The sequence below is a fragment of the Pseudomonas sp. genome, from assembly GCF_030150285.1.
Taxonomy (GTDB): domain Bacteria; phylum Pseudomonadota; class Gammaproteobacteria; order Pseudomonadales; family Pseudomonadaceae; genus Aquipseudomonas.
The window spans coordinates 1-57671 of the sequence record NZ_JASLGE010000058.1 but is presented as its reverse complement, the minus strand read 5'-3'; the positions used below and the strand labels follow the sequence as shown (position 1 = coordinate 57671).

Genomic DNA, 57671 nt, shown 5'->3' with positions numbered 1-57671 from the left:
GCATCAAGACTCCCCGGCCCTGCTGGCGGGTGGCGTAGATTACCATGGTGCCGTTGGGCGCAACAGTGGCTGACTCATCAAGGTTAGTATCTGTGAGAATTTTCACGCTGCCACGCTGCAAATCTTGCGCTGCAACACGGAAATTGGTGAAACCATCCTGACGGTGAATCATGACCAGTGTCTTTTCATCCGCAGAAAGCTTCGGATTCGCATTGTAGTTACCGATAAAGGTTACGCGTTCCGCAGCACCACTGCCAATGGTGGTCTTGTAGACCTGTGGCTTGCCGCCCCGATCAGACGTGAAGTAGATGGTCGAACCGTCCTTACCCCAGAAAGGCTCGGTGTTGATACCTGGGCCATTGGTTACGCGGGTGAGTTGGCGCGAAGCCATGTTCATCACGTAAATGTCCGGGTTGCCATCTTTGGACAATACAAACGCCAGCTTCGAACCATCTGGCGACCAGGCTGGCGCACCGTTGAGGCCTTCAAAGTTAGTCACCTGCTCACGACGGCCTGTATCAATGTTCTGGACAAAGATACGCGGACGCTTCTGCTCGAACGAGACATAGGCGATGTGCTTGCCATCGGGTGCAAAACGCGGCGACAGGATAGGCTCGCGCGATTGCAACAGCGTCACGGCCCGCGCGCCATCGTAGTCCGAACGTTGCAGGGTGTAGCGGGTGTTGGTGGCACTTGCGCGCTCAGCCGTCACATAGAGCAAACGGGTTGAGAAAGCACCTTTGATACCGGTCAGTTTTTCAAACGCCTGATCGGAGATGTAGTGTGCCATGTCACGCAACTGCTCAGCCGTACCCGACACGCTGCCGGTCATGACCGGCTGTTCGGTGGAAACGTTGTACAGCGCATACTGCACCTGCAGACGACCACCAGCAGGAACAATATTGCCCACCATCACGTATTGCGCGCCCAAAGCTTTCCAGTCACGGAAAATGATTTCGCTGGCCTGGGTCGGCAAGCTGATCATGTTTTGCTTGGGGATCGGCGTGTAATAGCCCGAGTTACGCAAGTCATTACCGATGATTTCGGCCAAATCGTCCGGCAGAACAGAGCCCCCCTGCCAACCGAAGGGTACTACGGCAATCGGCACCGCCCGGTCACTGCCACTGGTGACCAGAATGTTCTTTTCATCTGCTACCGCCATCCCCGCCAAACAGCAGAAGACAACTAGCAGTCCTCGAAAAAATTTAATCACAAGGCTAGATCCTCAGGTGTGAATGTCATCTTGAATGACCGATAAGGATTAAAATCGCTGGGTTTCATACCCTGCATTTCCGTTAAACGACCAATATTCTTGACCGCTGCTACCGCCGAGCTATCAAACGGCCCATCACCGCTGGACTTGGAAACCGTCACTGACGTTACCGTGCCATCTGGCAACATGCCAATTTGCAGTACCACAGTCATATTCTTGCGAGCTGAAGGTGGGCGTGCCCACCCCTCTGCTGCCCGAGCGCGAATCAGATCATCGAAACTACCGGCGACCTGATCACCTTGCTCATCCGCCAACGCTTGCTGGCGTTGCGGCGTATCAGAAAGCAAATCAGCCAGCGCTTGCGCCTTTTTGTCTTCGGTCGATTTACGCGCGGCTTCTACGGCTTTTTTCTTCGCAGCATCGGCAGCAGCCTTTTTCTTGGCATCTTCGGCGGCTTTCTTCTTCGCTTCGTCTGCTACAGCTTTTTTCTTGGCATCCTCGGCGGCCTTCTTGGCATCATCCGCGGCTTTCTTCTTCGCATCCTCTGCTGCTTTTTTCTTGGCGTCTTCAGCGGCCTTTTTCTTGGCTTCTTCTTCCGCGGCCTTCTTGGCCTCCTCCTCGGACTTTTTCTTGGCTATGTCCGCGAGCTTTTTCTCTTCGGCCTTTTTAGCTTCAGTCGCCTTTTTAGCATCGTCAGCTTTCTTGGCCTCATCGGCTTTTTTAGCCTCTTCAGCCTTTTTAGCCTCGTCCGCCTTTTTGGCTTCGCTCGCCTTGGCTTCGTCGGCCTTCTTGGCCTCAGCTGCTTTTTCGGCAGCCTCTTCTTTCTTTTGTTCCGCAGCCTTTACCGCTTCCTGCTCAACCTTCTTTTGCTCCAGTTGCTCGACTTCGGTCTGGCGTGCAGCCGTTTTCTTGGCTTCACCTGCAATCTTCTGATTGGTCTGGGTGGTTGCCTGACTTTTGGACTTCAACTGGTACAAAGTGGCTTGAACAATCGGCTTGGAGGGTGGCAATTCCGGCGTCATGGCAAAGCTGGCGAACAGCATGCCAAAAATCAGAACGTGCAGCGCTACCGCCCAAACTGTAGGCCAAAAATAGTTTTCAGAGGCGGACGGCTCCCGCTGTTCGCGCATCAGGGAGCCTCGGTTATCAAGCCAACATTACCGACCCCGGCTTTCTGCAGGCCGCCCATGGCACCCATCACAGCACCGTAATCCACGGTTTTGTCTCCGCGAATAAATACTTGGGTCTGCTTACCGCCTTCATTGCCTGCGCGAATGATCTTAGTCACGGCATCCGTCATCTGCGGCAATGTCATGGCCTTGTCCATCTGCTTTTCAGTATCGACTTCACTGCCAAGGTTCCAGAAATAGGTCTTGTCAGCCTTGATCGAAATAGTCAGGACCTGCGTGTTGTTATCTTGCGGCAAGGCCTCGCTGGAGACCTTGGGCAAATCAACCTTCACCCCTTGGTTGAGCATCGGGGCGGTCACCATGAAGATGACCAGCAGCACCAGCATCACGTCGATGTAGGGCACTACGTTCATCTCGGCAACCGGCTTGCGCTTTTTGCGCGCTCGAGCGATTAAAGCCATTGGAAAATACCTGCTTAGTCTTCGCTGGTGTGCACTTTGCGGTGCAGGATCGCCTGGAACTCATCGGCGAAGGTGTAGTAGCGGCTGATCAGTGTTTCGCTACGGGCTGCAAAACGGTTGTAAGCAATCACGGCGGGAATAGCTGCAAACAGCCCGATGGCGGTAGCGATCAGTGCCTCTGCAATACCGGGTGCCACGGTTGCAAGCGTGGCCTGCTGGGCAGTGGCCAGGCCACGGAAGGAGTTCATGATCCCCCAGACAGTACCAAACAGACCGATGTATGGGCTGACGGAGCCTACGGTGGCCAAGAATGGCAGGCTTTGCTCAAGCTTTTCTTCTTCGCGGGAAATGGCGACACGCATGGCACGCGCCACACCTTCCATGACAGCCTCAGGATCAACACCTGGCTGCTGACGCAGGCGCGAGAACTCTTTGAAGCCTGCACGGAAAATCTGTTCTACACCTGAGTCGGGATCTGGGTTGCTACCCGCCTGACGGTACAGCTTTGACAAATCGATACCTGACCAGAAACGCTCTTCAAAGCTTTCCAGAGCCCGTCGACCAGCGCGCAGCATGGTGCTGCGCTGAAAAATCAAGACCCACGAGGTAACCGATGCGGCCAGCAGGGTCAACATTACCAACTGCACAACAATGCTGGCATTGCTGACCAAGCTCCACATGGAGGAATGGTCGACGACGTTAGCTTCCACGCTTTATCTCCTGCTCTAAATGTTTACCCGCGCCGCTCACGTCGGCAAAGGCCGCACGTAAAGCTTCGGGAATGGCCCGGGGTTTAAAACTATCGGCGCGCACACAGGCCACCAAAAACTGCCCTTCACAGAGCAGCGTTGCATCCGCAACGCGCCAGACCTGCTGCTTGAAACGCAAACTGGCGCGGTTAAGTTCTATTACTTGTGCACTCACTGACAGCTCGTCGTCCAGTCGCGCCGGCGCGTAGTAGCGTGCCTCGCTGGAATGCACGACAAACAACAGGTTCTCGCCTGCCAGTGCGGATTGAGAAAACCCCAATTCCCGCAGCCTTTCGGTTCGAGCCCGCTCCATAAATTTCAGGTAATTGACGTAATACACGACGCCACCCGCATCCGTGTCCTCGTAATAAACGCGACAACGATGTGCGAACGGCTCAAGCCTGTTTTGCGCGCGCATACTCTAGTGCTTACTCCTCAGGTTGCCAATCCGCCAACCCATTGTTTTTTTACACTTCCGAGGCTTAATGACTGAAGATTTTCAACGCCAGTACGTGTGACCACACAAACGCAGAAAAAATCGACCACCCAGTGCTTATTTAGTCACCACCCACAGTCAAAAAATCGTCTGCCAGCGGCATATCCCCCAGACGCGACGGGATATTCAAACCGAAGTGCAAATACGCGTGACGTGTCACTACACGCCCACGTGGCGTGCGCATGATATAGCCCTGCTGGATCAGATACGGCTCCAGCACATCCTCGATCGTATGACGCTCTTCGCTAATCGCGGCAGCCAGGCTGTCGACACCGACCGGCCCGCCATCAAATTTCTCGATCATGGTCAGCAGCAAGCGCCGGTCCTGGTGATCGAAGCCATGTTCATCCACATCCAGCAGGTTCAGTGCAAGGTCCGCCACCGACTTGGTAATGTGCCCTTTGGCCCGCACTTCGGCAAAGTCACGCACACGCCTCAGCAGACGGTTCGCGATTCGCGGCGTCCCCCGGGCTCTGCGGGCAATCTCGAAAGCCCCTTCTGGGTCCAGCGGCAAACCAAAAATACCGGCCGAACGACTGACAATCGTAGCCAGATCAGCGGTGCTGTAAAACTCCAGCCGCTGAACAATCCCGAAGCGATCACGCAAGGGATTGGTCAGCATCCCGGCACGAGTCGTCGCGCCCACCAGCGTAAACGGCGGCAAATCAAGCTTGATCGAGCGCGCAGCCGGCCCTTCGCCAATCATGATGTCGAGCTGAAAATCCTCCATGGCCGGGTACAACACTTCTTCAACAATGGGCGAAAGACGGTGAATTTCGTCAATGAACAACACATCGTGCGGCTCAAGATTGGTCAGCAAGGCCGCCAGGTCGCCCGGGCGCTCCAACACGGGGCCCGACGTGCTCTTGATCGATACCCCCATTTCCTGGGCAATGATGTTGGCCAGCGTGGTCTTGCCCAAGCCGGGAGGACCAAAGATCAGCGTGTGATCCAGCGATTCCGAACGCCCGCGAGCGGCCTGAATGAAAAGCTCCATCTGCTCGCGCACGGTTGGCTGGCCAATGTAGTCGGCCAGACTCAAAGGGCGGATTGCACGGTCCTGAACCTCTTCCCTGTCCCGTCCGCTGGAGGCGGCTATCAAACGATCAGCTTCAATCACTTAAATCATTCCCTTAAGGGCCCTACGAATCATGTCCTCACTGCTCAAGGTCTTATCCTTGATGGCGGAAACAGCCTTGCTCGCTTCCTGAGGTTTATAGCCCAATGAAATCAGGGCACTGACCGCGTCACTTTCTGCACTGGCCACGGGTTCTGGTGCGCTCGGTTGGTTCGGTACCAAAGCAAACATACTGGGCACCTGCTCCCAAGCCTTGAAGCGATCCTTGAGTTCGACCAACAGTCGTTCGGCGGTTTTTTTGCCCACACCTGGCACTTTGGTCAAGGCCGACGTGTCCTGAGCCTGCACGCAACGCACCAACTCATCAACCTCCAGACTGGACATCAAGGCCAAGGCCAGTTTTGGTCCCACTCCGTTAAGCCGAATCAGCTCACGAAAGAAGTCCCGCTCACGCTTACCAATAAAACCATAGAGCAACTGGGCGTCTTCACGAACGACCAGGTGAGTATGCAGAGTCAGCGGCTCGCCAACAGAAGGCAGTCGATAGAGCGTCGTCATCGGCACTTCCAGCTCATAACCCAAGCCATTTACATCAAGAATCAGGTGCGGCGGCTGTTTTTCAGCCAGAGTGCCGCGCAAGCGTCCAATCACGTTTCAGATCCTTTTCTCTGGCCAGATCAACGGCTGACAAGTAGAACGGCAAGGCCACTTCATTTAAGAAGCAACCTTGCCGGCATGTTTAATTATAGTTAACCGCATGTTTCAAAGACGTAGTCGCCCACTCCGACTGCGCGCCGCACCCAATCCATGGGGCAACAAACTTGAACGCGTATGCGCGTGGCACAGCGCGATTGCCAATGCATCCGATGCATCGATTTGTGGTTTGGAGGTGAGCTTGAGCAAATGCATGACCATCATCATCACCTGCTCCTTGTTTGCCCCGCCCGTGCCGACAACCGCCTGCTTGACCTGCGTGGCAGAGTACTCGGCTATTTCCAGGCTTTCTTCGGCACCCGCCACTATGGCAGCCCCCCTGGCCTGGCCCAACTTCAACGCCGAGTCAGCGTTACGGGCCATGAATACTCTTTCGATCCCCATCGTGACCGGCCCGTAAGTCTGAATGACCTCCCGCACCCCACGGTAAACAATCTGTAATCGTTCATGCAGCTCGCCGCTACCCGTGCGAATACATCCCGAGGCGACGTACACGCAGCCACGCCCGGTGTCTCGCACCACGCCATAACCGGTGATTCGCGAACCTGGGTCAATACCAAGAATAAGAGTCATAACGCCTGCAGCTTATGAAGTGACGCCCACGGGCACATACCCGGACAGCTTAAAGGCAGAAGCCGAAGGTGCACAGCCCGCGTTCATTGCGGCATGCACCTTCGGCCTCCAGGGTCAGAGCACGGTATCAGGCGAGTTGTTCCAGCACCGCATCAGGAATTTCGGCATTGGAGTACACGTTCTGCACATCATCCAGGTCTTCCAGCATATCAATCAGCTTGAGTACCTTTTCGGCCGTCTCAAGATCAAGCTCGGCACTGGTGGTTGGCAGCATGACAATCTCTGCATCCGCCGGCTTGAAGCCTGCCGCTTCCAACGCGTTGCGCACCGCATAAAAACCGGAGAAGGAGGTAAAGACATCAATGGAGCCATCCTCATTGGTTACGACATCGTCGGCATCAGCCTCCATTGCCGCTTCCATCAAGGCATCCTCATCAACGCCAGCCGTATAGGAAATCTGCCCCTTACGCTCGAACAGATAAGCCACCGAACCGTCGGTACCCAGGTTGCCGCCGCACTTGCTAAAAGCATGACGCACCGCTGCTGCCGTGCGATTACGGTTATCGGTCATGCACTCGACCATTACTGCAACGCCACCCGGACCGTAGCCTTCGTAGCTCAACTCGACCATGTCGTCGGTATCGGCAGCGCCAGCACCCCGAGCCACAGCACGATCAATGATGTCGCGGCTCATGTTCGCCCCAAGGGCCTTGTCCAGCGCCAAGCGCAGACGCGGGTTGGAACTCGGATCACCGCCACCCTGGCGGGCAGCAACGGTCAGTTCACGTATCCACTTGGTGAAAATTTTGCCTTTTTTGGCATCCTGACGCTCTTTGCGGTGCTTGATGTTCGCCCACTTAGAATGACCTGCCATAACCTACTCCGAATCCTTAGATGAAACCTTGCCGCGCCTTTCCATGAGAGGGCCTGGCAATAAAAATTCTTGTGCCCAACGACAAAGGCGCATCCGGGGATGCGCCTTCGCGGGCCAGTCTTACTCAGCCTTCGGCTGTTCGCGCAAACGAATGTGCAACTCGCGCAACGCCTTGGCATCGACAATGCCAGGAGCCTGAGTCATCACGCAGGCAGCGCTCTGGGTTTTCGGGAAGGCAATCACTTCACGAATCGACTGAGCGCCTGTCATCAGCATCACCAAACGGTCGAGACCGAAAGCCAGACCACCGTGGGGCGGTGCGCCGTACTTCAGAGCATCCAGCAGGAAGCCGAATTTCTCTTCCTGTTCAGCCTCTTCAATACCCAACAGACGGAAGACCGCTTGCTGCATTTCCTTGCGGTGAATACGAATCGAACCGCCGCCCAGCTCAGTACCGTTCAACACCATATCGTAGGCGCGGGACAGTGCAGTGGCCGGGTTAGCAGCAAGTTCTTCAGGCGAGCATTTCGGCGCAGTGAACGGGTGGTGCAAGGCGCTGAAGCTGCCGTCTTCGTTTTCTTCGAACATCGGGAAATCGACAACCCACATCGGTGCCCATTCGCACGTCAGCAGGTTCAGGTCATTACCGACCTTGATACGCAAAGCACCCAGGGCTTCGCTCACGATCTTGGCTTTGTCGGCCCCGAAGAACACGATATCGCCGTCAACTGCACCCACGCGATCCAGGATCACATTGAGGTTCGCTTCAGGAATGTTCTTGACGATCGGCGATTGCAGACCCTCGGCGCCTTTGGCGCGCTCGTTGACCTTGATGTAGGCCAACCCTTTGGCACCGTAAATGCCGACAAACTTGGTGTAGTCGTCGATCTGCTTGCGCGGCATGCTGGCAGCACCAGGAACGCGCAAGGCAGCAATACGGCATTTTGGATCGTTAGCCGGGCCGCTGAACACTTTAAAGTCGACGTCTTTGAGCTGGTCAGCAACGTCTACCAGTTCAAGCGGGTTACGCAGGTCAGGCTTGTCAGAGCCGTAACGACGCATGGCCTCTTCAAAGGTCATATGCGGGAACTCACCGAACTCCAGATCCAGCACTTCCTTGAACAGGTTGCGGATCATGCCTTCGGTCAGGCCCATGATGTCTTTTTCATCGAGGAAGCTGGTTTCGATGTCGATCTGAGTGAACTCAGGCTGACGGTCGGCACGCAGGTCTTCGTCGCGGAAGCACTTGGCGATCTGGTAGTAACGATCAAAGCCGGCCACCATCAGCAACTGCTTGAACAGTTGTGGCGATTGCGGCAAGGCAAAGAAAGAGCCGGCGTGAGTACGGCTTGGCACCAGGTAGTCGCGCGCACCTTCCGGGGTAGCCCGGGTCAGGATCGGCGTTTCGACGTCGAGGAAGCCGTTTTCATCAAGGTAACGACGGATGCTGGTGGTCATGCGCGAACGCAAACGCAGCTTCTCGAGCATTTCTGGACGGCGCAGGTCGATAAAGCGATAACGCAGGCGGGTTTCCTCGCCAACATCAGAGAATTCGTTAAGCGGGAACGGTGGGGTTTCCGCTTCGTTCAGCACTTCCAGTTCATAGCCCAGCACTTCGATCATGCCTGAAGCCATGTTGGCGTTACCGGCACCGGCCGGGCGCAAACGCACCTTACCCGTGACCTTGACAACGTACTCACTGCGCACGCGATCGGCAGCAGCGAAGGTTTGCGCGCGGTCCGGGTCGAAAACCACTTGGGCCAGACCGTCACGATCACGGATATCGAGGAAAATCACCCCACCGTGGTCACGGCGACGGTGAACCCATCCGCAAAGGGTAATTTCCTGGCCTTCCAGGCTTTCGTTCAGTTGGCCGCAATAATGGCTGCGCATCATGGTAGTGGTTTCACTTCTCGTAATTCGAAATTCGGTGGAGTTCCTGCGCACCGTCGGTGCTGGTAACACTGCAAGAGCCCGCTTGTGTTCAGACTGTATCGCCACACTCAGTCGGATTTGTCGCCGCCTGCCAGATTTTTCTTCGAGCCTGTCTTGAAATCTGTCTCATACCAGCCCGTACCGCTGAGGCGAAAGCCTGGCATGGACAGCTGCTTCTTCAATTCAGGTGCCTGGCAAGCAGGACAATCAACGAGTGGCGAGTCACTGATCTTTTGAATGGCTTCCAACTGATGACCACAGGAAGCACATTGGTAATCGTACATGGGCATTGGCGCGTCTCGACATTCATTAGCAGCACCCCATAAGGAGGGCCACGCCGCAAAGCGCGAGATTATATCTGGTAAATCGAGCCATTGCAGCCGCATGAGCGGCCATTAACCCCCTAAAGGCACCATGAAACTCAAAAGATTACAAGCTACCAAACGCCCACCTCTAAATCCATGCTACGTGCTCACCCGATAAAGGCCTGCGTTTGCAACACGTGCCGCGGTGCGGATCCAGCCTTCAAGAGGTGCATGACACAGACCACCCGTATGAGGCCGCTGAAATTTTTTACCCCGCCATGACGCAAATGAACTTCCCTGTCGATATAAGACAGCAAGGCATTAACCGAACAATCATTAATACGCGAGATATCAGACAACACATCCCAATACACCTCCTCCAGTCGCAAGCAGGTTGCAAAGCCATTTAGCCTGACCGACCTGGATAGCGGCTGCGCCAAAGTCATACCAAAATCAAGAACAACCGGGTCTATTCTGACACGCTGCAGCAACTTACCCCCGGAATGACCTTGCCTAATTAATCGCCCCATAATTTAAGCACTCCATTGCAACTTTTTTTAAATTTATTGAAACTCACCCAAGACACACCTCATAAAACAATATGTAAAAACTCCTATCCAGCGGACTCAACCCTCAAATCTGTAGGAGCGCTCTCGCTAAAGATGATGAATATGAGCCAAACCCATACGATTCAAGCCCTGCAGCTCAGCAAAACACCTGATAAAACCCCGCAAACACTGAGTCATTCAGCAACTTGAAACCTTCCCACCTCACGATTTAAACGACCACGCCCCCACCTTCACCTATTCCCGGCGCACTAAACAAACAGTAATCCAACAAACTAAATATCGAATACCCCTACGGTAGGTGGCCTGTAAAAAGTACACAGTTAAATCCACAGCATAGAAATAACTCACTTAATAACTGCTACACAACCAAGCACTAACACCCTACATAAACAACAAGTTTCAACTTGAAAAAAAGCCTCACTGAAACGCCGTGCCGAGCCTAAAAAAAAGCGACGAGTGGTCACTCCTCTGCGCTATCAACGTGCGGCAACTAATCAATGGACTGACAGCCTTCAGTCCATTGGAAGTGCCTACACATGCCTAGGTCAAGGCTTGCGAGATAATTAGCTATTACCCGGCACCGGTTTAGGCAAGTACATTCAGCACCACTTCCATACGCTTAATTTGAGAAGGCCCCGGTTTTGCTGTTAAATTGATGGCGTGTCGCCTCGCCCAGTCTCTGGCAACGGCGCATAGGCTGATGCCCGCATGTGTCTGGCGCTTCCATTTTTTTTGATGCGAACCATGCGCAATCAGCTCTTCCTTGCGATCCGTCTTAATGTGAGCTAATTGAAATGTTGAAAATCGTCCACCTGCTAACGGGTGCAGCGGCCTTGCTGCTGTCCTTCATTCCCACTCTGCAAACCGATGCCACACCTTACCTCCAACACGCAGATGCCCTTTACCTGGCTTTTCTTGGCCTTCTCAACCTGACAATTGCACCCGTCATTCCGTTCTGGAATAAAGGTGTACGTCACCAACTGCAAAACCTGGTGAGCGCCCTGCTGGTGCTTTCTGTTGTTCTGCAAACTCTGACACTGTTCGGCCTGCTGCTGCCTATCGGCGATCAGCCTGCTGTCCTGCTCAGCCTCGTGCCCGCTGTGGTTGCCGTGGTGCTTCACCTGGCCGTCAGCTTCTACAAATCGTCACCTTCGGCGGCTCCACAGAACTACGACATGACCAATCGCGACACTGGGACTGTAAAGTGGTTTAACACGTCAAAAGGATTCGGCTTCATCTCCCGCGACTCTGGCGATGATATTTTTGTTCATTTTCGGGCTATCCGTGGCGAAGGCCACCGTGTACTCGTGGAAGGTCAACGCGTCGAATTCTCTGTCATGAATCGCGACAAAGGCCTGCAAGCTGAAGACGTCATCGCAGCATTGCCCCGCCGCTGATTCACACGTACAAAAAAACCGCGAGCAGCCAGGCTGATCGCGGTTTTTTTTGGACGCTAATAACAAGCCTCAATAATGAGGGGGAGGCGCTTCATCCTCAAACGACTCAAATTGCCCACCCATTTCTTCCTGGCGCTTGAGCAGGGCTGCCATCTGCATCTGTAAGCGGTCCACCACATCCTGCTGTTTCACCAACACATCATTCAATGCCTGAATGGTGTCATCCTGAAAAGCCAAACGGCTTTCAAGGTCCATCACCCGCGCTTCCAGTGTCACGACTCATCCTCCACGAAAATGAAATCTGCTCCCAGAACCTGCTTCAAGGTGCTCTTTATAGCGCTAACCTCACCCTCTGGGTAAGGCTCTGCAGGCCGATTGCCCCAGACGGGCGCTGGCCAGGCTGCGTCCACCTTGTAGCGGACGATGACATGCATATGCAACTGACTGACCACGTTACCCAGCGTAGCGACGTTCATTTTATCTGCACTGAACGCGCCCTTCAGCGCTTTCGCCAAAGCAGTCGTTTCTTGCCACATGACCTGCTGCTCGTGGTCACTCAACTGAAATAACTCACTGATACCCTCGCGTCGCGGTACCAGAATGAACCAAGGGTAGTTGGCATCTTTGGAAAGCAGCAGCCGGCACAGCGGGAAGTCCCCGAGTAGCCACGTATCCTGCTCAAGGCGTGAATCCAAAACGAACACTGAACACTCTCCTGCTCGACACGTCATTTTTCAGCCCGGTGAGATCCCTGAAGACACCTGCCACCCGGCGACAGAAGCGCAGGATACCCTTGATTAAGGCATGCATCACACCCATACCAACACCGCTCAAACAGTTGTGCACCAAAACGGCACATCAGGAAGGCTTTTAGTGCAGTCAAACGTCACCGTCGGCCCCAACAGAGTGTTAACCGGTAACATCCTTGACATGAATGCGCCAGTCACCCTGCCCATACGACCTGAAAAGCACGTTACACGCCTGTCGTTACTTCGAATCAATCCAAGCAGCCGCAGGGCCTAACAGGTGGGAGCGACCTCTCAAGAATTATTTTTTTACATCCCCTCCGAGTTGAGCATGCTTGTTGCATGGAATCTCTGGTAATCGCATGGCTTGCGTCAGGATGCACAAGCCCGACCAAAAATAACATGAGCTGGATTGCAGATAATGAGCGTTGTAAGCACTTAAACACGGAAGGTTTATTGGCTTGCCAGAACCTGCAAACAGCACCGGGCCGAATCGATGACTCGGTAAAGCTTGGTGTTTGCGACCTGTAGAGTGTCATTTGCGATACAGCGCAAAGGGTGCAAAAAAGCTTATAAAGCCAAGTATCGCCAACATGGCCGGCGTGATATAAGTTTGCGCCGACACAAAAAGAAAGAGCCGTTCCAGATAATAATTGTAGGTGGGACGGCAGTACTCTTCCTAAAACCAAAGGAGCAAATCACGATGCGCGTGATGAAGTGGAGCATGATCGCCCTGGCTGTTTCAGCCGGTACTACGCAGTTCGCAATGGCCTCTTCCCAAGACGATGCCAAGGGTTTCATTGAAGACAGCACGCTGACTTCCAAAACTCGCATGCTGTACATGAACCGTGACTTCCGTAACGGTGCAAGCAACCCTACCAATGGCGGCAAAAGTGGCTATCGCGAAGATTGGGGTCTAAGCGAACTGCTGAACTATCAGTCCGGCTTCACCACTGGCACCGTGGGTGTGGGTGTTGATGCATTCGCAATGGGTACCCTGCGTCTGGACGGCGGTGCCGGTCGCCAAGGCAACGGCCTGTTCGCCAGCAAGGGCGACGGTTCTCCTGAAGACACTCAGGGCAAGCTCGGCGGTGCGGTTAAAGTCCGTATCTCTGACACCGTGCTGAAGTACGGTAACCAGTTCGTGGCCAGCCCGGTTTTCTCCACGGATGACAGCCGCCTGCTGCCAGAAGTCGCCACCGGTACCTTGCTCACCGTCAAGGAAATCGAAGGCCTTGAGCTGAGCGCAGGTCGTTTCACCGCGCTGAGCTCGCAAACGGGCATGTACCGCGACAGCATCAAACCCACGAAAACAACATCTGGCCTGCCCGTTGCGAACATTGTGGGCGCAACCTACCAGTTCACTGATAACTTCGTGGGCGGCGTGGCAGCTTCCGACGTTGAAGACTACTTCAAGAAGCAGTACATCAACCTGAACTACACCCTGCCAATCGCAGACACCCAAGCCCTGAACTTCGACTTCAACGGCTACAGAACGACGTCTGATGGCAAGGAGCTTTATGGCAACGTCGACAACAAAATCTGGAGCTTGGCAGCAGCCTATAGCTTGGGCGCTCACAAGTTCACCTTGGCTCACCAGCGCTCCACCGGTGATGCTGGCTACAAATACGGCGTAGACGGCGGCGGTACCATTTTCCTTGCCAACTCCGTGCAATACTCCGACTTTAACAACAAAGACGAACGTTCCTGGCAGGCTCGCTACGACCTGAACATGGCCAGCTACGGCGTTCCAGGCCTGAGCTTCATGGCGCGTTACGTGCGAGGCGACAACATCTCTACCGACACGAATGAAGGCAGAGAGCACGAGTTCGACTTCGAAACCAAGTACGTGCTGCAAGAAGGCCCGGCCAAAGACCTGTCTTTCCGTCTGCGTAGCGCTATCTATCGCGCCACCAGCAACGTCGATAATGACGTAAACGACTTCCGTCTGATTGCTGAGTACCCTCTGAACATCTTGTAATGGCTGCCCTAGGGCGTTCATAGCAGTGTTCTACAAAAGCCACGCCCTTGTTTAAAGGGCGTGGCTTTTTATTGGCTGACATAAAAGCGAAACTATATAGCAAGCTAACTAACAAGTTAAAACGCAAGTCGCTCTCACTACTAACTTGCGACGCTTTCAAGCCTGTGTGATTCATTGTGCGGTCTAAAAAAACCATTAAAGGGGCATAGGCCCCTTTAATGGTTTGTTCATACGCGATGCTCTAGTCCGCCGGTATTCATGACATTGACCGTGCTCTTATTGCGCAGCCACTTCCTGAACTACACGAATGACGCGCTGAGGAAACGGGATATCAACACCCTCAGCTTTTAAACGATCACGGGCGTGCTCGTTAAACTTGAACATGAGGTCCCAGTAATCCGGCGTGTTGACCCACACACGCAGCGACACCGTAATCGCACTGTCACCCAGCGCGGTCACCACCACCACCGGCGCGGGCTCTTTCAGCACGCGCGGGTCATCGGCCAGCGCCAGCAACACCTCACGCACCTTTTGCAGATCCGCCTCGTAATCCACCCCGACATCAAACACGACCTTACGCGTCGGCTGACGGTTGTAGTTGGTAATGATGCCATTGGACAGACCGCCATTTGGCATGATGACGGTTTTGTTGTCGCTGGTACGCAGCACGGTGTGGAAGATCTGAATACTGTCGACCGTACCACTCACGCTCTGCGCCTCGATCCAGTCACCGATCTTGAATGGACGGAACAACAGAATCAGCACCCCGCCCGCAAAGTTGGCCAGGCTGCCTTGCAACGCCAGGCCAATGGCCAGACCCGCCGCACCAATCGCCGCTACGAATGAGGTGGTCTGGATGCCAATCATTGAAGCCACGCTGACAACCAGCAACACCTTCAGAATGATATTGGCCAGGCTGCTGATAAAACCTTGCAGCGCCAGGTCGGCTTTTCTTAGCGCCAGCAACTGCCCGATCTTGACCGTCAGCCGATTGATCAACCACCAGCCTACCGCCAGCGTCACCAAGGCCAGCAGCACGCGGCTGCCGTACTCCATAATCATCGGAATCCAGGCCTGTGAGGCCGCGATCAACTGATCAACTTCAGCATTTAAATCCACGTATTTCTCCTTGCCCCATACCCGGCGACGTCATTAATTCAGCGCAACGATTTAAGCCTAGCAGCACAATCGTCGCGCAATACCCGGGAAATTCGGACGCTGATGCACCCCAGAGGTTCCCCTGGCCGATGATCAATCGCGGAAGTTGTTGAACTGCAACGGCAGGTCGAAGCTCTTGGCACGCAGTGCAGCAATCGCTTCTTGCAGGTCATCACGCTTCTTGCCGGTGATGCGCACTTGCTCACCTTGAATGGCGGCCTGTACCTTGAGTTTGGCTTCCTTGACGTGAGCGACGATTTTCTTCGCCAGCTCTTTGTCGATGCCCTCCTTGAGTACGGCGTCTTGCTTCATCAGCTTGCCCGAGGCGTACGCGTCCTTGACTTCAAGGCATTGCACGTCGATTTTGCGCTTGACCAGGGCCAGCTTCAGAATTTCGATCATCGCTTCCAGTTGGAAGTCGGCTTCAGCGGTCAGGTTGACAGTGAGGTCCTTTTCCTTGAACTCGAAAGACCCTTTGCCCTTGAGGTCATAACGGCGATCCAGCTCCTTCACCGCGTTCTCGACAGCATTGGTGAGCTCGTGCTTGTCCAGTTCAGATACCACGTCGAAAGACGGCATGTCGTTTTCTCCAAAAATAAAGGGCACGCTCAACACAGATGGAGCGTGCCTGGCCTGACAGTTAAAATGCGCGGGCATTATAGCGGTTCTTCAACTTCATTCACTGGCGAGCACACATGCCCCTTCACTCCAACTGCGACACCCCCCTTACCCCAACGGGGTCCTGGCACATTATCGGTGCCGGGTGCATCGGCACATTGTGGGCCTCGCGGTTGGCGCGGGCAGGCCAACCCGTCCAGTTGATCTTGCGCAACGCCGAACGCTTGCGGGCTTACGAGGCCGCGCAAGGTTTGACCCTGGTTGAGGGCGAGCACACGCAAACGCTGTTTATCGCCGCTCAACTGCCCGAGACCGACGAGCCCATTCAGCGTTTGCTGGTCACCTGTAAAGCCTACGACGCCGAACGCGCGGTGGCCCAAATTGCCGGGCGGCTGGCCCCCAATGCCGAACTGATCCTGCTGCAAAATGGCCTCGGCAGCCAACAAGCGGTGGCTGCTCTGGTGCCGAATGCACGGTGTATTTTTGCTTCCAGCACCGAAGGAGCCTTTCGTGACAGCGATTGGCGAGTCGTCTTTGCAGGCCAAGGCCACACCTGGCTGGGCGACCCTCAGCAAGGCACCGCACCGCCATGGCTGGATGCGCTTGAACACAGCCTCATTGCCCACGAGTGGAGCCCGAATATCCTGAGCCGGCTGTGGCGCAAGCTGGCCCTCAATTGCGCGATCAACCCGCTGACCGTGCTCTACGACTGCCGTAATGGCGGCTTGCAGGCTCACGCCGCCGAAGTCGATACACTGTGTTGGGAACTCATGACCTTGCTGGAATGCTGCGATCAGCCCGAGGCGGCGCTTGATCTGACCCGCGAAGTGCACCGCGTCATCCAGGCCACCGGCAGTAACTACTCGTCAATGCATCAGGACGTGGCGCAAGGCCGGCGCACCGAAATCAGTTTTCTGCTGGGTTATGCGTGTGATGCCGCCCGCGACCGGCATTGTGAGGTCCCGCACCTTCAAGCGCTGCATCAACGTCTTGCGCAGCACTTGAAACAGCGCGGATTGCCCTGTTACTGAGGCCCGCGCTACCCTGAGGTCCTGCCCTTTTTAACGTGCCCGCTCATGCCCTTACGCCAACGGCTTGAAAACCTCCCGGTCGGCCAGAAATTACTGGCCGCCCTGCTCGTGCTGCTGGCAACGGTTCTGCTGGTGGCCAACCTGACCTTTATCAGTGTGGCCTACTGGATTTCCCACGAGAGCACGGCTCCGCAGGCCCTGCAAACACTGGGACAACTGGCCTCACGCCCGGAACTGATGGTTCAGGCGCTGGACTCCCCACAAAACGCCAAAGCCCTGCTCCATGAAATAGGCAGCTATGGTCCGCTGCGGGCCGCCGCCATTTATGACAGCGCGGGTGACCTGATAGCGCAGTTGCAGCACGGCGAAAACCTGCCCCTGCCCGAGCACGTCAGCGACGTTGAGGTCTGGCGGCTGACGGAGTTGCGCAGTAACCAACTGACGCGCCTGCCCAACGGTGACGGCCCTCCCGGCCATTTACTGCTGATCGCCAGCAGTGAGTTGCCGATGGCGTTCTATACCGGCACCTTGACCGCCAGCCTGGGGATTCTGGTGTTCAGTGCCTTGCTGTGGTTCGTCGTGGCCCGACAGATCAAACGCCTGATCACCCAGCCCATCCACCGGCTTGAAGAACTGTCTCGCCAGGTCACCCGAGAAGAGAACTACGCCTTGCGAGCCGAGCCCGGCAACCGCGATGAAATCGGCAGCCTGGCGCAAGCGTTCAACACCATGCTGTCGCGCATTGAAGCCCGCGAACAGGAGCTCAAGCGGGCCCGCGATGAAGCTCAGGCCGCTTATGATCAGGCCCAGGCACTGGCCGAAGAAACCCGGCACACCAACCGTAAGCTGGAACTTGAAGTGCAAGTGCGTGGCAAAATCGAAAAGAAACTGACCGGATTCCAGAAATACCTCAACAGCATCATCGACTCCATGCCTTCAGCCTTGATCGCCCTGGACGAACAGCTCTACGTCACGCAATGGAATAAAGAGGCCAGCACCCTGTCCGGAACAGCGCTTGAAGACGCCTTGAGCCAGCCGATCTACCTCGCGTTCGAACCGTTGAAACCCTTCTTGCCGCAACTCAAGGACGCCATCGAAAACCATCATGTCGCCAACATCGAACGTATCACCTGGGGCCAAGGCGATGAGGCCCGCCACTATGCGCTGACGTTCTACCCGTTAAGGGGTGCAGGGGGGCGCGGGGTCGTGATCCGGATCGACGACATCACCGAACGCCTGTCGCTGGAAGACATGATGGTGCAATCGGAAAAAATGCTCTCCGTGGGCGGCCTGGCCGCCGGAATGGCGCACGAAATCAACAACCCGCTCGGTGCCATCCTGCACAACGTGCAGAACATCCGCCGACGTTTGTCGAGCGAACTGCCCAAGAACCTCGAGCTGGCCGCTCAGACCGGCATTGATTTGGAGGCCATCAGCCAATACTTGCAAGCCCGCGAGGTGCCGCAACTGCTCGACGGTATTCAGCAGGCAGGAGCCCGCGCCGCCAAAATCGTCACTCACATGCTCAGCTTCAGCCGCCGCAGCAACCGGCAAATGAGCCCCTGCGACTTGTCGGCCCTGATCGATCAGGCCATCGACATCGCCAGCAATGACTTTGATTTGACCATTGGCTTTGACTTCAAGGGCCATGCCCTGATTCGTCAGTTTGACCCTCAACTCGGCCCCGTACCGGGTATTCCCAACGAACTGGAGCAAGTGTTGCTGAACCTGCTGAAGAACGCCGCCCAAGCGATTCACTTACGCACCGACACGCGCGAGCCGGGCCGGATCATACTGCGCACAAAGCTGAACCCGCCGTGGGCTGAAATCCAGGTCGAGGACAACGGCATCGGCATGCCGGAAAACGTGCGCAAACGTATCTTCGAGCCGTTTTTCACCACCAAGGAAGTCGGCCAGGGCACGGGCCTGGGCCTGTCGGTGTCTTACTTCATCATCACCAACAATCACAAGGGCCAGATGGAAGTGCATTCAACCCAGGGCCAGGGAACATGCTTCACCCTGCGTCTGCCATTGGGTGGCAACCTGCCGGCTTCACACGAATCAACCACGATGGAACTGTAAACATGGGCTTTCGCTTATCGAAAATTTATACCCGCACCGGCGATAAAGGCGAAACCGGCCTGGGCGATGGCCGCCGCGTACCCAAGGACCATCCAAGAATCGAAGCCATCGGTGAAGTGGATACGCTCAACAGTCAATTGGGCCTGTTATTGGCCGGGCTGAACGAACAACGCGTCACCTGCCCGGGGCTCGGTGAATTGATTGAGGTGCTTGAGCCCTGTCAGCACCGCTTGTTTGACTTGGGCGGTGAGTTGGCGATGCCGGCTTATCAAGCGCTGAACACGCTTGAAATCGAGCGACTGGAAGCCGCGATTGACCACTGGAACGAAGAGTTGGGCCCGTTGGAAAACTTTATCCTGCCCGGTGGATCGAGCCTGATCGCACAAGCCCATGTGTGCCGCAGCCTGGCCCGGAGTGCCGAGCGTCGTTGCCAACACCTGAATGCAGTGGAGCCCATGTCAGGTGTGGGCTTGGCCTACATCAACCGATTGTCCGACCTGCTCTTTGTCGCTGCTCGATTGATCGCCAAACGTCAGACTATTGCCGAGATTTTGTGGCAAGCCGCCATCAAACCTTAGGCCCGGCGTGGCCCCGCAGCATCACACTGCAGGGGCCGCGAGGAACACTTAAATGGAACAGCTGACGCCGTGTTTTTCAACGTATTGCTGGTGTTCTTCATCCGCCAGTTGAAACTCACCCAACGGCACCACCACGGTCACGACTGGCCGGCTCAGTTGCCCTGAAGCCTGCAGTTTCTGTTTGGCGGCTTCTGCCGCTTGCGCCTGCTCTTCAGTGCGATAGAGCAAAGCCGAACGGTATTTGACGCCAACATCCGCGCCTTGACGGTCGACGGAGGTTGGATCGTGCAGCGTCCAGAAGTGTTCGATCAAACGGCTGTACGGGATCACCCGCGCATCGAAATCCACCTGCACCACTTCAATCAGCACCGAGTCGTCATTGGCGGGGTGAGCAAAGCCCACCCGCGTGTCCAGTACGCCCGGCAATGCCCGAAATGACGCTTCCGCGCCCCAGAAACACCCCGCGCCAAACGTTGCCTGCTCGCTCACTGCTTGTTCGATATCCGTCATGCGCTGACACCTTTATTGCCTGGCAGCAGGTGCGTGTGCAACTGCGCGATATGTTCAGGCCCGATGCCACAGCATCCGCCCACAATACTGGCCCCGGCGGCCACCCACGACCGTGACCAGTGCAAATAGGACTCTGGCCCCAGATCGCTACGGATCTCCAGCAAGGTACTGTTGGCCTCGGCCTCGGCACTCATCGGAGGAAAAGCATTCGCATACACCCCAAGCTCAACGGCCCGGCCAAGGCGCTGAATCACCTCGCGTGCTTCGACCAGGGCCGCCGCCATCACTTCCGGCTGGCTGCAATTGAACAGCACGGCCGAGGCTCCCAAGCCGACGGCGGCCTCCACGGCCTCAGCCACTGATTCCGTGGAGCGCAACCGTGGTGGCTCGTCCACTTCATCCAGCAACGTGTACGACACCCACAGCGGCTTATCCTGTTGGTCGAGCGCTTCGGCCACCGCCTGCACTTCAGCGATGGAGCTTTGGGTTTCCGCCAGCCACACATCAACATGGGGCTGTAACCCGGCGATCAACTCGCGATGGATCGCCACCGAGCGTTGATAGTCAAACAAATCCGGCCGATAAGAGCCCAGGGCCGGCGGCAACGAACCGGCTACCGTGACCGGCTCGACCACCGAAGACGCCGCCTCACGAGCCAGACGTCCAGCCCGCTCGGCCAGCACGCGCCCCTGCTTGGCAAAACGCTCTTCACCGATATGAAACGGCACCACCGCGTAGCTGTTGGTGGTGACGATCCCGGCCCCAGCATCGATAAAGGCCTGATGCGCCTGACGCACAAATTCCGGCGCTTCGATCAGCGCGAGCGCCGACCATTCGGGTTGACGAAACGGTGCTCCGATGCGCTTCAGCTCGCGCCCCATGCCGCCGTCGAGTAGACGCAAAGTATGGCCACTCATTGTGCGGCACTCACTTTTACAGCGGGGCCTGCCAGCCACTCATCAACCGTGGCACCGTTCGCCTCAACCCACGCTTTGGCCGCGACATCAGCGGGTTGTTTTTCCTTCTCGATCTTCAGGATCAAGTCATTGAGTTGTGCCGGAGCAATGCTGAAGTTATGCAGGAACTCAGCGATTTTCGGCGCGCGTTTCTGCAAGGAGGCAGAGGCCAGCACGTAAACCTTGGCATCCGGGTAGTGGCAGGTGATCTGGCTCTTGTTCAACCAGTCCGGGTCTACCGTGGGGCTGACAAACTTCCAGCAACCGTCAGCCTTGTACAGCGGATCGCCTTTTTTGTTGTCCTGGGCATAACCGTCAAATGCGGGCTCTTCCAAGCGGCGCAGGTCATAAGCCGAGAAAATCCAGTCCGGCGTGTAGGCGTAGAACACCACGCCGCGCTGCCCCTTGTAAGCGGCGGCCAGCTTGGCGTAGGTCACTGATGCCTCGGTGGACACAGACTCAAACTTGTCGGCGAAGCCATAGTCCTTGGACTTGATCTCACCGATGTAGGTCGATTCCCAGCCCGCAGGCCCGACAAGCAACTGCGCCTTGCCGCCGCCCAGCGGTTCGAAGAGTTTGGCGATTTCAGGTTTTTTCAGGTCATAGACGGACTTGACCCCGTACTTGTCCTGCAAGTAGCCCGGAATATAGAAGCCCTGCTCGCCCACATACGGCTGAGCGTTCGGCACCAGCGATTTAGTGCCGCCCGTCACGTACTTGGCCCAGGCGGCCGACTGGTTGGGCATCCAGATATCGGTCAGCACATCGACCGTGCCATCGCCCTTGGCGGCCGCGCTGAGCAGCACTGGGACATCCCCGGCGAGGTACGACACGTCGCCGTCGAGACGGGTTTTGATCACCTCGCCCAGAATGTGTTGAATCGCAATGGCACCCGTCCAGTTTTGCTCACCAATGACGATTTTGTCCTTGGCCAGCACGGTTGCCGGGAGAATCAGGGAGGCCAGCAGTGCGGCCGCGCCCAAGGGCAGAGCAAATGATGTTTTCACGGTAAATCTCACTGTTTGTTGTACAAGTGATCTTGCTTGCGCAAGCTCGATTGAATGATTCGATCGGGTATGAGCGCGCACAGCACAATGGCCACCCCCGCAAGAATGCCTTCGCCGCCCTTGATGTTGCGCAGCGCCGTCATCACGTCATAGCCCAGGCCGCCTGCGCCGATCAGGGCCGCCACCACCACCATCGACAGGCTCATAACCAGGGTTTGGTTGATGCCCAGCAGCAGTGAGCGACGGGCCAGAGGCAACTGCACCTTGATCAGGGTTTGCCAAGGGCTGGCACCGTGTGCGACGGCCGCCTCGACCGCATCCTTGGGCACTTCCTGGATGCCCAGGCAGGTCAGGCGGATCATCGGGGCCAGGGCAAAAATCACCGTCGCGATGACAGCCGGGGTTTTACCGACCGAGAAAAACGCCACAGCCGGGATCAAGTAAACAAAGGTCGGCAGGGTCTGCATCACATCCAGCAACGGCGTGATAATGCGACGCGCCAGTGGCCGTTTTGCCAGCAAAATGCCAGTGGGCACGCCGATAACGAGGGCTATCAGCACCGACGAACCCACCAGTGCCAGGGTGGCGATGGTGCGCTCCCAAAAACCGAATACGCCGATGTACAACAGGGCTGCCGCGCTGGCCACCGCCAGCCACGGGCCCGCTGAACGCCAGGCGAGAAACACCAGCGCCAGCGCCGACACCGGCCAGGGCAGCCAGCCGAGCAGGTTCTCGATCCCTTCGATGACGGTACGCACAGCAACGATCACGCCCACAAACGCGCTTTCAAAGGTCACCTGAGACCAGCCGATAAACTGGTCGATGCTGTCCGCCACGAGCAGCAGAACCTGGCGGTTATCCGGAAATTGCAGCAACGCGCTGCTGATGTCAGGGGTGATGACACGCCAGATCACCAACGCCTGACTCACCAGCAGCAGTGCCAGCGGCAAGCCCCAGCCCGAATGCTCGTGCCGCACGGGTTGGCGCGTCAGCACGTGTGCGCTGAAGCGGCTGGCCGCAAACAGCAGTACGGCCGCGAATACCGCCAGTAATGATGCACCGGCCAGCCCTTGGCCCAGCAACGCCAACGCGCCGAGCTCAGCGGCAAACGTCAGCCAGAACGCACCGCCCCGCCCCCGTGCGGCCAAGGCCGCCGGCCCCAGCAACAGGGCTTGCCAAAGGGGTAAACCACGATAGTCAGGCACTTCACGCGGGGCGTGTTGTGGTGTTGCAGTCCCCACCGTGACGGCGCTGTGCAGCGGTGCCGCCGTGGGTTTGCAATCGCGGAAGAAATCCGCCACTTCAGCATCGGCCGGTTGCTCAAGCAGCTCTTCTGGCGTGCCCACTTGCACCAGACGCCCCAGGCGCAGCACCGCGATGCGGTCCGCCAAGCGCAGGGCCTCGGCCGGGTCATGGGTAACCAGCAATGTGCTGATACCCCGTTCGCGGGCCAGGTTCAGAAAGTGGCTTTGCAGGTCGCGGCGAATGGTCGGGTCCAGCGCACTGAACGGCTCGTCCATCAGCAGAATGTCGGGCTGGGTCACCAGCGCGCGGGCAAATCCCACCCGCTGCTGCATGCCGCCGGACAGTTCGTGGGGATAGTGATCCCCCCAGCCATCCAGGCCGACCGCGCGCAACTGCTCAGCGGCCGCCGCATGGCGAATGGCCTCGGGCTCGCCGCGCAGTTCCAGGGGCAGCGCGACATTGTCCAGGATCGTACGATGCGCCAGCAGGCCAAAATGCTGAAACACCATGCCGATACGCCGCGACCTCAGCGCACGCAAAGCAGAGTGGCTCAAGCCGCTGATGGCTTGCCCGTCAATCAGCACCTCGCCGCTGGTGGGCTCGATCAACCGGTTGATATGGCGCAGCAGCGTTGATTTACCGCTGCCTGAAGTGCCCATCAGGCACAAAACTTCACCCCGGCGTACTTTCAAGCTGACATCACTGACAGCGGGCGACGCCGGCGGCCCTATTTTGCGCGGGTAGGTCTTGGTGACATGGCGCAGCTCAAGCACCACATCGCCGTCATGGGGGCGGCCAGTGACTGGCTGAAGAGGCCCTGGTGGCGACTCAATCGAGTCTGCGGCCAAAAGAGGTTGAATGACTGACACAGGTACTCCCGGCGCACCGCCCGTTACTGCGGGAATGCGCCTCGCCTACAGGCTCTAATAAAGTTAAGCCTCAGACCATGACCTGAACACAGTTAGCCCGATGCAAAAAAAAGCGCCCACATCAACATGCGTGGCGCTCTCCATGGCTATAAAGCTAAACGATCTTAAAAATACAAAATAAATACTATTTTGGAATTAGCTTAGGCTTGAGGGTTTTAAGTTAGCGTCCGCAATGCCAGTGCATCGCGCTCAACCTTACGGACGCTATCTGACGCACCTTGATTCAACACCACCACGAATGAAGCCGCCGGTGAAGCACGCGACGGCCCATCCTGTGCGGGGGGTTGTTACGTCAGGGGGGGCATGGAGAACTCAGCGCCTTTACGTACATTTGCCGATGGCCAGCGCTGCATGATGGTTTACAGCGGGTGTAAAAGCGCACGCCATCCGGGCCATACACATGCAGGTCGCCAAACAGTGAACGCTTCCACCCGCCAAAGGTGTGGGAAGCCACCGTGCTGCTGCCCAGCGATCAGTCGCTGCCACAGCAAATGCGCGAAAACATGACCGGCGATAAGGCCACAATCATCTGGGGCAGCCAAGACTGACCTTGCGCGAGCACACAAAAGCGAAGCCTTGGAGCTTCGCTTTTTTTGCGGCGTTACAGCTCAACTCAGGGAGTGTCGAGGGGGGTTAGGAATGGTCGCACGGCTTATGTTCGAGATCGAGATCACACAGGTGGGCGAGTGACGTTTGAAATTCATCACAGCATTCGAATTGCAGATGGCGGTGGTGTATATGATATTGATAACTTAGTAGTGGTTACGCCGAATTTGCATATTGAAATTCATCGCGGAGGAAATTAATGTGAAGCAGAGCATTTCTGATTACACCGAAGCAGATTTTCTTGAGTGGGTACGTAGTATTTGTAATTGCGATAAGCATTTATATCCGAGTGAGGAGGATCATATTTGTGCTGTGCTTGAGTTCAAGAGGCTTACCGAGCATCCCAGTGGCTCAGATTTGATTTATTACCCTGATGAACGCAGGGATGACAGCCCCGAGGGAATCGTGAGAGAAGTAAAACAATGGCGCGCCGCTAACGGAAAACCAGGCTTTAAGGAGCCTTGATTTTTAGGTATAACTCCGCCACCGCGTTGAGCTTTAGGGCGGAGTTAAATAACTTAAATCAAAATCATCATTTATTATCGCCCCTCGATTATATAAAATACCTGATCCGCAGCCATCACCTGCGCAATGCTACCGTGCTGCTGTCCAGCGATCAGTCGCTGCCACAACAAGTGCGCGAATACATGACCGGCGATAAGGCCACAATCATCTGGGCGGCCAGGACTGACCTTGCGCGAGCACACAAAAGCGAAGCCTTGCAGCTTCGCTTTTTATTGCGGAGTTGAAAGAGTCAGCGTTAGGGGCAGCCTCACACGGTGAAGGCGCACCTGTTCCGTCACAGATTGCAGATCTGCTTCAGGGGCGGGAGTTCAGAAATTTCAGAGCGTTTAGAGAGGCGTTTTGGAAGGCGGTGGCGAATGATCCTGAGTTGTCCAAGCAGTTCATAAGGCAGAATTTATCAGCAATGGCTAATGGCAAGTCACCATTCGTAAATGTTGTAGAACGTGCAGGCACTGCTATGAAATTTGAGCTTCATCACAAAATTTATATTTCACAGGGCGGTGGCGTTTATGATGTAGATAATATGACAATTACAACTCCAAGGCATCACAAAAAAATACACAGAGCGGGGCAATTAGTTTATGAAAAATAAAATCACTGACTACACAGAAAAAGAATTTTTAGACTTTTTGATTTCGCTGTGTGATAGCAGTTTACGCACTGAAGACGACGACATAAAGATGGTCTTGGAGTTTGAGCGCTTAACAGAACACCCAGAAGGATCAGACTTAATTTATTATGCAGCTTCTGACCAAGAGGCTACCCCAGAGGCTATTTTAGCCAAAATAAAACAATGGCGCGCCGCTAACGGAAAGCCAGGCTTTAAAGAGCCTTGATTTTATAGGTACAACTCCGCCACCGCGTTGAGCTTTAGGGCGGAGTAAAAGAACTTAAATCGAAATCATCATTTATTATCGCCCCTCGATTATAGGTGACGTTCAGAACGCCTCATAAACAGTTACAAATACGCGTGTTTTAGCAACGTGTTAATCAACACGGGTCTACCACACTTTGTGGACTTTTGAGAAATCGCAAAGCAGGAAAACTCGCTTTAAAGAGTATTTCGCGCACACAAAAAAGACCTGACGATCACTCGTCAGGTCTTTTCATAACGACCGTTTAACGCAGCGGCGGATAACCCCCAATCAACCGGGGCGAGTTGATGGCCCCCGCCCGAGGCTGTATTCCACGCCCGTTGCGCGGCCTTGATTGATCAGAATGCGCCTTACCCGCGCCCCGGTGATGACCTGCAGGTTGGACAGATGCAACGCGGGGTTTTGTAACGGCGAATGCGGATATCGAATCATTTTTAACTCCGGTTCATCTCACGAGGTAGCGGCGCGCCCTGCATCGCAGCAGTAACGTAACTGGGCTTTGGGTGATGTTCATGGGCCAGCCGCCACCTCACAATTTCGCGCCGTTCCTCAGAGTGCCGCAGGATGACGCCCCCCCCCCCGACCTCAAGGCCTTCAACGGTTTGACTCACTCGTCGGAGCAGCCTCACTCAATCAGGCAGGCGCACGGCTTAACTGGTAAGATGCGCCGCGATATTACTTTTGAGGATTGTTTCATGGCCACTAACCGCTCCCAGCGTCTGCGCAAAAAACTCTGTGTAGACGAGTTCCAGGAATTGGGCTTCGAACTGAACCTTGACTTCAAGGAAGACTTGGCTGACGAGGCAATCGATGCATTCCTCGACGCTTTCCTGAAAGAAGCGATGGAAGCCAATGGCCTGGGCTATGTTGGCGGCGACGACTACGGTCTGGTTTGCCTGCAGAAGCGCGGCTCGGTCAGCGCTGAACAACGCGCTGGCGTTGAAGCCTGGCTGAAGGCACGCACTGAGCTGACCAGCGTTGAAGTCAGCCCGCTGCTGGACGTTTGGTACCCGGAAAAGCCGATCAATCCGGTAGCTTGATGTTCAAAGGGCCATCCATCGTGATGGCCCTTTTTGTTTAAGGCCTGAGCCAACGCCCTTGGCGGCCTCCCGTCATACTCCCTCCCCTTCAGCGGCCACTTTTGCCGTTTATAGCGCTCATTGCCCGGTTCCCTGTGAACGGTTAAGCGTTTTTTGCATTTAAACGCACAATCCCTCTGGCACGCCCATGCACAAGCCCACTGGCCTTGGGGCATAATGACGACTATTTTGTGACCATCGAGGGCTTTTCTTCCACGCCTTCTTATTTTCCCCTCGCCCGCAGGGTTTTACTTCAGATGATCAAATCTTTACGACCATTGTTACTGGCCAGCCTGTTTTTGCCGCTCGCCTTTGGCGCCAACGCCGCCGTCAATACCACGCTTTCCCCCAAGGTTCAGCAAGCCCTCAAAACCAACAAGCTACAAGACGATGCCTTGTCCCTGGTGATGATCCCGCTCACCGGCCCAGGCACGCCAACCGTGTTCAATGCCGATGTCTCCATGAACCCGGCCTCGACCATGAAGCTGGTAACGACCTACGCGGCCCTCGAAATGCTCGGCCCCACTCACCAGTGGAAAACCGAGTTCTACACCGACGGTACCCTCAACAATGGCATCCTGCAGGGCAACCTGTACCTCAAGGGCGGCGGTGATCCCAAGCTCAACATGGAAAAGCTGTGGCTGCTCATGCGTGATTTAAGGGCCAACGGCGTGCAGCAGATCACCGGCGACCTGGTGCTGGACCGCGGCTTCTTCGAGCAACCCGTACTCCCTGAATTCAATGACGACGGCAACGACAAGAACAAACCGTTCCTGGTCAAACCCGACGCATTGCTGGTCAACCTCAAGGCCTTGCGCTTCGTGGCGCGCAACGACGGCGGTAAAGTCCTGATCTCGGTTGAACCGCCCATTGCCAGCATCCGGATCGACAACCAGGTCAAGGCCGTCAACACCAAACAATGCACCGGCGATGTGCGCTACAACCCGGTCCCGCAGGCCGATGGCTCTGTGCTGGTCACGGTGAGCGGTCAATTGGCCGACGGCTGTAACTCTCAGACTTACCTGTCGCTGCTGGACCACCCGACCTATACCGCCGGTGCCGTGCGCGCCATCTGGCAAGAACTGGGCGGTAGCATTCAGGGCCAGACCCGTCAGGCCAATGTCCCCAAAAATGCCAAATTGCTGGCCCGTGCGTTCTCCCCCGACCTGGCCGAGATCATTCGCGATATCAACAAATACAGTAACAACACCATGGCCCAGCAGCTGTTCCTGAGCCTGGGGGCGCAGTTTCGCAACGATGCCGACGGTGACGACGCCAAGGCCGCTCAGCGCGTGGTGCGCCAATGGCTGGCCAAAAAAGGCATCACTGCCCCGCACCTGGTGATGGAGAACGGTTCCGGTCTGTCCCGCGCCGAGCGCGTGAGCGCACGGGAAATGGCACAGATGCTCCAGGCCGCCTGGAAAAGCCCCTATGCTGCCGAGTTCATCAGCTCCATGCCGATTGCCGGCAAGGACGGCACCATGCGCAAGCGCCTGAAAACCACTGCCATGAACGGCCAGGCCCACGTCAAAACCGGCACCCTGAACACCGTGCGGGCGATTGCCGGCTTTAGCCGCGACGTCAACGGCAACACCTGGGCCGTGGTCGCGATCCTCAACGACCCACGTCCGTGGGGTGCGTCCTCGATCCTCGACCAAGTATTGCTCGACCTGTATCGCCAGCCGCCGTTGAATAACACCGCGGTGTCTATCGCACAGTAAGCTTTTTCCAGCCCCTAAAAAAACGCCCCCGACCGTAAGATCGGGGGCGTTTTTTTGTGGTCCTCTGCAGGGGCTGCCAGTCGCGGCTCGATTGCTCGCGATCTTTTGATTTTAAAAGATCGCGAGCAAGCTCCTACCGTTGCATTATCGGTTTTACCGGGCGGTGATTTTCCACGCACGGTGGATTTTGCTGTTACGCGCAAAATCCGGATCGAGGGTGCTGGCCGTGATCTCTTCTACCGCGTAACGCGCTTCCAGGTGTTCATCCAGGATGAATTTGCGGAAGTTGTTGGAGAAGTAGAGCACGCCACCCGGTGCCAGGCGCGCCATGGCCAGGTCGAGCAATTGCACGTGGTCGCGCTGCACATCGAAGATGCCTTCCATGCGCTTGGAGTTGGAGAACGTCGGCGGGTCGATAAAGATCAGGTCGTACTCTTCACGACAGGCATCCAGCCAGACCATCACGTCGCCCTGTTCCAGGCGGTTCTTGTCCGAAAAGCCGTTAAGCGACAGGTTGCGACGCGCCCAATCCAGGTAGGTTTTCGACAGGTCAACGCTGGTTGTACTGCGAGCGCCGCCTTTGGCCGCGTGCACACTGGCGGTTGCGGTGTAGCAATACAGGTTGAGGAAGCGTTTGCCAGCCGCCTCTTTCTGAATGCGCATGCGCATCGGGCGGTGATCGAGGAACAGCCCGGTGTCCAGATAATCCGTGAGATTAACCAGCAGCTTAACGCCGCCCTCATTAACCTCGGTGAACTTGCCTTGGGCACTTTGGCGCTCGTACTGCTTGGTGCCGCTCTGGCGCTCACGACGCTTGACGATCACGCGGCTCTTGTCGATGTTCAGCGCCTGCGGAATGGCCGCCAGTGCATCGAACATACGGGCTGAGGCTTTTTCCGGGTCAATGGATTTCGGCGCTGCATACTCCTGAACGTGAACCCAGTCGTGATACAGGTCGATGGCCATCGAGTACTCAGGCATGTCGGCATCGTAGACACGATAGCAATCAACGCCCTCTCGCTTGACCCACTTGCCCAATGCCTTGAGGTTCTTCTGTAGCCGGTTGGCAAACATCTGCCCGCCTTCACTCAAGCGCGGTTGCTCGATCACCACCGGGGCTGGCTTGATCGGGTTGCCGTTCTTGTTGAACTTCTCGTACTGGGTGGGCGCTTCGATGTTGGAAGGCAGATCCGATTCGGCCTGCTCGCGCTCGGCCTGACGCTGCTCAGGCGTGCGGCGCTCGCCGGTGACGAACTGATCCGGGAGTACTTTGATCAGCAACAGCTTGCAGGGCAACGCGCCGTTCCAGAACGAGTACTGCTTGTGGCTGCGAATCCCCATGCGCTTGCCCAGGTCCGGGGCACCGGTAAAGACCGCCGCTTCCCAGTTCAGACAGGCCTGGCGCAAACGCTCACCCAGGTTCTGATAGAGGTACAGCAGGCTCGCTTCGTCACCCAACCGCTCGCCGTAGGGCGGGTTGCAGATGACCAGGCCTTTTTGGTTCTGATCTGGGCGCGGCTCAAAGGTCGCCACTTCACCCTGGTAGATTTTGATCCAGTGGCTCAGCCCGGCACGCTCAATGTTGTTGCGCGCAGGCTGAATCAGCCGCGGGTCGGCTTCATAGCCGCGAATCCACAGCGGTGGCTTGGCCATGCCAATTTCAGCGCGCTCGGTGGCTTCGTCATAGAGCTTTTTCCAGACCGCGGGGATATGGCCGAGCCAGGCATCGAACCCCCAGTGGATACGATTGAGGTTCGGGGCCATGTCGGCGGCGATCATCGCACCCTCGACCAGGAATGTCCCCACACCGCACATCGGGTCAGCCAAGGCAGCGCCTTCGGCAGCCATACGCGGCCAGCCCGCGCGAATCAGAATGGCGGCCGCCAGGTTTTCCTTCAGCGGTGCCGCGCCCTGCTGCAGACGGTAGCCGCGCTGGTGCAAGCTACTGCCCGACAAGTCCAGCGACAAAATGGCTTCGCCACGGTCAAGGCGCAAGTGGATGCGCAGGTCGGGGCTGAGCTTGTCGATGGAAGGACGCTCGCCGCTCGGCGTGCGCAACTTGTCGACGATGGCGTCCTTGACCTTCAACGCACCAAAGTGAGTGTTGTCGATACCCGAGCCGTGACCGCTGAATTCAACGGCCAGGGTGCCATCCGGGACCATATGGTCCTGCCATTCAACGTCCAGCACACCGTGGTACAGGTCTTGCGCATCCTTCATCGGGAAACGCTTGAGGACCAATAGCACCCGGTTGGCCAAGCGCGACCACAGGCACAGGCGGTAGGCCGTCTCCATGGTTGCCATGCCTCGGATGGCCGAGGTGTGCTCGCGGGCTTCCTCAAGGCCAAGGCCGATAGCCTCCTCAAGGAGCAGACCTTCAAGGCCTTTTGGGCAAGTAAGGAAGAGTTCGTAACGATCCGACATGGGATTCCTGAGCATTTAGCTATCTGTGAACAGGCAACGCATTGCCTGCTCCGTTTTCAATCAAGCGCTTTTCTTGCAGAGCGCTCGCGTGGCACGAAACTGTGCCGTTCCACCCCGACGACTACTCATGCACGCCGCATGGAGAGTGTAGGCACAGGGGCAGGTCATTTATGGAGAAACAAATTGTCATATTCAAACCCTTCGTCGAATAGTGCCCGAGTAAAGCAGTCGGCTATTCGCAACAGAGAATGAAACGCATCATTTTTGTAAGCACTGGCCATATCAGGCTTTGCTCGACTTCTACCGGCCGGATACACCCTTTCTTATGGCCTTAACACCATTATCGTTACGTCCTTATGACAAAACGATCATTCACATGCCTTGGCGCATTGGTTAGAACTGAACACAGGTTGTGACCGCTCAGGTCTCAACGAAAATGCTCGTCACGCCGGCAACGAGCGCCCAGCGGCAGAAGCATTCTGCCCCGACCCCGACCTTGAATCGCCAGGTCGACGCGACACATAACAGTCAACCAGTGAGGGCACTACCCTATGAGAAGACTTAAGCGTGATCCGTTGGAAAAAGCATTTTTACGTGGATATCAATATGGTGTTAATGGTAAATCCCGTGAGCTTTGCCCTTTTACTCTACCGTCGGTGCGCCAAGCCTGGATTAACGGCTGGCGCGAAGGACGCGGCGACAACTGGGACGGTATGACAGGCACTGCGGGCATCCACAGACTTAACGAACTTCACGCCGTCGGCTAATTTCAGGCACATCCGACATCACCTTGAAGCAGTACGATTTAACCATGCCGTCCCATCCGGGCGGCGGGCTTCGGCCCAGGGCTCCTTGAGGGAGCCCTTTTTTATGCCCGCTTACTGGCGCGCCAATGCTGAAATGGCATCCACCGACTCACGAATCAAGGCAGGGCCTTTGTAAATAAAGCCCGAGTAAATCTGAACCAGGCTGGCACCCGCGGCGACTTTCTCAGCGGCGTGCCGGCCTTCAGTAATGCCCCCTGCGGCGATAATCGGCAGGCGCCCCGCCAACTCGCTCGCCAGCACCTTCACGGTATGCGTGCTCTTTTCGCGTACTGGCGCACCTGACAGGCCACCGGCCTCGTCGCCATGCTCCATGCCTTCAACACCCACCCGGCTTAACGTGGTATTGGTCGCAATCACCGCATCCATTCCGGTCTCAAGCAGCGCCTGAGCCACCTGAAGGGTTTCTTCATCCGTCATGTCCGGTGCAATCTTGATTGCCAGCGGTACACGCTTTCCGTGGCGTTGCGTAAGCTCGTTCTGACGTAACTGTAGGGCTTCGAGCAATTGTTTGAGTGAATCACCAAATTGCAGACTGCGCAGGCCGGGTGTGTTCGGCGAGCTGACGTTCACTGTTACATAGCTGGCATGGGCGTAAACCTTGTCCAGGCAGATCAGGTAATCATCGACCGCACACTCAACCGGAGTGTCGAAATTCTTGCCGATATTGATCCCCAGAATACCGCTGTACTTGGCAGCCTGAACCCGGCTAAGCAGGTGATCAACCCCAAGGTTGTTAAAACCCATGCGGTTAATAATGGCCTGGGCTTCAGGCAGACGAAAAATACGCGGCTTGGGGTTACCAGGTTGGGGACGCGGCGTGACCGTGCCAATCTCGACAAAACCGAAACCCAACTGTGCAAAACCATCAATGGCCGCACCGTTTTTATCCAGGCCGGCAGCCAGCCCGACCGGGTTTGCAAATTCGAGCCCCATGACCGTTACTGGCACCTTTGCCGGTGCCTTGCACAACAAACCATTGAGCCCCAGACGGCCACCCGCCCCGATCAGATCCAGGGACAGATCGTGAGAGGTTTCAGGAGAGAGTTTGAAAAGCAACTGGCGGGCCAGGTTATACATGGGCTGTATGGACTCGAAGAAAGCTTGAAGGGACGCAATTATAACCGTGCATCCACGGTGCATGCGAGGACCACTCGCAACACAATGCCAGCGGCCGCGTTGATGCAGAGCACCGCACAGCACAAATCCCGGGCAAAGAAAAACCCGGCCAAGGCCGGGTTTTTCATACAGCCAGGCTAAAAGTTACTTAGCTTCTGCTTGAACGGTAGCTTCTACGCGACGGTTCAGAGCACGGCCTTCTTCAGTTGCGTTGGAAGCAACTGGGTTGTTCTTGCCGTGGCCAACCGCGTCTACACGGTTAGCAGCAATGCCTTGGTTAACCAGGGCAGCACGAACAGCGTCAGCACGACGCTGCGACAGCTTTTGGTTGTAGGCATCTGTACCTACGCTGTCAGTGTAACCAGCAACAACGGTGTTGGTCGCTGGGTACTGCTTCATGAAATCAGCAACGTTGTTGATGTCAGGCATGTACTGCGATTTAACAACCGACTTGTCGAAGTCGAATTTCACGTCCAGTTCAACGCGAACAACTTCAGCGATCGGTGCTTCTGGTTCTGGCTCAGCGATTGGTGCTGGAGCTGGAACTGGAGCCGGCGCTACTTTACCGCCGTTGCCGCCGAAGTTAACACCCAGGCCAACGGTAGGCGCGTAGTCCCACTTGCCGTTGTCCAGCTTGTAGTCAGCTTCAACGCCAGCACGTGCGAACAGGTTGTCAGTGATGTACCACTTAACACCAGCGCCTGCAGTCAGGAACGTCGACTTGTCGCGACCGCTGTGGCCGTCAGCCTCAACGTTGGTCATGCTCTTGTGAGCAACACCGCCGGAAACGTATGGACGCAGAGCGTCACCCACGGTGCCGAAGTGGTACTGAGCGTTCAGACCGAAGTTGTCACCCTTGATTTTCTGATGGCCAGTGCCTTCAGTCGAACGAGTGTGATCAGTGGTGTCGTAGGTCAGGTTCAACGAAACGTCGTCGGTCAGGAAGTAACCGATCGATGCGCCTGGGTTGTAACCGTCTTGTACGTGCTTGACGCTGTCGTTGTACTGTTTTTTGTAGAACAGTTCACCCTCGACCGCGCCTTGGCCTTGTGCCAGGGCACCGAACGAAGTTGCGGCTACAAAGGAACCAATGGCAATGCCCAAGGTGTTTTTCAGTTTCATCCGTTAAATCCCCATCTGGTGATTGTAAAGCAGTCCTACATACCGAAGGACAACTCGTCGGCAAGTCTATCAGAACTTGCCTACACGTAGAGCCATTTGCGCTGAACTAAGTTTCAGCAATGCCTGCAAATTTCTCACGCAATTTATCAAGAGCACGCTTGTAACGCATTTTTGTCGCGCTCAAACCCATATGCATTATGTCTGCGATTTCCTGAAATTCCAGTTCTGCGACAAAACGCAGCACCAGAATCTCCCGATCAATCGGATTCACATGCACCAACCAACGATCAAGCCCGCCCTTTTCCTCAGGTTTCGGCGTCTTTTCCTCAGACGCTTCCTCGAGGGGGTCAAGGCTCAGCGCGTCCATCAAGCGACGCTTTCGCCGTTCTTTCCGATACTGTGTGATGCACTCGTTGTAAGTGATGCTATATAGCCATGTCTTGAATTTCGATTTGCCCTCGAAATTTTTCAAACCGTACAGGACCTTCAGCATCACTTCCTGACAGACATCATCCGCATCTCTATCGTTCCCTAAATACCTTGAACAAACGTTGAACAAAGTGCGTTGATACCGCCGCATCAGTTCTTCATAGGCGCGCGTAACGTGAAACAACTCATCATGCGCGCGCGCAACCAACTCCTCATCAGAGAGATCGCGGGGGTCATAGCGCATGGATAGCGATTGGGCTTTATTCAAAACGACTCGTGCCGACAGTCAGGTCAGTGTCCGCCGCAGCGCCAATAGCAGGCGTCTTTTTGCGGCGGCATACGTTAGCAGGGTTTAGCGCCTCAGCGGCTAGTCACATGCTGGTCCAGCAACACCCGATTCGAGATCGAGACTAGCTCACCCTCATCCGTCAGCAACGTGGTTTTAACCGTGCCGATTTCTTCAATCTGACCTTCAACCCCTCCAACCCGCACTTCTTGCCCAACTTGATACAACTCACGCACATAAATCCCGGCCAGGATTTGACCCGCGATTTCGCGGCTTCCAAGCCCCATGGCCAAAGCAACCGCCAGACCAACGGTAATTAACACAATCACGATGACATGGTTCAGCAGGTCAGTTTTGACCTCCAACTGACTGATCGCGACCGAAATACTGATAATGATGACCAACCCTTGGGCCACACGCCCAAGGCCGCCTGCATATTCGAAGCCCACACTTTCGGCAGCCCCGCGCACAAGGCCGTTGAGCAGTTGCGCAACGAGCACGCCAACCAGCAGAACCAAGAGCGCACCAAACACTTTGGGCAAGTACAGCGTAAAGATATCCAGCGTAGCGGAGACACGCTCAAGCCCCAGGGACTGGGCCGCGGACACGAGAAAAATAAGCAGAATAAACCAGTAAACAATTTTACCGATCAAGGTCGAGATCGGCACCCTGATGCCCGCACGCCCTAAAATTTTGGTCAGGCCTGTGCCGCCCATCAAACGGTCAAGCCCCAGCTTGGCGAGCAATTTCGATAACAGGGTGTCCAGCAGTTTGGCGACTACAAAGCCGAGCAACACCACCACCAACGCCCCGAAAAGGTTGGGGATAAAGTTGGCAATTTTAGTCCACAGAGCAGTCATTGCCGTGACCAGGCTCTGGGTCCAGAGATCAAGTTCCATGTTCAATCAGCCTTATCAACAGGGCGAGCAGCAGGTTTGCGCCGCGAAACGGGCGCAATATGAGCTGAACCGTTATTCAAAGCAATCATCAACGCTTGCAGCCAACGCCCCAGCAAACTGAAAAGATCACCCGCGCCGACCTGACGGTTGGCGGTTTTCAATACCCTCCCCAGGCAGGCTTTATCGTCTCGGTTGGAGGCAGGTGCCTTGAGCATTTCACGCAGGGATTGTTCAAACGGATCGTGCATAAGCACCTCTCGGTAAGTCTGTAAAAGACGCGAACGACTGCAACGAAGTCACATGGGCCTTTTCACAGCCACTGCAGACGGCGATAGAACCACCACTGCCCCACACCGATCACCGTCATCAGCCCGCACATGATTGCAAAGCCATAAGAGTCACCGGAAAACGGCACCCCCCCAACGTTGATGCCCAGCAAACCGGTCATAAACGTGATAGGCAAAAAGATGCCGGTCAGCACCCCAAACCGGTACATGATCCGGCTCATGCGCACGTTCAAACGCCTGTCTTCGGCCTCCAGAACAAGCCCTACGCGCTCCCTCGTCAACTCCAGCTCTTCGAGGTAGCGCGTCAGGCTGTTGTTCAATTCATTCCAGTAATCGGAGTCGTCCTTCGTAAACCATGGCAGTTTTGTGCGCGTAAGCTGCCCGAAAATGTCCCGCTGCGGGGCCAGAAAACGGCGCAAACCCGCGGCACGGCGACGAATCTGCAAGAGCGAGACGTGGTCGGGCGTATACCGTTCGTCGGCATCTATTTTATCTTCTTCGTCATCGACAGTTTCAGACAGCTCACTAATCAAATCCTGCACCTTGAGCGTCAGGTGCTGGGCAAGGTAAAGGATAAGCTGTGAAGGGTTTTCCGGCCCCTCGCCATGCTCAAACTCACTGAGCAGTTCGTCTGTGGCGCGTAACGGGCGCATACGCAACGAAATCATGCGCTGGGCGCTCCCGAAAATACGCAGCGACACCATGTCTTCCGGCTCTGCCCCAGGGTTCAGATTGACCCCGCGCAAGAACAGCAGCAACTCGTTATCGGGCAACGGCAGCAAGCGAGGCCGTGTGTTTTCCTCAAGGAGCAAATCACAATTGAAGTCGCTCAAACCACTCGAATGACGCAACCAGTCCTGGGTTTGCGGGTGACTGCGATCCCAATGCAACCAAATGCTTTCGTGGTCCTGCAACTGAAGGCCGTCCAGGTCGGCACGGGCAATCTGCCGCGCACCGCCCTTGCCATCCAGTACCAGGGCATGAACCAGCCCCCATTGTGCGTTGTCGTCCTCTAACATCCGGGTTCCTTAGTGAAAAGCCTTTAGTCCGGCATCTTCAGAGCCGAAGGAGAAATAATAACGCCATTATTGTCGGCATAGATGAAAGCACCGGGGCGGAACGTAACGCCCGCAAAGGTCACATCCACATTGAGATCACCCACACCGCGACGATTCGTTTTCATCGGGTGACTGGCCAGCGCCTGCACCCCCAGGTGCGTCTGCGCGATCACATCAACGTCACGGATACACCCGTAAATCACTAGCCCTTCCCAGCCGTTTTGCGCCGCTCGTTCGGCAATCATGTCGCCGAGCAAGGCGCAGCGCAACGAGCCGCCACCATCCACCACCAGCACTTTACCCTTGCCATCCAGCTCGGCCTGCTCCTTGACCCGCGAATTGTCTTCGAAACACTTGATGGTCACGATCTCGCCACCAAAGGAGTCACGCCCACCAAAGTTGCTGAACATGGGCTCAAGCACTTGCACCAAATCCGGGTAGGCATCGCACAGATCAGGGGTGATGTAATGGTTCATGAAAGTCTCCAGTTCAAGGTGGGCGTTACGGGCAGAGGAACGGCGGTGCCTTCTGTTATAGACGCTCTGACGCAAGCTGGCTTTAAATCTCGCCTTCGCAAAGGTCGAACGGCAGTACGACTCTTTTTATAAAACCAAACCAACCTAAAAGAAATGCAAAATGACCAAAAAAGCCTAAGCCGTCACATAACAGCCTGCGCTCCACTCATCCGAAACCTGATTTTAGCTAGCACTCACCTGCGCGAGTTCGACTTGCGCCACACACACGTGGGGTTCACGCAGCCAATTACCCACCAACGGCCACACCTCGTGTTGCGCCGCCTGGCTCACCAACATTTCAACGTGACTGAAATCCGACGTGAAGCCCTGGCTACGCCCCAGCACCTTAAATCGACGCTGCGCCGAGGCCAACTGATCGAACAGCTTGCGGCACGCCCATTCCGGCGTCATCCGGTCGCCGGCGGCGGCCACGACCAGCACCGGCAACTGAACCTCAGTCAAGCCGGCCCACCAGTCGCGCTCTGCATCCCTGAAACGCCCCAGAAAACCGTTCCAGCGCAAGGCCTCCAAGGCGATGCTGACGGGTTCATCTTCTGGCCCGCGCTTGAGTCGAGTACCGGACAACTGGGCAAAGCGCTTCAACAACAGGTAAGCGCCCCACTGCACCGGGGGCATTTTCAGCGACCAATAGCGACGATTGACCTGACAACCAAAAAACGCTGCCGAAGCCACATCGGCGCTCTCCAGGTACCGGCCACCCAACGCGGCAGCCAAACTGATACCGCCCTGGGAATGACCGATCCAGTGTGGGGTTTGCCCACTCTGCTCGCGCACAAATGCGCTGATAGCCGGCAAATCATAACGGGCATAGTCCGCCACACGATTCTTGCGCCAGGCCTGATTGCGTGATGAAAGGCCATGACCACGCATTTCAGGCAACCACACGTCAAAACCGGCCCGGGCCAAATAGGCGCCCAGGCCAACGCCTTTGGGCGAGTACCAGAAACGGCGATTGGAAAAGCTGCCATGCAACAGAATCACCGGCACACCCCGCACCGGGTCGGCATCAGCCTGACCCAGTCGGGTCACCACCACCTCCACGGAAATATCCGGGCTATTGGCGGGTTTCAAGCGATAAACATCTTCGCTCAAATCGCCCCGACGCTCAGCGCTGATCAGGGCAACGGGAAATAGATGACTGCTGCTTTGCATAATGCTCTTGCACAAAAAAGGGCGACTCCATGCTGGAACTCGCCCTACCACTGCTTATAAAGAGCGGGGCACCTTTAGCGCCCCGCCCTTCTCTCAACGACTCAAGCCTGCGCCTGACCTTCCGCCAGGAAGAACCAGGTTTCCAGCACGGTGTCCGGGTTCAACGAAACGCTTTCGATGCCCTGCTCCATCAGCCACAGCGCCAGATCCGGGTGATCGGACGGGCCCTGACCGCAAATACCAATGTATTTGCCCGCTTTGTTACACGCCTGAATGGCGTTGGACAGCAGCTTTTTGACCGCGGGGTTACGCTCGTCGAACAAGTGCGCGATCACACCAGAGTCACGGTCCAGGCCCAGGGTCAACTGAGTCAGGTCGTTGGAACCGATGGAGAAACCATCGAAATACTCCAGGAACTCTTCAGCCAGAATCGCGTTGGACGGCAACTCGCACATCATGATGATACGCAGGCCGTTTTCGCCACGCTTGAGGCCGTTTTCTGCCAGCAGGTCAATCACCTGGCTCGCTTCGCCCAAGGTACGCACGAACGGCACCATGATTTCGACATTGGTAAAGCCCATGTCGTTGCGCACGCGCTTGAGGGCGCGGCATTCAAGCTCAAAGCAGTCGCGAAAGTTTTCGCTGATGTAACGCGAAGCACCCCGGAAGCCCAGCATCGGGTTTTCTTCTTCCGGCTCGTACAGCTTGCCGCCGATCAGGTTGGCGTATTCGTTGGACTTGAAGTCCGACAGACGCACAATCACTTTCTTCGGCGTAAACGCGCCGGCCAACGTGCTGATGCCTTCAACCAGTTTGTCGACGTAGAAATCCACCGGGTTGCTGTAACCCGCGATGCGCTTGTCGACGCTGTCTTTGATTTCTTGCGGCAAACCGTCGTAGTTCAGCAGTGCCTTGGGGTGCACGCCGATCATGCGGTTGATGATGAACTCCAGACGGGCCAGGCCCACACCGGCGTTCGGCAACTGCGCGAAGTCAAAGGCACGGTCCGGGTTACCCACGTTCATCATGATTTTGAACGGCAGGTCCGGCATGGCGTCTACGGAGTTTTTCTTGATATCGAAGCCCAGTTCGCCTTCGAAGATAAAGCCGGTGTCGCCTTCCGCGCAGGACACCGTCACGCCCTGGCCATCTTTCAACAGCTGGGTGGCATTGCCGCAACCGACGACAGCCGGAATGCCCAGCTCACGCGCAATAATCGCGGCGTGGCAAGTACGGCCACCCCGGTTGGTGACGATGGCGCTGGCGCGCTTCATCACCGGTTCCCAGTCCGGGTCGGTCATGTCGGACACCAGCACGTCGCCCGGCTGGACTTTGTCCATTTCGGACACGTCTTTAATGATGCGCACCTTGCCCGCGCCAATGCGCTGGCCAATCGCACGGCCTTCAACCAGCACGGTGCCGGTTTCCTTGAGCAGGTAGCGCTCCATGACATTGGCCTGGGAACGGCTTTTCACGGTTTCAGGGCGAGCCTGAACGATGTACAGCTTGCCGTCGTCACCGTCCTTGGCCCACTCGATGTCCATCGGGCACTTGTAGTGCTTCTCGATGATCATCGCTTGCTTGGCCAGCTCGCTGACTTCCGCGTCGGTCAGGCAGAAACGTTCGCGATCGGCTTTCTCGACATCGATCACCTTGACCGATTTACCGGCCTTGGCTTCGTCGCCGTAGATCATTTTGATCGCTTTGCTGCCCAGGTTGCGACGCAGAATCGCCGGGCGACCCGCTTCCAGGGTTTGTTTATGGACATAGAACTCGTCCGGGTTGACCGCGCCTTGCACAACGGTTTCGCCCAGGCCGTAAGCACCGGTGATAAACACCACGTCACGGAAGCCCGACTCGGTATCCAGAGTGAACATCACGCCCGCAGTGCCAGTTTCAGAACGCACCATGCGCTGAACACCTGCCGACAGGGCGACCAGCTTGTGGTCAAAGCCCTGGTGCACACGGTAAGAAATCGCACGGTCGTTGAACAGCGAGGCAAACACTTCCTTGGCCGCACGAATCACGTTCTCAACACCACGGATGTTGAGGAAGGTTTCTTGCTGACCGGCAAAAGAGGCATCTGGCAAGTCTTCAGCGGTGGCCGAAGAACGTACGGCAACAGCCATGTCCGGGTTGCCTTGCGACAGGGTTGCAAAAGCAGTGCGGATTTCAGCGTTGAGTTTCTCAGGGAACTCGGCTTCCATGATCCATTGGCGGATCTGGGCGCCGGTCTTGGCCAGGGCATTGACGTCATCGACATCCAGCGCATCCAGCGCTGCATGGATCTGATCGTTCAAGCCGCTCAGCTCAAGAAAATCACGGTAAGCCTGGGAAGTCGTGGCAAAACCACCGGGAACGGACACACCAGCGCCTGCAAGGTTGCTGATCATCTCGCCGAGGGATGCGTTCTTGCCCCCCACATGCTCCACATCATGGACGCCGAGCTTATCGAGGGAAACTACGTACTCTACCAAGGTGATCTCTCCACTAACTGTGTTGGGAAAAGCTCAGGGTACCGGACGCTCCATCTATGGAGCCTCTCAGCGATTGTGGCCTGGACCTGGAAAATAAGTGACACTGCCTGCCATTGCGGGCGACAAAATCGCGCCTATCATATCCAAGAAACGTCACCAGCTTAAGGCCCAAGGCGCAAATGAAACGATCGGCTTTCTTTATTTCCGACGGCACCGGCATTACAGCCGAAACCCTCGGCCAGAGTTTGTTGGCACAATTTGAAAATGTAACCTTCAGCAAATTCACACGCCCCTATATAGACAGCGTGGAAAAAGCGCGGGCGATGGTACAACAAATCAACAGCGCCGCCGAGAAAGACGGCCTGCGCCCGATTATCTTCGACACCATCGTCAATCAGGACATTCGCGAGATTCTCGCGACCTCCAACGGCTTCATGATCGACATTTTTTCCAGTTTCCTCGCGCCTCTGGAACAGGAACTGGCAGAGCATTCATCCTACTCTGTAGGAAAATCCCACTCCATCGGCCACAACTCCAACTATATGGAGCGTATCGAAGCGGTGAACTTCGCCCTCGACAACGATGACGGTGCCCGCACCCACAAATACGACAAAGCCGACCTGATTCTGGTGGGCGTGTCCCGCTGTGGCAAGACCCCGACCTGTCTGTACATGGCCATGCAATTCGGTATTCGGGCCGCCAACTACCCGCTGACCGATGACGACATGGAAAGCCTGAAGCTGCCCGCTGCCTTGCGCGCGCATCAGCACAAACTCTTCGGCCTGACCATCGACCCCGACCGCCTCACGGCCATTCGTAACGAGCGCAAACCCAACAGCCGCTACTCAAGCTTCGCTCAGTGCGAATTTGAAGTGCGCGAAGTCGAACGCCTGTTTCAGCGCGAAAATATCCCGCATATCAACTCCACTCATTTCTCGGTGGAAGAGATCTCGGCCAAAATACTGGTGGAAAAAGGCGTGGAGCGGCGCTTCAAATAAACTGCGGCCGTGCCGGCACGCGGTGGCTGCCAAACGCTGGCACAGCCTTTAAGCATGGGCGACAAAGGTATCCGCCAGCAGTTGACTGCGCGGTAACCCCGCCAGAAACAAGCGTTTGGCGAAGGCCTCAACGCTGTCGGCGTGGCCGCAGACCAACGCGTGGGTCTGGCGTGATGCCACTCGCAGCTGGGCGAGAAAACCCGCCAACTCATCGCGCAGCACCCACTCAAGCTCGAGATTCGGGTGCTCGCCAGCCAACGCTTGCAGTGCTTCCCTCAGGTAATGCTCCGTGACCGTGCGCGCCACATGCACCAACCGAATCGGCCCCTGATGATCCTGGCGCAACGCTTCGCGCAACACGCCGTACAACGGCCCCAGCCCTGTGCCAGAGGCCAGTAGCCAAAGCGGCTGTTGCTGCCAGTCCGGGTCGTAGCGCAACGCCCCCCCGCGCAACTCGCCCAAGCGCACGACGTCTCCCACCTTGAACGCCCGTGCAGCATCAATAAACGCGCCGGGATGCGTGCAATCGAGGTGAAACACCAGATAGCGGTCTTCATCAGGCAGGCTGGCCAACGAATAAGGCCGCGCCACACCACTGGCTGCCCACAGCACCACATGCTGGCCCGCGCGGTAACGCAGGGGGCGCTGTGTCAACAACTGAACACGCAGCACGGTTGAACAGAGCCAGTCCAGCCCCACCACTTCGGCCGGTAAACCGTCACGTAGCGGGTCAAACACCTCGACCCACAGGTCCTCCACCACTTGGCATTGGCAAGCCAACCGCCAACCCTGCGCGCGCTGCTCGCGGGTCAATGCCTGCGGTTGGGCATCGGTGGGCTCGCCGCCGGTAATCCGCACCAGGCAGGCATGGCAACTGCCGGCCCGGCAACTGTAAGGCACCGCCACCCCGGCCTGATTCAGGCTATCGAGCACATTGGCATTCTGGGCAACCAACCAACACTGGCCGGCAACATGTAACTGGGGCACTGCTGTACTCCTGACCACTCATTTGACCCTGCAGTCGCTGCCGCAGGCTACGAAGGCGCGCCGCCGCTCTACAAAGCCCTTTAGACGTATTAGACAAAGGTCAAACAAAGCTTATCGCAGCCTTCGCCAGCGACTACAAGTTTTGCACCACAGGTGTATCACGGCGTGTGCCGGGTTATACTGCTGCGCCGTTTTTATACCGGTCATGCGTGCCCGGTATGCCCCGCAAAGATGTTTCCGACAGACCGTTGTACCAAGGTCGCAAACACCTTTTTGATTGAATGTTCCCGTCTTATAGAGGAGCGCGACCCATGACCGTGATCAAGCAAGACGACCTGATTCAGAGCGTTGCTGACGCCCTGCAATTCATTTCTTACTACCATCCCGTTGACTTCATTCAGGCCATGCACGAAGCATACCTGCGCGAAGAATCGCCAGCGGCCCGTGACTCCATGGCACAAATCCTGATCAACTCGCGCATGTGTGCCACCGGCCACCGGCCGATCTGCCAGGACACCGGCATCGTGACCGTGTTCGTGCGCGTCGGCATGGATGTGCGCTGGGATGGGGCCACCATGGGCCTGGACGACATGATCAACGAAGGCGTGCGTCGCGCTTACAACCTGCCGGAAAACGTTCTGCGCGCTTCCATCCTGGCCGACCCGGCCGGTGCTCGTCGCAACACCAAGGACAACACCCCGGCGGTGATTCACTACTCCATCGTGCCGGGTAACACCGTCGAAGTGGACGTAGCGGCCAAGGGCGGCGGCTCCGAGAACAAGTCGAAAATGGCCATGCTCAACCCGTCCGACTCGATCGTTGACTGGGTGCTCAAGACCGTTCCGACCATGGGCGCGGGCTGGTGCCCACCGGGCATGCTCGGCATCGGCATCGGCGGCACGGCTGAAAAAGCGGCAGTGATGGCCAAGGAAGTGTTGATGGAATCCATCGACATTCACGAGCTGATCAAGCGCGGCCCGTCCAACCGTATCGAAGAGATGCGTATCGAGCTGTTCGAGAAGGTCAACCAACTGGGCATCGGTGCCCAGGGCCTCGGCGGTCTGACCACCGTGCTCGACGTTAAAATCATGGACTACCCGACCCACGCAGCTTCGCTGCCGGTGTGCATGATCCCGAACTGCGCGGCCACCCGCCACGCCCACTTCGTGCTGGACGGCTCCGGCCCGGCCGCTCTCGAAGCGCCACCGCTGGACGCCTACCCGGAAATCGTCTGGGAAGCCGGCCCTTCGGCCCGCCGTGTCAACCTCGACACACTGACCCCGGAAGACGTGCAAAGCTGGAAGCCGGGCGAAACCGTGCTGCTGAACGGCAAAATGCTCACCGGCCGTGACGCAGCGCACAAGCGCATGGTTGAAATGCTGAACAGGGGTGAAACCTTGCCGGTCGACCTCAAGGGTCGCTTCATCTACTACGTAGGCCCGGTTGATCCGGTGGGCGACGAAGTGGTTGGCCCGGCAGGCCCGACGACCGCCACGCGGATGGACAAGTTCACCCGTCAGATCCTCGACCAGACCGGCCTGCTGGGCATGATCGGCAAGTCCGAGCGCGGCCCTACTGCCATCGAAGCGATCAAGGAACACAAAGCCGTGTACCTGATGGCCGTCGGCGGCGCGGCGTACCTGGTGGCTCAGGCCATCAAGAAATCGCGGGTGGTGGCATTTGCCGAACTGGGTATGGAAGCAATCTACGAGTTCGACGTTAAAGACATGCCTGTAACCGTGGCTGTCGACAGCAAAGGCGAGTCGGTGCACATCACCGGCCCGGCGATCTGGCAGAAGAAAATCAGCGACAGCCTGGCCGTTGAAGTGCAATAAGCACGGCTAAGCCAGACACAAAAACGGCCGGGTGAATAACCCGGCCGTTTTTTTTAGGCGTCATTTAAACCCTTCACCCCAGGTCTGCGCAAAAAGCAGAAAACTGGGGCGAGGGCCATGTTGCCATCAGAACGCGTTACGGAAGATCTCTTCAATCTGAGCCTGATCTGCCGTGCGCGGGTTGGTAAACCCACAGGCGTCTTTCAGCGCGTTGGTTGCCAGCACCGGGATGTCTTCCAGTTTAGCCCCCAAGTCCCGCAGCCCTGCCGGGATCTCAACATCCTTGGCCAAAGCACGAATCGCTGCGATGGCGGCATGTGCGCCCTGCTCCGGGCTCAGGCCGCGCACGTCCGCGCCCAGCGCATGGGCCACATCGGTCAAACGGGACGCACACACGCTGGCGTTAAACGTCTGCACATGCGGCAGCAAGACCGCGTTGCACACCCCGTGCGGCAAGTCGTAGAAACCGCCCAACTGATGCGCCATCGCATGCACAAACCCCAGCGACGCATTGTTAAAGGCCATGCCCGCGAGGAACTGCGCATAGGCCATGTTTTCACGCGCGGTCAGGTCCTTGCCCTCACGCACGGCCTGGCGCAGGTTCTGGCTGATCAACTCCATGGCCTTGATCGCGCAGGCATCCGTGATCGGCGTGGCGGCCGTCGACACATACGCTTCAATCGCATGGGTCAAGGCATCCATCCCCGTGGCGGCGGTGAGGCCTTTAGGCATGGCCGCCATCAACTCAGGGTCGTTGACCGACAGCAGCGGGGTCACGTTACGGTCGACAATGGCCATTTTCACGTGGCGTTCTTCGTCCGTGATGATGCAAAAACGGGTCATCTCACTGGCCGTACCGGCGGTGGTGTTGATCGACACCAGCGGCAGTTGCGGCTTGGTTGAGCGATCAACCCCTTCGTAATCGCGGATATGCCCGCCGTTGGTGGCACACAACGCAATCCCTTTAGCGCAGTCATGGGGCGACCCGCCGCCCAGCGACACAATAAAGTCGCAGTCATGCTGTTTAAGCACCTTGAGGCCCGACTCCACGTTGAGAATGCTGGGGTTGGGCTTGGCACCGTCGAAAATAACCGACTCAATGTCCTGCAACGCCAGCTTCTCGGCGATCAGCGTCGCAACGCCCGCCTTGGCCAGCCCAGCGTCCGTCACAATCAATGCATGGCGAAAACCATAATTGCGAATCGCAGTCATGGCCTCATCCAGGCAACCGTTACCCATAATATTTACGGCAGGAATAAAGAAAGTGCTGGTCATGGCGAGTCCTCTTGGCGGGTCATGGGCGTAATCACGCCCTACAGCATCACCCATTCGGCCTACCGTAATGTTGATCTAGCTCAACGCTTGAGCGTGATAAAGTCCTACACCGCCCCCGCCTTGAGACGATACTTGCGATGACCCCATTCCAGGAATTTGATGCCGAACTAGAAGACTGGAACACCCTTCGCACCCGCACGCCGTGCAGCGGGCTATTGCTGGGTAACGGTGCAAGCATGGCGGTATGGCATGACTTTTATTACGACTCGCTGTTTGAAAAAGCCAAAACCGTCGCAGAAAAGCCCCTTAGCCAGACCGAACTCAGCGTCTTCGAAGCCTTGGGCACCCGTAACTTTGAGCACACACTGAGCGCGCTCAAAACCGCGAGCAAGGTCAACAAAGCCCTGGCGATCAACTCTGCTTCACCGCGCAAGCGCTACTACGCCATCAAAGAAGCCCTGATCAATTGCACGCAAGATGTGCATATCCCATGGCGCTTGATGCGGCCTGACACCCTGGGCTGCTGGAACGAAGAATTGGCGCGTTACGCCACCGTGTACTGCTCAAACTATGATTTGCTGACGCCGTGGGCCGTGATGCACGCCCCGAAAGCATTCACCGACGCATTCGGCACGCCCCACGGGACATTCGAACCCGCCGCCGTGCAAGCCAAAAGCCGGGCAACCCGTGTGCTGTACCTGCACGGTGGCCTGCACCTGGTCAAAAACCAGGAAGGCAAGGCGCGCAAGATCATCGCCAATGAACCCACTTTGCTCAGCAACTTTGCGATCAATCACTCCATTAGCGCACTGGACGATGTGCCGTTGTTTGTCAGCGAAAGCAGCAGTGATGACAAGCGCAAGTCGATTCGCCAATGCGATTACTTGTCCTGGTGCCATCAGCAGTTAATGACCCATAAAGACGCGCTGTGCATCTTTGGCCACAGCTTGGGCGAGCAAGACCGGCACCTGATTGATGCCCTGCGCCAGGCACCGCTAAAAACCCTGTGCCTGTCCATTTACCCGCGCAGCGAAGCGTTTATCCGCTTCCAGAAAAACCACTACAGCAGCCTGTTTGCCGACACCAAGCTGACGCTACGGTTCTTTAACTCAAAAACCCACCCGCTGGGCTACACAGCCCACGCGGTGCCGGTCGAAGCCTGAACCGGGAAGCAGCGCTGGCTTAGCCTGAACGCGACACCACACTCAAGGCCGGTGCCCTGCGCTGGCTGAGAAAGCGGGTACAGCTCACACGCAGAAACGAGGCGAAGTTGACCACTTCGCCGCGGTAATCCATCACCTCTTCATACAGCTTGGCCACCAACTGATTGGTGGTCATGCCATCGGCCTGGGCAATGTCGCTCAGAATGTCCCAAAACTGGTTTTCCAGGCGCAAGGTGGTGACCACGCCGCAAATACGCAAGGAACGCGAGCGCGACTCGTAAAGAATCGGGTCGGCTTTGACATACAGCTCACACATGGTCACGCCCTCTGCTTACACGGTAATGGTGGTGCCGAGCAGCCCCAGGAAACCCGCCAGCCACGCCGGGTGCGCAGGCCAGGCCGGTGCCGTGGCCAGGTTGCCTTGCACATGGGCCTGGGTCACGTCGATATCGATGTAGGTACCGCCCGCCAGGCGCACTTCCGGGGCGCACGCCGGGTAAGCGCTGCATTCACGCCCGGCCAAAATGCCCGCAGCGGCCAGCAACTGCGCGCCATGACAGACCGCCGCAATGGGTTTGCCTGCCTTGTCGAAATCACGCACCAGCTCAAGTACCTTTTCGTTCAGGCGCAGGTATTCAGGCGCTCGGCCGCCGGGCACCAGCAGCGCGTCATAGTCATCGGCCTTGACCTGATCGAAATCAAAGTTCAGGGCAAACAGATGACCCGGCTTTTCGCTGTAGGTCTGATCGCCCTCGAAATCGTGAATGGCGGTGCGAACGGTCTGGCCCGACACCTTGCCGGGGCACACCGTGTGAACGTGATGACCCACCATCAACAGCGCCTGAAACGGCACCATCACTTCGTAGTCTTCAACGTAATCGCCGACCAGCATCAAGATTTTTTTTGCCGCCATGGTGAATGCTCCTCAAGGGGTACGTGGGCCAACAAGAGTAGCCAAGGTACGCCCTGAGCGCCCGTGCGGGTAATAGCCATGTACTACGTACCCGCCAGAATGCGTCCTACCGCGTTACTTCAGCAAACCATCGGCCTGCAACAACGTTTCAAGGCAATGCTCCTGAATGCCGTAGAACGCCTTCAATTCCTGGATTTTCACCCACAACGGCGCTGGGTCCACCGGCTCGGCGCGCTTGACCGCCAGAATCATCTTGTTCTTGTTGGTGTGCTCCAGCGAGATGAACTCAAACACTTTGGTTTCATAGCCGCAGGCCTCAAGGAACAGTGCCCGCAGGCTGTCGGTCACCATTTCGGCCTGCTGGCCCAGGTGCAAGCCGTATTGCAGCATGGGCTTGAGCAAGGCCGGGCTCTGGATTTGCAGGCGGATCTGCTTGTGGCAGCACGGCGAACACATGATGATCGCGGCCCCGGAGCGGATGCCCATATGAATCGCATAGTCGGTGGCAATGTCGCAGGCATGCAGGGCGATCATCACATCGATGGGGGTGGGCGCAAAACTGCGTACATCGCCGTGCTGGAAGCTCAGCCCCGGGTGCTCCAGGCGCTGCGCGGCGTTATTGCACAACGTGACCATGTCTTCGCGCAGCTCAACCCCCGTGACCAGGCCTTCGGCTTTGAGGCCGTGGCGCAGGTAATCGTGGATGGCAAACGTCAGGTAGCCCTTGCCCGAGCCAAAGTCCACCACCTTGACCGGCTGATCGAGCGCAAGCGGTGACGTGCTCAAGGCATGGGAAAACACCTCGATAAATTTGTTGATCTGCTTCCACTTGCGCGACATCGCCGGTATCAGCTCTTGCTGCTGATTGGTCACGCCCAAGTCCGCCAGAAACGGCCGCGTCAAATCCACAAAGCGATTCTTCTCACGGTTATGCCCCGCCGACGGTACTTCACGGGCCTGCTGACTCTTACCCTTGAACAGCGCGCTCTTACCCTTTTTGCTGTACTCCAGTTGCACCTCATCGGTCAGCGTCAGCAAATGCGCATTCTTGAACGCCTCGGGCAACAACCCGGCGACCACCGCCACCCCCTCGCCCAGCGGGAAATTCTTGGTGATATCACGGGTTTTATAGCGGTACACAAACGACAGGCAAGGCTGCTCTTTGACCGTGACCTGCTTAATGATGATGCGCTGCAACTCGGCTTCCGGGCCGACATACTTGGCCAGCACCAGCTTGATAAACGAATTTTGCGCCAGCCCGGTTTCCAGCAGGTTCAAAAATTGCGCACGATGATCCGGCACAGACGCAGCGGTGGTAGCAGTCACTGACATTGAAAAAGGTGCCTCGGGATGCAGGAGGGGGAACAGAACAGGAATGGGCGCTATTTTAAGCAGGTTAGGGGCTGGGGGCACGGGGTAATTTTCAAGGGCTTGGGCGCGAAGTAATATGAGCTGTATTTTACATTCGTCATCTACTTCAATTCCCAATCAAGCTCGCCATTAACACGTTGTGCATTTATTTCTTTCAGATCATTTTCTACCTTCATGACTCACCCGCCTTTACAAAGCACCTAACTCAAATTCTCTTTACGCCTAACTTTGTTAATCCACCCCACTAAAAACCCACCAACCACCGCGGCAAAGGCACTTGAGTTACGCTCTTCGACACGCCCCCTCAACGAAAAATACATCGTAAATAAAGCACACAACACGGTTAAAACTACATACACATAAAAAACCGCAGCCCTGAACACCTCGGGCACCACTCGCCGCGCCACGCGCAGCCACAAACTAGTCACTCTTTATAAAAATAACAATTCGTAATAGTACAAACCAATAAAATAAACATCAAACAAATAAAAACCACAGAAGACAAGGAACTTGCTTATCAATACATAAGAATGAAACCACACCTTAATTACACAAACCTCCGACACTTTCCGGGTGAATGTCGGAGATTTCAAAAGCAAACAATCGGTCTTTACAACACCACCAACCGATTAGGCAATTGATTGCGTGTTTGGGTTTTCGGTATGTGTTTTTCCAGCAGTTCGGCGCTGGCGTCGATGCACGCAATAAAGCCTTCAGCCGTGTGCCCCAGCGCCACTCGGCGCACAAAGTCGTTGACGATGCTGCCCCAGTCGCTGTTGTCCAGGTGCCGGGAAATGCCTTCGTCGACGATGATTTCGACGTAGCGTTCGGCTTCGCTGACAAAGATCAGCACCCCGGTACGGTCTTGGGTGTGGTGCAGTTTTTGTTCGAGAAATTGACGCCGCGCCAGGTTGCTGGCCCGCCAGTGGCGAACGCGGGCCGGGATCAGGAAGGTGGTCAACACCGGGATGCGGAAGATCAGGCTAAGCACGACAAAGGTGGCCCATTGCAGCATGAGCAAGGAGTAGATCGTCATGTCGCTGCTGATAAAGTGCACCAGCGCCGGGACGGCCAGGGCTATCAGGCTGGCCCACAGCAAGGGGATGTAGCTGTAGTCATCGGCGCGCGGGGCGAGCACGGTGACAATTTCTGCGTCGGTGCGCTGTTCGGCGCGGGTCACGGCCTCTTCGACCTGCCGTTTTTGCGCGTGTGTGAGTAAAGCCATACGTTTCAATGCCCGTTTAAAAGTTGAATTACCAGCCGCCCGAAGCACCACCGCCACCAAAACTGCCGCCGCCACCCCGAAAACCGCCACCGCCGCCACGCCCGAAGCCGCCCCCGCCAAAACCGCCGGAACGTGAGCTGCCGCCACCGCCCGCGTTGCAAATGCCGAGGAATTGGCACACAGCCACTCCCGCGACGAACAGTAAAAACAGCAGCACCACCACACCGGGGTGTTGCGCCATAAAGTCATCGCCGCCGCCCTGCCCGCTGGCGTAAGCCGGCTCGGCTAATGGGGTGCCGCCCAGCACCTGGAGCATGGCGGCGGCACCGTCACGAATGCCTTGGCTAACGTTACCCGCCCTGAAAGCCGGGGTGATGACCTGGTTGATGATCACTGACGACTGCGCGTCGGTGAGGCGGTCTTCCAGGCCGTAGCCCACTTCGATCCGCAGTTTGCGGTCGTCGCGGGCCACGATCAGCAGTGCCCCGTTATTCTTGTCTTTCTGCCCGATACCCCAGGCCCGGCCTAATTGGTAGCCGAACTCTTCAATGGGGGTGCCCTGCAGGTCTGGCACTGTCACCACCACGACTTGCTCACCCGTGGCTTTTTCGTGAGCCTCCAGGGTTTGCGTCAACTGTTGGCGGGTGGCAGGGTCGAGCATCTGCCCGTTATCCACCACCCGCCCGCTCAGCGTCGGAAACGTCAGCGCCTGTGCGGTAGTGATAAAGAGCCAAAGCAACAAGCCCAAACCCGGTTTTAATACGCGCATCAACACCTCGTGTGGTGGTTGAGACTGTAGGCGCAAGCTTGCTCGCGATCTTTTGATCTTTAAAAGCAAAGCTCGCGCCGACACGTTAGAACTTCACTTCGGGTGCTTGGTCAGCACCCGGCGTGGTGGCTTCGAAGGTCGGGCGTACGGGTAAGTCGCTGTACATCACGGCATGCCACAGACGGCCCGGGAAGGTGCGGATTTCGGTGTTGTAGCGCTCAACCGCAAGAATAAAGTCGCGACGGGCCACGCTGATGCGGTTTTCCGTGCCCTCAAGTTGCGATTGCAACGCAAGGAAGTTCTGGTTGGACTTCAGCTCCGGGTAACGTTCCGACACCACCATCAGGCGGCTCAAGGCACCGGTCAGTTGGTTTTGAGCGTCCTGGAACTGTTTGAGTTTTTCCGGATTGTCCAGGGTGCTGGCATCCACTTGAATCGAGGTGGCTTTAGCCCGCGCTTCGATCACGGCCGTCAGCGTGGCCTGCTCTTGCCTGGCCGCGCCCTTGACGGTTTCAACCAGGTTGGGGATCAGGTCGGCGCGGCGCTGATACTGGTTCTGTACTTGCGACCAGGCCGCCTTGACCTGCTCATCCAGGGTCGGAATGGTATTAATCCCGCACCCGGCCAATAGGCTGCTCAATGCCATCAGGGCGATGACTTTCCAGCTAAGGGCTCTAACGCTGTGTGTGGTCATGCTTATGACGCTCCGAAACGAATCGATTGAGTACATGGACAGCCTAATAGCGCAGAAAACTCCCACGCGCGACTGAATATCGCTGTGCACCACTGGATTGGCAGTGGCGAATCAGCTAAAAGACACCCTCAAATGTAGGAATATTCTCATGTAAAGATAGGTCAATTCTTTGCGGCGAGTATTTTCAGACATCCCCCCCGAACAACATCGCTGCACGAACGTGGGCCGCCCTCGCGTTCCGTGAGCCGCCGCGTAGAAGACCTTGATGAGAATTATGTGTTTGCTGGGCCTCGCCATCAGCCTGGCCAGTCAGGCTGTCTGGGCCCAAAACCCGCCTGCCCCGCTCCCGCCCAAAGCGGTTTTTGTGGAAGCGTTACTCAAGCAAATGACCGTCGAGGAGAAGGTCGGCCAATTGCGTCTGATCAGCATCGGCCCTGAAATGCCCCGCGAACTGATCCGCAAGGAGATCGCCGCCGGCCGCATCGGCGGCACGTTCAATTCCATCAGCCGCGCCGAAAACCGCCCAATGCAGGACGCAGCCCAGCGCAGCCGTCTGAAAATTCCGATGTTTTTTGCCTATGACGTGATTCACGGCCATCGCACCATTTTCCCCATCAGCCTGGCCCTGGCCTCCAGCTGGGACATGGACGCCATCGCCCTCAGCGGCCGCGTTGCCGCCAAAGAGGCCAGCGCCGACAGCATCGACCTGACCTTCGCGCCGATGGTCGACATCGCTCGCGACCCGCGCTGGGGCCGCACCTCCGAAGGGTTTGGCGAAGACACCTATTTAGTCTCGCGCATCGCCAAAGTGATGGTGCAGGCCTATCAGGGCGCGTCGCCCGCGCTGGCTGGCAACATCATGGCCAGCGTTAAACACTTTGCCCTGTACGGCGCGATTGAAGGCGGCCGCGACTACAACACCGTCGACATGAGCCCGGTGCGCATGTTCCAGGACTACTTGCCGCCCTACCGTGCCGCGATTGATGCCGGCGCGGGGGGCGTGATGGTGGCGCTGAACTCGATCAACGGCGTACCCGCCACCGCCAACCTGTGGTTGATGCAAGACCTGCTGCGCAAGGACTGGGGCTTCAAGGGCGTTGCCGTCAGTGACCACGGTGCGATTTTTGAACTGATCAAGCACGGCGTCGCCAAGGACGGGCGTGAAGCCGCCAAACTGGCGATCAAGGCCGGTATCGACATGAGCATGAACGACTCGCTGTACGGCGAAGAGTTACCCGGCTTGATCAAATCGGGCGAGGTGCCGCAGAGCGACCTGGACAACGCCGTGCGCGAAGTGCTCGGGGCCAAGTACGACATGGGCCTGTTTGCCGACCCGTACCTGCGCATCGGCAAGGCCGAGGATGACCCGGCCGACACCCAGGCCGAAAGCCGTCTGCACCGCCAAGAGGCACGGGAGGTGGCACGCAAAAGCCTGGTGCTGCTGAAAAACCGGGCCGAGACCCTGCCGCTGAACAAACAGGCGCGCATCGCACTGGTGGGCCCGCTGGCCAACGCCCCCATTGACATGATGGGCAGTTGGGCGGCCAACGGTCAGCCCGCGCAATCGGTGACCGTGCTGGACGGCTTGCGCACGGCAATGGGCCCACAAGGCTCACTGATGTATGCCCGTGGGGCCAATATTACCGACGATCAAAGCATCGTCGATTACCTCAACTTCCTCAATTTCGATGCACCGGAAGTGGTCAACGACCCGCGCCCGGCGCAGGTCATGATTGACGAGGCGGTCAAGGCCGCGCAGCAGTCCGATGTGGTCGTGGCGGTGGTCGGTGAGTCGCGGGGCATGTCTCACGAGTCGTCCAGCCGCACCGACCTCAATATTCCGGCCAGCCAACAGGCGTTGATCACCGCGCTCAAGGCCACCGGCAAACCGTTGGTGCTCGTGCTGATGAACGGCCGCCCGTTGTCGATCGACAAGCAACAGCAACAGGCTGACGCCGTGCTGGAAACCTGGTTCAGCGGCACCGAAGGCGGTAACGCGATTGCCGACGTGCTGTTCGGCGACTACAACCCGTCGGGCAAGCTGCCCATCACGTTCCCACGCTCCGTAGGGCAGATTCCCAGCTACTACAACCACCTGAGCATTGGCCGCCCCTTTACACCGGGCAAGCCGGGCAATTACACCTCGCAGTACTTTGACGAGCCCAACACGCCGCTGTACCCCTTCGGTTATGGCCTGAGCTACACGGACTTCAGCCTCTCGCCTGTCAGCCTGTCGGCCAAGACCCTGAAGCCTGGGCACACCCTGACCGCCAGCGTCACGGTGAAAAACACCGGCAAGCGTGAAGGCGAGACCGTGGTGCAGTTGTACCTGCGCGACGTCGCGGCGTCGATGAGCCGCCCGGTCAAGGAACTGAAGAACTTCCAGAAAATCCTGCTCAAGCCCGGCGAGCAGCAGGTCGTTGAATTCACCCTCGACGAGCACGACCTGAAGTTCTACAACGCGCAATTGAAGTACGCCGCCGAACCGGGTGAGTTCGAGGTGTACATAGGCCTGGACTCGCAAAACGTTCAGCAAAACAGCTTCGAACTGCTGTAATTTCGCGCCCTTTTCGCCAAGGCCTTTCGGGGCCTTGGCGACCCCTCTTTGGCGCTTTTTTCGCTTGACCTTTCCTATCTTTAGGCCCGCTCCAAAATGCGTTCGGACAGCGCTGTTTTTTATGGTAGGGTTCGCGCCCTCAAAATGCGGCGCAAACATTTTAGTCCCGCTCATCGTGGTGACAAACGGCAAAAAGCCGGGGCCATGCGGCCTACATGGAGCTTCAGGGATTCACACACAATTTACACACAGAGTTATCCACAGGTCGCATTTGCGCAACCCCTGTAAATCACATATCTTGTATTAGCCCCGCCAAAAAACCCTACATATAGGGTTTACGGCCAAAAACCCAACACAACTCAGACGAGAATTTCAAGCCCTTTTCTCGCGCCTGTCGGGTTAAACCAAACGCTCTTTTTAACGTCCAAACCGCTCGTGCGGATGACAGTCGATTTCCGGCTTGAAAGCCGGAAATAGGCCCGAGTGTTGCAGTAGAAATACTGTCACTCACAAGGAATACGGTTTGCGGCAGCACGCGCGAATCCAAAACTTCGGCACGGAAGCGGCTTCAACCCCCTTTCTGTACGTCCCGAAGTGGTTATGCCCGGTTCACGCCGGTTGTAGTGCTTCAGGACGTCACGGTGGGCATCGAAAGTGCCCAAATAAACATAGAGAATGTGGAGACACCCCATGCAAACCGACACAACTCGCGAGAACTCGCAGGGCCCTGATTCAACTCTGGATCTGTCTGCGACCGCGCCTGGCCAATTGCGTGTGATCAAGCGTAACGGGACCGTCGTCCCTTACACCGATGACAAGATCACCGTCGCCATCACCAAAGCGTTTCTCGCAGTTGAGGGCGGCCAAGCAGCTGCCTCGTCGCGCATTCACGACACCGTGGCGCGCCTGACCGAACAGGTCACCGCCACCTTCAAGCGCCGCATGCCATCGGGCGGCACTATCCACATCGAAGAAATCCAGGACCAGGTTGAACTGGCCCTGATGCGTGCCGGCGAGCAAAAAGTGGCCCGCGACTACGTGATCTACCGTGATGCCCGCTCCAAGGAACGCGCCACCCGCGCCCCGGCCCAAGACGCCGTGCAGGCGCACCCGTCCATCCGCATCACCCGCGCCGACGGTACATTCGCGCCGCTCGACATGGGCCGCCTGAACACCATCGTCACCGAAGCCTGCGAAGGCCTGGCTGAAGTTGACGGCGACCTGATCCAGCGCGAAACCCTGAAAAACCTGTACGACGGCGTTGCGCTGAGCGACGTCAACACCGCCCTGGTGATGACCGCCCGCACCTTGGTTGAGCGCGAGCCGAACTACTCGTTCGTGACCGCCCGCCTGCTGATGGACACGCTGCGTGCTGAAGGCCTGAACTTCCTGCAAGTGGCCGACAGCGCCACCCACCACGAAATGGCTGACCTGTACGCCAAGGCCTTGCCGGCCTACATCGCCAAAGGTATCGAATTCGACCTGTTGAACCCGGTGCTGGCCACCTTCGACCTGGAAAAACTGGGCAAGGCGATCAACCACGAGCGTGATCAGCAGTTCACCTACCTGGGCCTGCAAACCCTGTACGACCGTTACTTCATCCACAAGGATGGCGTGCGTTTCGAACTGCCGCAGATCTTCTTTATGCGCGTGGCCATGGGCCTGGCAATCGAAGAGAAGCAAAAAGAAGACCGCGCCATCGAGTTCTACAACTTGCTGTCGTCCTTCGACTACATGGCGTCCACGCCAACCCTGTTCAACGCCGGTACTCAGCGCCCGCAGCTGTCCAGCTGCTACCTGACCACCGTGCCGGACGACCTGTCGGGCATCTACCACGCGATCCACGACAACGCCATGTTGTCCAAATTCGCCGGTGGCCTGGGCAACGACTGGACGCCTGTACGTGCGCTGGGTTCGTGGATCAAGGGCACCAACGGCAAATCCCAGGGCGTTGTGCCGTTCCTCAAAGTAGTGAACGACACCGCCGTGGCCGTGAACCAGGGTGGCAAGCGCAAGGGCGCTGTGTGTGCCTACCTGGAAACCTGGCACATGGACATCGAAGAGTTCATCGAGCTGCGCAAGAACACCGGTGATGACCGCCGTCGTACCCACGACATGAACACCGCCAAC

General features: G+C 56.9%; 57 protein-coding genes and 1 pseudogene (1 of these 58 running past the window's edge). 18 read left to right on the top strand and 40 right to left on the bottom strand.

The window, feature by feature from the left end; translation table 11 throughout:
* The 12 genes from tolB to Q1W15_RS13555 all read right to left on the bottom strand — a co-directional run.
* Positions 1-1162, bottom strand: the 5' portion of a protein-coding gene (gene tolB, locus Q1W15_RS13610) for a Tol-Pal system beta propeller repeat protein TolB (RefSeq protein WP_300729338.1). 89 nt of this gene lie to the left of the window's left edge; only the first 1162 of its 1251 coding nucleotides appear in the window; its start codon is at positions 1160-1162; the stop codon falls past the left edge of the window.
* Positions 1163-1209: 47 nt separating this feature from the next.
* Positions 1210-2343 (bottom strand): cell envelope integrity protein TolA, encoded by a 1134-nt coding sequence (gene tolA, locus Q1W15_RS13605; RefSeq protein ID WP_300729335.1) that lies wholly within the window; start codon positions 2341-2343, stop codon positions 1210-1212.
* Positions 2343-2795: a protein TolR gene (gene tolR, locus Q1W15_RS13600; RefSeq protein ID WP_167654288.1), complete on the bottom strand. Its 453-nt coding sequence runs from the start codon at positions 2793-2795 to the stop codon at positions 2343-2345. The genes tolA and tolR overlap by 1 nt, the downstream gene beginning before the upstream one ends.
* Before the next feature lie 23 nt (positions 2796-2818).
* Entirely contained in the window at positions 2819-3514 is a 696-nt protein-coding gene (tolQ, locus tag Q1W15_RS13595) for a protein TolQ (protein WP_300729332.1), read from the bottom strand.
* Complete coding sequence (gene ybgC, locus Q1W15_RS13590) at positions 3504-3971, bottom strand: tol-pal system-associated acyl-CoA thioesterase (RefSeq protein ID WP_300729330.1); 468 nt, start codon at positions 3969-3971, stop codon at positions 3504-3506. The genes tolQ and ybgC overlap by 11 nt, the downstream gene beginning before the upstream one ends.
* Before the next feature lie 139 nt (positions 3972-4110).
* A complete protein-coding gene (gene ruvB, locus Q1W15_RS13585) occupies positions 4111-5169 on the bottom strand; it encodes a Holliday junction branch migration DNA helicase RuvB (RefSeq protein ID WP_300729327.1) in 1059 nt (352 codons plus the stop codon).
* On the bottom strand, positions 5170-5778 hold the full coding sequence (gene ruvA, locus Q1W15_RS13580) for a Holliday junction branch migration protein RuvA (RefSeq protein WP_300729324.1): 609 nt from the start codon (positions 5776-5778) through the stop codon (positions 5170-5172).
* 111 nt (positions 5779-5889) lie between these two features.
* The gene (gene ruvC, locus Q1W15_RS13575; protein ID WP_300729321.1) at positions 5890-6414 is read right to left on the bottom strand and encodes a crossover junction endodeoxyribonuclease RuvC; all 525 of its coding nucleotides are present in this window, start codon (positions 6412-6414) and stop codon (positions 5890-5892) included.
* A gap of 127 nt (positions 6415-6541) precedes the next feature.
* The gene (locus Q1W15_RS13570; protein ID WP_300729318.1) at positions 6542-7288 is read right to left on the bottom strand and encodes a YebC/PmpR family DNA-binding transcriptional regulator; all 747 of its coding nucleotides are present in this window, start codon (positions 7286-7288) and stop codon (positions 6542-6544) included.
* Between the two features lie 120 nt (positions 7289-7408).
* Positions 7409-9184 (bottom strand): aspartate--tRNA ligase, encoded by a 1776-nt coding sequence (gene aspS / locus Q1W15_RS13565; RefSeq protein WP_300729315.1) that lies wholly within the window; start codon positions 9182-9184, stop codon positions 7409-7411.
* 107 nt (positions 9185-9291) lie between these two features.
* Positions 9292-9513, bottom strand: a complete 222-nt coding sequence (locus Q1W15_RS13560; RefSeq protein WP_300729313.1) for a zinc ribbon domain-containing protein — start codon at positions 9511-9513, stop codon at positions 9292-9294.
* A 182-nt stretch (positions 9514-9695) separates the two neighbouring features.
* Positions 9696-10058 (bottom strand): ribbon-helix-helix domain-containing protein, encoded by a 363-nt coding sequence (locus Q1W15_RS13555; protein ID WP_300729310.1) that lies wholly within the window; start codon positions 10056-10058, stop codon positions 9696-9698.
* Between the two features lie 833 nt (positions 10059-10891).
* Here Q1W15_RS13555 and Q1W15_RS13550 point away from each other — a divergent pair.
* A complete protein-coding gene (locus tag Q1W15_RS13550) occupies positions 10892-11494 on the top strand; it encodes a cold-shock protein (protein ID WP_300729307.1) in 603 nt (200 codons plus the stop codon).
* 69 nt (positions 11495-11563) lie between these two features.
* Here Q1W15_RS13550 and Q1W15_RS13545 read toward each other — a convergent pair whose 3' ends face one another.
* Positions 11564-11770 (bottom strand): SlyX family protein, encoded by a 207-nt coding sequence (locus Q1W15_RS13545; RefSeq protein WP_300729304.1) that lies wholly within the window; start codon positions 11768-11770, stop codon positions 11564-11566.
* Positions 11767-12198 (bottom strand): HIT domain-containing protein, encoded by a 432-nt coding sequence (locus tag Q1W15_RS13540; RefSeq protein ID WP_300729301.1) that lies wholly within the window; start codon positions 12196-12198, stop codon positions 11767-11769. Before Q1W15_RS13540 ends, Q1W15_RS13545 begins: the two co-directional genes overlap by 4 nt.
* A 745-nt stretch (positions 12199-12943) precedes the next feature.
* Between Q1W15_RS13540 and Q1W15_RS13535 the strand changes: the two genes are divergently transcribed.
* The gene (locus tag Q1W15_RS13535) at positions 12944-14221 is read left to right on the top strand and encodes an OprD family porin (protein WP_300729298.1); all 1278 of its coding nucleotides are present in this window, start codon (positions 12944-12946) and stop codon (positions 14219-14221) included.
* Positions 14222-14497: 276 nt separating this feature from the next.
* On the opposite strand, the gene Q1W15_RS13530 is transcribed toward Q1W15_RS13535, so the two are convergent.
* Together Q1W15_RS13530 and Q1W15_RS13525 are read right to left on the bottom strand one after the other, a co-directional pair.
* A complete protein-coding gene (locus Q1W15_RS13530) occupies positions 14498-15340 on the bottom strand; it encodes a mechanosensitive ion channel family protein (protein ID WP_300729295.1) in 843 nt (280 codons plus the stop codon).
* A gap of 132 nt (positions 15341-15472) precedes the next feature.
* The gene (locus tag Q1W15_RS13525; protein WP_300729292.1) at positions 15473-15958 is read right to left on the bottom strand and encodes a YajQ family cyclic di-GMP-binding protein; all 486 of its coding nucleotides are present in this window, start codon (positions 15956-15958) and stop codon (positions 15473-15475) included.
* 116 nt (positions 15959-16074) lie between these two features.
* Between Q1W15_RS13525 and Q1W15_RS13520 the strand changes: the two genes are divergently transcribed.
* Genes Q1W15_RS13520 through Q1W15_RS13510 form a run of 3 tightly spaced genes read left to right on the top strand, consistent with a single transcriptional unit; the run spans position 16075 to position 19688 of the window.
* Positions 16075-17028: a putative 2-dehydropantoate 2-reductase gene (locus Q1W15_RS13520; RefSeq protein WP_300729289.1), complete on the top strand. Its 954-nt coding sequence runs from the start codon at positions 16075-16077 to the stop codon at positions 17026-17028.
* Between the two features lie 45 nt (positions 17029-17073).
* Positions 17074-19110 (top strand): ATP-binding protein, encoded by a 2037-nt coding sequence (locus Q1W15_RS13515; RefSeq protein ID WP_300729286.1) that lies wholly within the window; start codon positions 17074-17076, stop codon positions 19108-19110.
* A 2-nt stretch (positions 19111-19112) separates the two neighbouring features.
* Complete coding sequence (locus tag Q1W15_RS13510) at positions 19113-19688, top strand: cob(I)yrinic acid a,c-diamide adenosyltransferase (RefSeq protein ID WP_300729283.1); 576 nt, start codon at positions 19113-19115, stop codon at positions 19686-19688.
* A 48-nt stretch (positions 19689-19736) separates the two neighbouring features.
* Here Q1W15_RS13510 and msrA read toward each other — a convergent pair whose 3' ends face one another.
* From msrA to Q1W15_RS13485, 5 genes and pseudogenes are all read right to left on the bottom strand, one after another.
* Positions 19737-20198 carry a peptide-methionine (S)-S-oxide reductase MsrA gene (msrA, locus tag Q1W15_RS13505; RefSeq protein ID WP_300729280.1) on the bottom strand — a complete coding sequence of 154 codons (462 nt, stop codon included), beginning with the start codon at positions 20196-20198 and terminating at the stop codon, positions 19737-19739.
* A complete protein-coding gene (locus Q1W15_RS13500) occupies positions 20195-21115 on the bottom strand; it encodes a homocysteine S-methyltransferase family protein (protein ID WP_300729277.1) in 921 nt (306 codons plus the stop codon). The genes msrA and Q1W15_RS13500 overlap by 4 nt, the downstream gene beginning before the upstream one ends.
* Positions 21112-22137 carry a glycine betaine ABC transporter substrate-binding protein gene (locus Q1W15_RS13495; protein ID WP_300729359.1) on the bottom strand — a complete coding sequence of 342 codons (1026 nt, stop codon included), beginning with the start codon at positions 22135-22137 and terminating at the stop codon, positions 21112-21114. Before Q1W15_RS13495 ends, Q1W15_RS13500 begins: the two co-directional genes overlap by 4 nt.
* Before the next feature lie 32 nt (positions 22138-22169).
* A complete protein-coding gene (locus Q1W15_RS13490; RefSeq protein ID WP_300729356.1) occupies positions 22170-24239 on the bottom strand; it encodes an ATP-binding cassette domain-containing protein in 2070 nt (689 codons plus the stop codon).
* Positions 24240-24622: 383 nt separating this feature from the next.
* A pseudogene (locus Q1W15_RS13485) lies at positions 24623-24789 on the bottom strand (methylmalonate-semialdehyde dehydrogenase (CoA acylating)); the annotation flags it as partial.
* 166 nt (positions 24790-24955) lie between these two features.
* Between Q1W15_RS13485 and Q1W15_RS24555 the strand changes: the two are divergent.
* Genes Q1W15_RS24555 through Q1W15_RS13460 form a run of 5 tightly spaced genes read left to right on the top strand, consistent with a single transcriptional unit; the run spans position 24956 to position 26302 of the window.
* Positions 24956-25141, top strand: a complete 186-nt coding sequence (locus tag Q1W15_RS24555) for an HNH endonuclease signature motif containing protein (protein WP_367280639.1) — start codon at positions 24956-24958, stop codon at positions 25139-25141.
* 1 nt (position 25142) lies between these two features.
* A complete protein-coding gene (locus tag Q1W15_RS13475; protein WP_367280638.1) occupies positions 25143-25406 on the top strand; it encodes a bacteriocin immunity protein in 264 nt (87 codons plus the stop codon).
* Positions 25403-25690: a hypothetical protein gene (locus Q1W15_RS13470; protein ID WP_300729274.1), complete on the top strand. Its 288-nt coding sequence runs from the start codon at positions 25403-25405 to the stop codon at positions 25688-25690. Before Q1W15_RS13475 ends, Q1W15_RS13470 begins: the two co-directional genes overlap by 4 nt.
* On the top strand, positions 25687-26058 hold the full coding sequence (locus Q1W15_RS13465; protein ID WP_300729271.1) for an HNH endonuclease signature motif containing protein: 372 nt from the start codon (positions 25687-25689) through the stop codon (positions 26056-26058). Before Q1W15_RS13470 ends, Q1W15_RS13465 begins: the two co-directional genes overlap by 4 nt.
* Complete coding sequence (locus Q1W15_RS13460) at positions 26048-26302, top strand: bacteriocin immunity protein (RefSeq protein ID WP_300729269.1); 255 nt, start codon at positions 26048-26050, stop codon at positions 26300-26302. The genes Q1W15_RS13465 and Q1W15_RS13460 overlap by 11 nt, the downstream gene beginning before the upstream one ends.
* Before the next feature lie 309 nt (positions 26303-26611).
* Here the strand turns inward: Q1W15_RS13460 and Q1W15_RS13455 are convergent, their stop codons facing one another.
* Positions 26612-26773 carry a GMC family oxidoreductase N-terminal domain-containing protein gene (locus Q1W15_RS13455; RefSeq protein WP_300729266.1) on the bottom strand — a complete coding sequence of 54 codons (162 nt, stop codon included), beginning with the start codon at positions 26771-26773 and terminating at the stop codon, positions 26612-26614.
* A gap of 263 nt (positions 26774-27036) precedes the next feature.
* On the opposite strand from Q1W15_RS13455, the gene Q1W15_RS13450 reads away from it, so the two are divergent.
* The gene (locus tag Q1W15_RS13450) at positions 27037-27381 is read left to right on the top strand and encodes a YggL family protein (RefSeq protein ID WP_300729264.1); all 345 of its coding nucleotides are present in this window, start codon (positions 27037-27039) and stop codon (positions 27379-27381) included.
* Positions 27382-27677: 296 nt separating this feature from the next.
* Positions 27678-29141: a D-alanyl-D-alanine carboxypeptidase/D-alanyl-D-alanine-endopeptidase gene (dacB, locus tag Q1W15_RS13445; RefSeq protein ID WP_300729261.1), complete on the top strand. Its 1464-nt coding sequence runs from the start codon at positions 27678-27680 to the stop codon at positions 29139-29141.
* Positions 29142-29294: 153 nt separating this feature from the next.
* Here dacB and rlmKL read toward each other — a convergent pair whose 3' ends face one another.
* A complete protein-coding gene (gene rlmKL, locus Q1W15_RS13440) occupies positions 29295-31565 on the bottom strand; it encodes a bifunctional 23S rRNA (guanine(2069)-N(7))-methyltransferase RlmK/23S rRNA (guanine(2445)-N(2))-methyltransferase RlmL (RefSeq protein WP_300729258.1) in 2271 nt (756 codons plus the stop codon).
* Between the two features lie 551 nt (positions 31566-32116).
* Between rlmKL and Q1W15_RS13435 the strand changes: the two genes are divergently transcribed.
* Positions 32117-32332 carry a ribosome modulation factor gene (locus Q1W15_RS13435; protein ID WP_095003125.1) on the top strand — a complete coding sequence of 72 codons (216 nt, stop codon included), beginning with the start codon at positions 32117-32119 and terminating at the stop codon, positions 32330-32332.
* 111 nt (positions 32333-32443) lie between these two features.
* Here Q1W15_RS13435 and Q1W15_RS13430 read toward each other — a convergent pair whose 3' ends face one another.
* From Q1W15_RS13430 to ppsA, 9 genes are all read right to left on the bottom strand, one after another.
* A complete protein-coding gene (locus Q1W15_RS13430; protein WP_300729252.1) occupies positions 32444-33469 on the bottom strand; it encodes a quinone-dependent dihydroorotate dehydrogenase in 1026 nt (341 codons plus the stop codon).
* A 183-nt stretch (positions 33470-33652) separates the two neighbouring features.
* Positions 33653-34630, bottom strand: coding sequence for an OmpA family protein (locus Q1W15_RS13425; protein ID WP_300729249.1), 978 nt, complete (start codon positions 34628-34630; stop codon positions 33653-33655).
* A gap of 106 nt (positions 34631-34736) precedes the next feature.
* The gene (sigX, locus tag Q1W15_RS13420; protein ID WP_300729246.1) at positions 34737-35327 is read right to left on the bottom strand and encodes an RNA polymerase sigma factor SigX; all 591 of its coding nucleotides are present in this window, start codon (positions 35325-35327) and stop codon (positions 34737-34739) included.
* Between the two features lie 92 nt (positions 35328-35419).
* On the bottom strand, positions 35420-36244 hold the full coding sequence (locus Q1W15_RS13415) for a mechanosensitive ion channel domain-containing protein (RefSeq protein WP_300729243.1): 825 nt from the start codon (positions 36242-36244) through the stop codon (positions 35420-35422).
* 2 nt (positions 36245-36246) lie between these two features.
* Positions 36247-36492 (bottom strand): CrfX protein, encoded by a 246-nt coding sequence (locus Q1W15_RS13410; protein ID WP_300729241.1) that lies wholly within the window; start codon positions 36490-36492, stop codon positions 36247-36249.
* A 62-nt stretch (positions 36493-36554) separates the two neighbouring features.
* On the bottom strand, positions 36555-37550 hold the full coding sequence (locus Q1W15_RS13405) for a zinc transporter ZntB (RefSeq protein WP_300729238.1): 996 nt from the start codon (positions 37548-37550) through the stop codon (positions 36555-36557).
* 23 nt (positions 37551-37573) lie between these two features.
* Positions 37574-38065, bottom strand: a complete 492-nt coding sequence (gene rraA, locus Q1W15_RS13400; RefSeq protein ID WP_300729235.1) for a ribonuclease E activity regulator RraA — start codon at positions 38063-38065, stop codon at positions 37574-37576.
* 222 nt (positions 38066-38287) lie between these two features.
* On the bottom strand, positions 38288-39277 hold the full coding sequence (locus tag Q1W15_RS13395; RefSeq protein WP_300729232.1) for an alpha/beta fold hydrolase: 990 nt from the start codon (positions 39275-39277) through the stop codon (positions 38288-38290).
* A 101-nt stretch (positions 39278-39378) separates the two neighbouring features.
* On the bottom strand, positions 39379-41754 hold the full coding sequence (gene ppsA, locus Q1W15_RS13390; protein ID WP_300729230.1) for a phosphoenolpyruvate synthase: 2376 nt from the start codon (positions 41752-41754) through the stop codon (positions 39379-39381).
* Positions 41755-41933: 179 nt separating this feature from the next.
* Between ppsA and Q1W15_RS13385 the strand changes: the two genes are divergently transcribed.
* The gene (locus tag Q1W15_RS13385) at positions 41934-42752 is read left to right on the top strand and encodes a pyruvate, water dikinase regulatory protein (protein ID WP_300729227.1); all 819 of its coding nucleotides are present in this window, start codon (positions 41934-41936) and stop codon (positions 42750-42752) included.
* Between the two features lie 48 nt (positions 42753-42800).
* Here the strand turns inward: Q1W15_RS13385 and Q1W15_RS13380 are convergent, their stop codons facing one another.
* Complete coding sequence (locus tag Q1W15_RS13380) at positions 42801-43739, bottom strand: iron-sulfur-binding ferredoxin reductase (RefSeq protein ID WP_300729224.1); 939 nt, start codon at positions 43737-43739, stop codon at positions 42801-42803.
* 311 nt (positions 43740-44050) lie between these two features.
* On the opposite strand from Q1W15_RS13380, the gene Q1W15_RS13375 reads away from it, so the two are divergent.
* Positions 44051-45574, top strand: coding sequence for a fumarate hydratase (locus tag Q1W15_RS13375; RefSeq protein ID WP_300729221.1), 1524 nt, complete (start codon positions 44051-44053; stop codon positions 45572-45574).
* A 126-nt stretch (positions 45575-45700) separates the two neighbouring features.
* Here Q1W15_RS13375 and yiaY read toward each other — a convergent pair whose 3' ends face one another.
* The gene (gene yiaY / locus Q1W15_RS13370; protein ID WP_300729218.1) at positions 45701-46849 is read right to left on the bottom strand and encodes an L-threonine dehydrogenase; all 1149 of its coding nucleotides are present in this window, start codon (positions 46847-46849) and stop codon (positions 45701-45703) included.
* A gap of 137 nt (positions 46850-46986) precedes the next feature.
* Here yiaY and Q1W15_RS13365 point away from each other — a divergent pair, with 137 nt between their 5' ends.
* Positions 46987-48012, top strand: a complete 1026-nt coding sequence (locus tag Q1W15_RS13365) for a DUF4917 family protein (RefSeq protein WP_300729215.1) — start codon at positions 46987-46989, stop codon at positions 48010-48012.
* Positions 48013-48031: 19 nt separating this feature from the next.
* Here Q1W15_RS13365 and Q1W15_RS13360 read toward each other — a convergent pair whose 3' ends face one another.
* The 6 genes from Q1W15_RS13360 to Q1W15_RS13335 all read right to left on the bottom strand — a co-directional run bounded on the left by Q1W15_RS13360 (position 48032) and on the right by Q1W15_RS13335 (position 52984).
* Positions 48032-48328: a ribbon-helix-helix domain-containing protein gene (locus Q1W15_RS13360; protein WP_300729212.1), complete on the bottom strand. Its 297-nt coding sequence runs from the start codon at positions 48326-48328 to the stop codon at positions 48032-48034.
* 15 nt (positions 48329-48343) lie between these two features.
* Positions 48344-48925 (bottom strand): DJ-1/PfpI family protein, encoded by a 582-nt coding sequence (locus Q1W15_RS13355; protein ID WP_300729209.1) that lies wholly within the window; start codon positions 48923-48925, stop codon positions 48344-48346.
* A gap of 114 nt (positions 48926-49039) precedes the next feature.
* Positions 49040-50257: an SAM-dependent methyltransferase gene (locus Q1W15_RS13350; protein ID WP_300729206.1), complete on the bottom strand. Its 1218-nt coding sequence runs from the start codon at positions 50255-50257 to the stop codon at positions 49040-49042.
* A 649-nt stretch (positions 50258-50906) separates the two neighbouring features.
* Entirely contained in the window at positions 50907-51521 is a 615-nt protein-coding gene (locus tag Q1W15_RS13345; RefSeq protein WP_300729201.1) for a TPM domain-containing protein, read from the bottom strand.
* A gap of 28 nt (positions 51522-51549) precedes the next feature.
* On the bottom strand, positions 51550-52290 hold the full coding sequence (locus Q1W15_RS13340) for a TPM domain-containing protein (protein ID WP_300729198.1): 741 nt from the start codon (positions 52288-52290) through the stop codon (positions 51550-51552).
* A gap of 85 nt (positions 52291-52375) precedes the next feature.
* Complete coding sequence (locus Q1W15_RS13335) at positions 52376-52984, bottom strand: LemA family protein (RefSeq protein ID WP_300729195.1); 609 nt, start codon at positions 52982-52984, stop codon at positions 52376-52378.
* A gap of 265 nt (positions 52985-53249) precedes the next feature.
* On the opposite strand from Q1W15_RS13335, the gene bglX reads away from it, so the two are divergent.
* Complete coding sequence (bglX, locus tag Q1W15_RS13330) at positions 53250-55541, top strand: beta-glucosidase BglX (RefSeq protein ID WP_300729192.1); 2292 nt, start codon at positions 53250-53252, stop codon at positions 55539-55541.
* 690 nt (positions 55542-56231) lie between these two features.
* Positions 56232-57671: ATP cone domain-containing protein (locus Q1W15_RS13325; RefSeq protein ID WP_300729189.1), on the top strand; the 1440-nt coding region annotated here is incomplete at its 3' end.

What these genes read in the sequence shown, in the direction of transcription:
- tolA (WP_300729335.1), bottom strand. Translation starts at nt 2,343, where the DNA reads ATGCGCGAACAGCGGGAGCCGTCCGCCTCTGAAAACTATTTTTGGCCT.
- ybgC (WP_300729330.1), bottom strand. Translation starts at nt 3,971, where the DNA reads ATGCGCGCGCAAAACAGGCTTGAGCCGTTCGCACATCGTTGTCGCGTT.
- ruvC (WP_300729321.1), bottom strand. Translation starts at nt 6,414, where the DNA reads ATGACTCTTATTCTTGGTATTGACCCAGGTTCGCGAATCACCGGTTAT.
- Q1W15_RS13570 (WP_300729318.1), bottom strand. Translation starts at nt 7,288, where the DNA reads ATGGCAGGTCATTCTAAGTGGGCGAACATCAAGCACCGCAAAGAGCGT.
- aspS (WP_300729315.1), bottom strand. Translation starts at nt 9,184, where the DNA reads ATGATGCGCAGCCATTATTGCGGCCAACTGAACGAAAGCCTGGAAGGC.
- Q1W15_RS13560 (WP_300729313.1), bottom strand. Translation starts at nt 9,513, where the DNA reads ATGCCCATGTACGATTACCAATGTGCTTCCTGTGGTCATCAGTTGGAA.
- Q1W15_RS13555 (WP_300729310.1), bottom strand. Translation starts at nt 10,058, where the DNA reads ATGGGGCGATTAATTAGGCAAGGTCATTCCGGGGGTAAGTTGCTGCAG.
- Q1W15_RS13550 (WP_300729307.1), top strand. Translation starts at nt 10,892, where the DNA reads ATGTTGAAAATCGTCCACCTGCTAACGGGTGCAGCGGCCTTGCTGCTG.
- Q1W15_RS13535 (WP_300729298.1), top strand. Translation starts at nt 12,944, where the DNA reads ATGCGCGTGATGAAGTGGAGCATGATCGCCCTGGCTGTTTCAGCCGGT.
- Q1W15_RS13525 (WP_300729292.1), bottom strand. Translation starts at nt 15,958, where the DNA reads ATGCCGTCTTTCGACGTGGTATCTGAACTGGACAAGCACGAGCTCACC.
- Q1W15_RS13520 (WP_300729289.1), top strand. Translation starts at nt 16,075, where the DNA reads ATGCCCCTTCACTCCAACTGCGACACCCCCCTTACCCCAACGGGGTCC.
- Q1W15_RS13515 (WP_300729286.1), top strand. Translation starts at nt 17,074, where the DNA reads ATGCCCTTACGCCAACGGCTTGAAAACCTCCCGGTCGGCCAGAAATTA.
- Q1W15_RS13510 (WP_300729283.1), top strand. Translation starts at nt 19,113, where the DNA reads ATGGGCTTTCGCTTATCGAAAATTTATACCCGCACCGGCGATAAAGGC.
- msrA (WP_300729280.1), bottom strand. Translation starts at nt 20,198, where the DNA reads ATGACGGATATCGAACAAGCAGTGAGCGAGCAGGCAACGTTTGGCGCG.
- Q1W15_RS13500 (WP_300729277.1), bottom strand. Translation starts at nt 21,115, where the DNA reads ATGAGTGGCCATACTTTGCGTCTACTCGACGGCGGCATGGGGCGCGAG.
- Q1W15_RS13460 (WP_300729269.1), top strand. Translation starts at nt 26,048, where the DNA reads ATGAAAAATAAAATCACTGACTACACAGAAAAAGAATTTTTAGACTTT.
- Q1W15_RS13455 (WP_300729266.1), bottom strand. Translation starts at nt 26,773, where the DNA reads ATGATTCGATATCCGCATTCGCCGTTACAAAACCCCGCGTTGCATCTG.
- Q1W15_RS13450 (WP_300729264.1), top strand. Translation starts at nt 27,037, where the DNA reads ATGGCCACTAACCGCTCCCAGCGTCTGCGCAAAAAACTCTGTGTAGAC.
- dacB (WP_300729261.1), top strand. Translation starts at nt 27,678, where the DNA reads ATGATCAAATCTTTACGACCATTGTTACTGGCCAGCCTGTTTTTGCCG.
- rlmKL (WP_300729258.1), bottom strand. Translation starts at nt 31,565, where the DNA reads ATGTCGGATCGTTACGAACTCTTCCTTACTTGCCCAAAAGGCCTTGAA.
- Q1W15_RS13435 (WP_095003125.1), top strand. Translation starts at nt 32,117, where the DNA reads ATGAGAAGACTTAAGCGTGATCCGTTGGAAAAAGCATTTTTACGTGGA.
- Q1W15_RS13430 (WP_300729252.1), bottom strand. Translation starts at nt 33,469, where the DNA reads ATGTATAACCTGGCCCGCCAGTTGCTTTTCAAACTCTCTCCTGAAACC.
- Q1W15_RS13425 (WP_300729249.1), bottom strand. Translation starts at nt 34,630, where the DNA reads ATGAAACTGAAAAACACCTTGGGCATTGCCATTGGTTCCTTTGTAGCC.
- Q1W15_RS13415 (WP_300729243.1), bottom strand. Translation starts at nt 36,244, where the DNA reads ATGGAACTTGATCTCTGGACCCAGAGCCTGGTCACGGCAATGACTGCT.
- Q1W15_RS13410 (WP_300729241.1), bottom strand. Translation starts at nt 36,492, where the DNA reads ATGCACGATCCGTTTGAACAATCCCTGCGTGAAATGCTCAAGGCACCT.
- Q1W15_RS13405 (WP_300729238.1), bottom strand. Translation starts at nt 37,550, where the DNA reads ATGTTAGAGGACGACAACGCACAATGGGGGCTGGTTCATGCCCTGGTA.
- rraA (WP_300729235.1), bottom strand. Translation starts at nt 38,065, where the DNA reads ATGAACCATTACATCACCCCTGATCTGTGCGATGCCTACCCGGATTTG.
- Q1W15_RS13395 (WP_300729232.1), bottom strand. Translation starts at nt 39,277, where the DNA reads ATGCAAAGCAGCAGTCATCTATTTCCCGTTGCCCTGATCAGCGCTGAG.
- Q1W15_RS13385 (WP_300729227.1), top strand. Translation starts at nt 41,934, where the DNA reads ATGAAACGATCGGCTTTCTTTATTTCCGACGGCACCGGCATTACAGCC.
- Q1W15_RS13375 (WP_300729221.1), top strand. Translation starts at nt 44,051, where the DNA reads ATGACCGTGATCAAGCAAGACGACCTGATTCAGAGCGTTGCTGACGCC.
- yiaY (WP_300729218.1), bottom strand. Translation starts at nt 46,849, where the DNA reads ATGACCAGCACTTTCTTTATTCCTGCCGTAAATATTATGGGTAACGGT.
- Q1W15_RS13365 (WP_300729215.1), top strand. Translation starts at nt 46,987, where the DNA reads ATGACCCCATTCCAGGAATTTGATGCCGAACTAGAAGACTGGAACACC.
- Q1W15_RS13360 (WP_300729212.1), bottom strand. Translation starts at nt 48,328, where the DNA reads ATGTGTGAGCTGTATGTCAAAGCCGACCCGATTCTTTACGAGTCGCGC.
- Q1W15_RS13355 (WP_300729209.1), bottom strand. Translation starts at nt 48,925, where the DNA reads ATGGCGGCAAAAAAAATCTTGATGCTGGTCGGCGATTACGTTGAAGAC.
- Q1W15_RS13350 (WP_300729206.1), bottom strand. Translation starts at nt 50,257, where the DNA reads ATGTCAGTGACTGCTACCACCGCTGCGTCTGTGCCGGATCATCGTGCG.
- Q1W15_RS13345 (WP_300729201.1), bottom strand. Translation starts at nt 51,521, where the DNA reads ATGGCTTTACTCACACACGCGCAAAAACGGCAGGTCGAAGAGGCCGTG.
- Q1W15_RS13340 (WP_300729198.1), bottom strand. Translation starts at nt 52,290, where the DNA reads ATGCGCGTATTAAAACCGGGTTTGGGCTTGTTGCTTTGGCTCTTTATC.
- Q1W15_RS13335 (WP_300729195.1), bottom strand. Translation starts at nt 52,984, where the DNA reads ATGACCACACACAGCGTTAGAGCCCTTAGCTGGAAAGTCATCGCCCTG.
- bglX (WP_300729192.1), top strand. Translation starts at nt 53,250, where the DNA reads ATGAGAATTATGTGTTTGCTGGGCCTCGCCATCAGCCTGGCCAGTCAG.